Annotated in this window: 54 protein-coding genes and 1 tRNA gene (1 of these 55 running past the window's edge); 26 read left to right on the top strand and 29 right to left on the bottom strand. The window is 45.0% G+C overall.

All coding sequences use genetic code 11. The features are described from left to right. The 3 genes in view from J2736_RS00275 to ytvI are tightly spaced (at most 36 nt apart) and all read left to right on the top strand, a layout consistent with a single transcriptional unit that may run on beyond the window. Window positions 1-250, top strand: partial view of a winged helix-turn-helix transcriptional regulator gene (locus J2736_RS00275; RefSeq protein WP_310222395.1) — the 3' portion only. It extends 110 nt beyond the left edge of the window; 250 of the gene's 360 nt are visible here — the last part of the coding sequence; its start codon lies beyond the left edge, outside the window; it ends in the stop codon at window positions 248-250. A 36-nt stretch (window positions 251-286) separates the two neighbouring features. Then, window positions 287-1,033: a type I methionyl aminopeptidase gene (gene map / locus J2736_RS00270; RefSeq protein WP_310222393.1), complete on the top strand. Its 747-nt coding sequence runs from the start codon at window positions 287-289 to the stop codon at window positions 1,031-1,033. Window positions 1,034-1,051: 18 nt separating this feature from the next. Beyond that, window positions 1,052-2,164, top strand: a complete 1,113-nt coding sequence (gene ytvI / locus J2736_RS00265; RefSeq protein ID WP_310222391.1) for a sporulation integral membrane protein YtvI — start codon at window positions 1,052-1,054, stop codon at window positions 2,162-2,164. A gap of 62 nt (window positions 2,165-2,226) precedes the next feature. Here ytvI and J2736_RS00260 read toward each other — a convergent pair whose 3' ends face one another. Then, window positions 2,227-3,006, bottom strand: coding sequence for an AraC family transcriptional regulator (locus J2736_RS00260; protein WP_310222389.1), 780 nt, complete (start codon window positions 3,004-3,006; stop codon window positions 2,227-2,229). A gap of 122 nt (window positions 3,007-3,128) precedes the next feature. On the opposite strand from J2736_RS00260, the gene J2736_RS00255 reads away from it, so the two are divergent. Both J2736_RS00255 and J2736_RS00250 read left to right on the top strand, forming a co-directional pair. Next, window positions 3,129-5,375: an FAD-dependent oxidoreductase gene (locus tag J2736_RS00255; RefSeq protein ID WP_310222387.1), complete on the top strand. Its 2,247-nt coding sequence runs from the start codon at window positions 3,129-3,131 to the stop codon at window positions 5,373-5,375. A 272-nt stretch (window positions 5,376-5,647) separates the two neighbouring features. Then, a complete protein-coding gene (locus tag J2736_RS00250) occupies window positions 5,648-5,815 on the top strand; it encodes a hypothetical protein (RefSeq protein ID WP_310222385.1) in 168 nt (55 codons plus the stop codon). A 671-nt stretch (window positions 5,816-6,486) separates the two neighbouring features. Here the strand turns inward: J2736_RS00250 and J2736_RS00245 are convergent. From J2736_RS00245 to J2736_RS00225, 5 genes are all read right to left on the bottom strand, one after another. Next, window positions 6,487-6,699: a hypothetical protein gene (locus J2736_RS00245; protein ID WP_310222383.1), complete on the bottom strand. Its 213-nt coding sequence runs from the start codon at window positions 6,697-6,699 to the stop codon at window positions 6,487-6,489. A 100-nt stretch (window positions 6,700-6,799) separates the two neighbouring features. Next, window positions 6,800-7,672 (bottom strand): M14 family metallopeptidase, encoded by an 873-nt coding sequence (locus J2736_RS00240; protein WP_310222381.1) that lies wholly within the window; start codon window positions 7,670-7,672, stop codon window positions 6,800-6,802. Between the two features lie 127 nt (window positions 7,673-7,799). Then, window positions 7,800-8,609 carry a glutamate racemase gene (racE, locus tag J2736_RS00235; RefSeq protein ID WP_310222379.1) on the bottom strand — a complete coding sequence of 270 codons (810 nt, stop codon included), beginning with the start codon at window positions 8,607-8,609 and terminating at the stop codon, window positions 7,800-7,802. 113 nt (window positions 8,610-8,722) lie between these two features. Beyond that, window positions 8,723-9,733: a polysaccharide deacetylase family protein gene (locus J2736_RS00230; protein ID WP_310222377.1), complete on the bottom strand. Its 1,011-nt coding sequence runs from the start codon at window positions 9,731-9,733 to the stop codon at window positions 8,723-8,725. An 87-nt stretch (window positions 9,734-9,820) separates the two neighbouring features. After that, window positions 9,821-10,240, bottom strand: a complete 420-nt coding sequence (locus J2736_RS00225; RefSeq protein WP_310222375.1) for a disulfide oxidoreductase — start codon at window positions 10,238-10,240, stop codon at window positions 9,821-9,823. A gap of 209 nt (window positions 10,241-10,449) precedes the next feature. Here J2736_RS00225 and J2736_RS00220 point away from each other — a divergent pair, with 209 nt between their 5' ends. Together J2736_RS00220 and J2736_RS00215 are read left to right on the top strand one after the other, a co-directional pair. After that, window positions 10,450-11,112 (top strand): helix-turn-helix domain-containing protein, encoded by a 663-nt coding sequence (locus J2736_RS00220; protein WP_310222373.1) that lies wholly within the window; start codon window positions 10,450-10,452, stop codon window positions 11,110-11,112. A 117-nt stretch (window positions 11,113-11,229) separates the two neighbouring features. Next, window positions 11,230-12,357 carry a phosphodiester glycosidase family protein gene (locus J2736_RS00215; RefSeq protein WP_397340149.1) on the top strand — a complete coding sequence of 376 codons (1,128 nt, stop codon included), beginning with the start codon at window positions 11,230-11,232 and terminating at the stop codon, window positions 12,355-12,357. Window positions 12,358-12,411: 54 nt separating this feature from the next. Here J2736_RS00215 and J2736_RS00210 read toward each other — a convergent pair whose 3' ends face one another. Together J2736_RS00210 and J2736_RS00205 are read right to left on the bottom strand one after the other, a co-directional pair. Continuing rightward, the gene (locus J2736_RS00210; protein ID WP_310222371.1) at window positions 12,412-12,777 is read right to left on the bottom strand and encodes a YtxH domain-containing protein; all 366 of its coding nucleotides are present in this window, start codon (window positions 12,775-12,777) and stop codon (window positions 12,412-12,414) included. Window positions 12,778-12,791: 14 nt separating this feature from the next. After that, complete coding sequence (locus J2736_RS00205) at window positions 12,792-13,238, bottom strand: DUF948 domain-containing protein (RefSeq protein ID WP_310222369.1); 447 nt, start codon at window positions 13,236-13,238, stop codon at window positions 12,792-12,794. Window positions 13,239-13,418: 180 nt separating this feature from the next. Between J2736_RS00205 and J2736_RS00200 the strand changes: the two genes are divergently transcribed. Continuing rightward, window positions 13,419-14,054, top strand: a complete 636-nt coding sequence (locus J2736_RS00200; RefSeq protein ID WP_310222366.1) for a bifunctional 4-hydroxy-2-oxoglutarate aldolase/2-dehydro-3-deoxy-phosphogluconate aldolase — start codon at window positions 13,419-13,421, stop codon at window positions 14,052-14,054. A 54-nt stretch (window positions 14,055-14,108) separates the two neighbouring features. Here the strand turns inward: J2736_RS00200 and J2736_RS00195 are convergent, their stop codons facing one another. The 3 genes from J2736_RS00195 to J2736_RS00185 form a co-directional block, all read right to left on the bottom strand. Beyond that, entirely contained in the window at window positions 14,109-15,380 is a 1,272-nt protein-coding gene (locus tag J2736_RS00195) for a S1C family serine protease (RefSeq protein ID WP_310222364.1), read from the bottom strand. Window positions 15,381-15,830: 450 nt separating this feature from the next. Continuing rightward, the gene (locus tag J2736_RS00190) at window positions 15,831-16,499 is read right to left on the bottom strand and encodes a helix-turn-helix transcriptional regulator (protein WP_310222362.1); all 669 of its coding nucleotides are present in this window, start codon (window positions 16,497-16,499) and stop codon (window positions 15,831-15,833) included. Between the two features lie 47 nt (window positions 16,500-16,546). Continuing rightward, a complete protein-coding gene (locus J2736_RS00185; protein WP_310222360.1) occupies window positions 16,547-16,978 on the bottom strand; it encodes a DUF86 domain-containing protein in 432 nt (143 codons plus the stop codon). Window positions 16,979-17,250: 272 nt separating this feature from the next. Here J2736_RS00185 and J2736_RS00180 point away from each other — a divergent pair, with 272 nt between their 5' ends. Further along, the gene (locus J2736_RS00180) at window positions 17,251-18,312 is read left to right on the top strand and encodes an acyltransferase (protein WP_310222358.1); all 1,062 of its coding nucleotides are present in this window, start codon (window positions 17,251-17,253) and stop codon (window positions 18,310-18,312) included. A gap of 11 nt (window positions 18,313-18,323) precedes the next feature. On the opposite strand, the gene J2736_RS00175 is transcribed toward J2736_RS00180, so the two are convergent. From J2736_RS00175 to J2736_RS00125, 11 genes are all read right to left on the bottom strand, one after another. Further along, window positions 18,324-18,989 (bottom strand): tetratricopeptide repeat protein, encoded by a 666-nt coding sequence (locus J2736_RS00175; RefSeq protein WP_310222356.1) that lies wholly within the window; start codon window positions 18,987-18,989, stop codon window positions 18,324-18,326. Window positions 18,990-19,164: 175 nt separating this feature from the next. Then, window positions 19,165-21,228, bottom strand: coding sequence for a methyl-accepting chemotaxis protein (locus J2736_RS00170; RefSeq protein ID WP_310222354.1), 2,064 nt, complete (start codon window positions 21,226-21,228; stop codon window positions 19,165-19,167). A gap of 262 nt (window positions 21,229-21,490) precedes the next feature. After that, a complete protein-coding gene (locus J2736_RS00165) occupies window positions 21,491-22,543 on the bottom strand; it encodes a YncE family protein (RefSeq protein WP_310222352.1) in 1,053 nt (350 codons plus the stop codon). Between the two features lie 200 nt (window positions 22,544-22,743). Next, a complete protein-coding gene (locus tag J2736_RS00160) occupies window positions 22,744-24,147 on the bottom strand; it encodes an NAD-dependent malic enzyme (protein ID WP_310222350.1) in 1,404 nt (467 codons plus the stop codon). Between the two features lie 27 nt (window positions 24,148-24,174). After that, window positions 24,175-25,521, bottom strand: a complete 1,347-nt coding sequence (locus J2736_RS00155; protein ID WP_310222348.1) for a class-II fumarase/aspartase family protein — start codon at window positions 25,519-25,521, stop codon at window positions 24,175-24,177. Window positions 25,522-25,594: 73 nt separating this feature from the next. Further along, window positions 25,595-27,148, bottom strand: coding sequence for an extracellular solute-binding protein (locus J2736_RS00150; RefSeq protein WP_310222346.1), 1,554 nt, complete (start codon window positions 27,146-27,148; stop codon window positions 25,595-25,597). 42 nt (window positions 27,149-27,190) lie between these two features. After that, the gene (locus J2736_RS00145) at window positions 27,191-28,057 is read right to left on the bottom strand and encodes a carbohydrate ABC transporter permease (protein WP_397340148.1); all 867 of its coding nucleotides are present in this window, start codon (window positions 28,055-28,057) and stop codon (window positions 27,191-27,193) included. A 4-nt stretch (window positions 28,058-28,061) separates the two neighbouring features. After that, window positions 28,062-28,967 (bottom strand): ABC transporter permease, encoded by a 906-nt coding sequence (locus J2736_RS00140; protein ID WP_310222342.1) that lies wholly within the window; start codon window positions 28,965-28,967, stop codon window positions 28,062-28,064. A 98-nt stretch (window positions 28,968-29,065) separates the two neighbouring features. Beyond that, the gene (locus J2736_RS00135) at window positions 29,066-30,136 is read right to left on the bottom strand and encodes a response regulator transcription factor (protein ID WP_310222340.1); all 1,071 of its coding nucleotides are present in this window, start codon (window positions 30,134-30,136) and stop codon (window positions 29,066-29,068) included. Beyond that, window positions 30,129-31,961 (bottom strand): sensor histidine kinase, encoded by a 1,833-nt coding sequence (locus tag J2736_RS00130; protein WP_310222338.1) that lies wholly within the window; start codon window positions 31,959-31,961, stop codon window positions 30,129-30,131. The genes J2736_RS00135 and J2736_RS00130 overlap by 8 nt, the downstream gene beginning before the upstream one ends. 174 nt (window positions 31,962-32,135) lie before the next feature. Then, window positions 32,136-32,208: transfer RNA gene (locus J2736_RS00125), tRNA-Ala, on the bottom strand. A gap of 209 nt (window positions 32,209-32,417) precedes the next feature. Between J2736_RS00125 and J2736_RS00120 the strand changes: the two genes are divergently transcribed. Beyond that, window positions 32,418-32,705: a hypothetical protein gene (locus J2736_RS00120; protein ID WP_310222336.1), complete on the top strand. Its 288-nt coding sequence runs from the start codon at window positions 32,418-32,420 to the stop codon at window positions 32,703-32,705. A 15-nt stretch (window positions 32,706-32,720) separates the two neighbouring features. Next, the gene (locus J2736_RS00115; protein WP_310222334.1) at window positions 32,721-33,239 is read left to right on the top strand and encodes a VanZ family protein; all 519 of its coding nucleotides are present in this window, start codon (window positions 32,721-32,723) and stop codon (window positions 33,237-33,239) included. Here J2736_RS00115 and J2736_RS00110 read toward each other — a convergent pair. Then, complete coding sequence (locus J2736_RS00110) at window positions 33,217-33,366, bottom strand: hypothetical protein (RefSeq protein ID WP_310222333.1); 150 nt, start codon at window positions 33,364-33,366, stop codon at window positions 33,217-33,219. The genes J2736_RS00115 and J2736_RS00110 overlap by 23 nt on opposite strands. A 135-nt stretch (window positions 33,367-33,501) precedes the next feature. On the opposite strand from J2736_RS00110, the gene J2736_RS00105 reads away from it, so the two are divergent. Continuing rightward, the gene (locus tag J2736_RS00105) at window positions 33,502-35,298 is read left to right on the top strand and encodes an ABC transporter substrate-binding protein (protein WP_397340147.1); all 1,797 of its coding nucleotides are present in this window, start codon (window positions 33,502-33,504) and stop codon (window positions 35,296-35,298) included. A gap of 245 nt (window positions 35,299-35,543) precedes the next feature. On the opposite strand, the gene J2736_RS00100 is transcribed toward J2736_RS00105, so the two are convergent. Further along, window positions 35,544-35,807: a hypothetical protein gene (locus tag J2736_RS00100; protein ID WP_310222329.1), complete on the bottom strand. Its 264-nt coding sequence runs from the start codon at window positions 35,805-35,807 to the stop codon at window positions 35,544-35,546. Window positions 35,808-35,912: 105 nt separating this feature from the next. Here J2736_RS00100 and J2736_RS00095 point away from each other — a divergent pair, with 105 nt between their 5' ends. Then, window positions 35,913-37,064, top strand: coding sequence for a PQQ-dependent sugar dehydrogenase (locus J2736_RS00095; RefSeq protein ID WP_310222327.1), 1,152 nt, complete (start codon window positions 35,913-35,915; stop codon window positions 37,062-37,064). Window positions 37,065-37,097: 33 nt separating this feature from the next. Here the strand turns inward: J2736_RS00095 and J2736_RS00090 are convergent, their stop codons facing one another. Then, entirely contained in the window at window positions 37,098-37,262 is a 165-nt protein-coding gene (locus tag J2736_RS00090; protein ID WP_397340146.1) for a DUF5701 family protein, read from the bottom strand. 57 nt (window positions 37,263-37,319) lie between these two features. Next, a complete protein-coding gene (locus J2736_RS00085) occupies window positions 37,320-38,450 on the bottom strand; it encodes a serine hydrolase domain-containing protein (protein WP_310222325.1) in 1,131 nt (376 codons plus the stop codon). A 115-nt stretch (window positions 38,451-38,565) separates the two neighbouring features. Between J2736_RS00085 and J2736_RS00080 the strand changes: the two genes are divergently transcribed. Beyond that, window positions 38,566-39,108 carry a PadR family transcriptional regulator gene (locus J2736_RS00080; protein WP_310222324.1) on the top strand — a complete coding sequence of 181 codons (543 nt, stop codon included), beginning with the start codon at window positions 38,566-38,568 and terminating at the stop codon, window positions 39,106-39,108. A gap of 31 nt (window positions 39,109-39,139) precedes the next feature. Here the strand turns inward: J2736_RS00080 and J2736_RS00075 are convergent, their stop codons facing one another. Beyond that, window positions 39,140-39,721 (bottom strand): NAD(P)H-dependent oxidoreductase, encoded by a 582-nt coding sequence (locus J2736_RS00075; RefSeq protein ID WP_310222321.1) that lies wholly within the window; start codon window positions 39,719-39,721, stop codon window positions 39,140-39,142. A gap of 112 nt (window positions 39,722-39,833) precedes the next feature. Between J2736_RS00075 and J2736_RS00070 the strand changes: the two genes are divergently transcribed. The 8 genes from J2736_RS00070 to J2736_RS00035 all read left to right on the top strand — a co-directional run bounded on the left by J2736_RS00070 (window position 39,834) and on the right by J2736_RS00035 (window position 50,953). Continuing rightward, a complete protein-coding gene (locus J2736_RS00070) occupies window positions 39,834-40,841 on the top strand; it encodes an AraC family transcriptional regulator (RefSeq protein WP_310222319.1) in 1,008 nt (335 codons plus the stop codon). A gap of 238 nt (window positions 40,842-41,079) precedes the next feature. Then, complete coding sequence (locus tag J2736_RS00065) at window positions 41,080-41,493, top strand: VOC family protein (protein ID WP_310222317.1); 414 nt, start codon at window positions 41,080-41,082, stop codon at window positions 41,491-41,493. Between the two features lie 204 nt (window positions 41,494-41,697). Then, complete coding sequence (locus tag J2736_RS00060) at window positions 41,698-43,488, top strand: sensor histidine kinase (protein ID WP_310222315.1); 1,791 nt, start codon at window positions 41,698-41,700, stop codon at window positions 43,486-43,488. Next, on the top strand, window positions 43,463-45,064 hold the full coding sequence (locus J2736_RS00055) for a response regulator (RefSeq protein WP_310222313.1): 1,602 nt from the start codon (window positions 43,463-43,465) through the stop codon (window positions 45,062-45,064). Before J2736_RS00060 ends, J2736_RS00055 begins: the two co-directional genes overlap by 26 nt. Window positions 45,065-45,154: 90 nt before the next feature. After that, complete coding sequence (locus tag J2736_RS00050) at window positions 45,155-46,528, top strand: ABC transporter substrate-binding protein (RefSeq protein WP_310222311.1); 1,374 nt, start codon at window positions 45,155-45,157, stop codon at window positions 46,526-46,528. Window positions 46,529-46,685: 157 nt separating this feature from the next. Beyond that, window positions 46,686-47,588, top strand: coding sequence for a carbohydrate ABC transporter permease (locus J2736_RS00045; RefSeq protein ID WP_310222309.1), 903 nt, complete (start codon window positions 46,686-46,688; stop codon window positions 47,586-47,588). Between the two features lie 20 nt (window positions 47,589-47,608). Further along, window positions 47,609-48,493, top strand: a complete 885-nt coding sequence (locus J2736_RS00040; RefSeq protein ID WP_310222307.1) for a carbohydrate ABC transporter permease — start codon at window positions 47,609-47,611, stop codon at window positions 48,491-48,493. Window positions 48,494-48,517: 24 nt separating this feature from the next. Further along, window positions 48,518-50,953, top strand: coding sequence for a hypothetical protein (locus J2736_RS00035; protein ID WP_310222305.1), 2,436 nt, complete (start codon window positions 48,518-48,520; stop codon window positions 50,951-50,953). Between the two features lie 59 nt (window positions 50,954-51,012). On the opposite strand, the gene J2736_RS00030 is transcribed toward J2736_RS00035, so the two are convergent. Both J2736_RS00030 and J2736_RS00025 read right to left on the bottom strand, forming a co-directional pair. Next, window positions 51,013-52,203, bottom strand: coding sequence for an oxalate decarboxylase family bicupin (locus J2736_RS00030; protein ID WP_310222303.1), 1,191 nt, complete (start codon window positions 52,201-52,203; stop codon window positions 51,013-51,015). A 117-nt stretch (window positions 52,204-52,320) separates the two neighbouring features. Beyond that, window positions 52,321-54,573, bottom strand: a complete 2,253-nt coding sequence (locus J2736_RS00025) for an FAD-dependent oxidoreductase (RefSeq protein WP_310222302.1) — start codon at window positions 54,571-54,573, stop codon at window positions 52,321-52,323. A 185-nt stretch (window positions 54,574-54,758) separates the two neighbouring features. Here J2736_RS00025 and J2736_RS00020 point away from each other — a divergent pair, with 185 nt between their 5' ends. From J2736_RS00020 to J2736_RS00005, 4 genes are all read left to right on the top strand, one after another. Then, complete coding sequence (locus J2736_RS00020; protein WP_310222300.1) at window positions 54,759-55,589, top strand: helix-turn-helix transcriptional regulator; 831 nt, start codon at window positions 54,759-54,761, stop codon at window positions 55,587-55,589. An 89-nt stretch (window positions 55,590-55,678) separates the two neighbouring features. Then, on the top strand, window positions 55,679-56,431 hold the full coding sequence (locus tag J2736_RS00015; RefSeq protein WP_310222298.1) for a DUF5692 family protein: 753 nt from the start codon (window positions 55,679-55,681) through the stop codon (window positions 56,429-56,431). 28 nt (window positions 56,432-56,459) lie between these two features. Continuing rightward, window positions 56,460-57,128: an NAD-dependent epimerase/dehydratase family protein gene (locus J2736_RS00010; RefSeq protein ID WP_310222296.1), complete on the top strand. Its 669-nt coding sequence runs from the start codon at window positions 56,460-56,462 to the stop codon at window positions 57,126-57,128. A 4-nt stretch (window positions 57,129-57,132) separates the two neighbouring features. Continuing rightward, window positions 57,133-57,600, top strand: a complete 468-nt coding sequence (locus tag J2736_RS00005; protein WP_310222295.1) for a GNAT family N-acetyltransferase — start codon at window positions 57,133-57,135, stop codon at window positions 57,598-57,600. The last annotated feature ends 71 nt before the right edge of the window (window positions 57,601-57,671 follow it).

Below are 57,671 nucleotides of genomic sequence, written 5' to 3'. Positions count from 1 at the left end.
ATGGGCATTTCTTGTGCTTCGAGAATTGTTTTGCGGCACGAAGCGTTTCGGAGAGCTGCAGCGTCAAATTACGGGCATCAGTCCCAAATCCCTCACGGATATTTTGCGCCACCTTGAAGAACATGGGGTTTTGGAGCGTATGGCGTTCCCTACGGTTCCTGTTACAGTCGAGTACACGTTGACACCAAAAGGGCAGGATCTGCATCAAATTATTAAAGAGATGAAGCTTTGGTCAGCAAAATGGACATAATGAACAATTAGGGACTACGAAGAGGAGAGGTACTTGATGATCACAATTAAATCAAAAGAACAAATTGAAGCCATGGGAAAAGCAGGCCGCATCCTGGCCGATTGCCATAAAGAAATCGCGAAAATGATTCGACCAGGGATTACTTCTTGGGAAATCGATCAATTCGTTGAAGGCTTTCTAGCGAAACATGGTGCAACTCCTGAGCAAAAAGGCTATCATGGCTATCCGTATGCAACATGTGCATCCGTGAATGATGTTATTTGTCATGGCTTTCCGAAGAAAGAACCATTAAATGATGGCGACATCGTCACAATTGATATGGTAGTGCGCATTGATGGTTGGTTAGCAGACTCCGCTTGGTCCTACGCGGTTGGCAACATTTCGCCTGTTGCTGAAAAACTGCTGCAAGTTACGAAGGAATCTCTGTACAAAGGGATCGAAAAGGCTGTGGTCGGTAACCGCATCGGGGATGTTTCTCACGCTATTCAAGTCTATGCGGAGTCACAAGGTTTCTCCGTTGTTAGGGATTTCATCGGTCACGGTATTGGTTCCGAGATGCATGAGGAACCTCAAGTGCCTCATTATGGACCTGCTGGCAAAGGGCCGCGCATTAAAGAAGGCATGGTTTTCACCATCGAACCTATGTTAAATGTCGGTAAATTTCATTCCAAAGTAGACCAAGATGGTTGGACAGCTAGAACGTACGACGGCAGCTTATCTGCACAGTACGAGCATACGATTGCGATTACAAGCAATGGACCGATTATTCTAACTGAACAATAATGATCTGGAGGAACAGGGATGCTGTCTTTTTACAAGAAATATTGGCGAACGGTATTTGACATTGGGCTCATCGTATTAACCGTCTACTTATTCATGCTGCTATTCAGTTATTTGTACGCCATCGCCACGCCAATTTTTCTGGCTTTAATCATTTTCATGATGATCGAGCCGCTTGCTCGTTTCTTGAATCGTAAAGGGATGAGCAAATCTTTAGCTTCCGCGATATCAACGTTGGTGTTCGTCCTTATCATTCTGGGGGCATTAGCCGGGGCTGTCGTCATTTTCACTAGTCAGATCATGAGTCTTGTTGATAAAATCGATGACTACGCAGCGATTTTTAATGACCAGATCATCCATCGGATTGCTGAACTAAACGATCGCTTCCAAGCCATGCCTGATGATGTGACGGGCAAAGCTAAAGATTATGCAGGGCAATTTGCAGGAAAAGCTTCCACTTTCCTTGTTGCCTTTTTATCTGGACTGGTTGCTTCCCTGACTTCCTTCTCCACGTTCATGTTCAATTTCATCGTCGGCATCATTCTCGCATACTTCTTAAGCATCGAAATTGAATCTTGGAAACGGATTGCCAATGAACAAACACCAAATACGTTTAAATCCGCCTTCTTTTTTCTAAAAGAGAACGTAGTTAAAGGAATTGTTTCTTATGTAAAAGCACAAGCCAAGCTCATCACGTTGACTTTTATCGTTGTTTTCATTGCTTTGCTTGTGCTCAATGTGAATAACGCCTTCTCTATCGCGCTGCTTTCAGCCGTATTCGACGTCTTGCCCTTACTCGGTGTATCAACCTTGTTCATACCTTGGATCATCTATCTGTTCATCGTCGGGAATACCACATTAGCCATTTGGCTTAGTGCCTTGCTTCTTGTCGTTATTCTTGTTCGACAGATTATGGAGCCCAAAATCACAGGGGAATCCTTAGGCGTATCCGCATTTACAACCTTAGCCTTCATGATTGTATCGCTATCCCTCTTCGGTGTGGCAGGCGTTATTCTCTCGCCCGTACTCATCATTCTGATTAAGGCCTTACATACGCAAGGATATTTACAGCGCTGGATTCGCAAGCCAGAGAACGAATACACAGAAGGAAAACTGCCATATACCGGTAGTTAACGTTCATTATGAAAAAGAGGCCGTTTCAAGTCTAATTGACTTGAGACAGCCTCTTTTTTATGCTATACCCGATGCATGCTGCGATATAGTGATGGTGCTTTGCCGATTTTTTGTGTAAACACGCGGCTTAAGTAGAAGCCATTCTCATATCCACATTGGGTAGCAATCATGTCCATGGTGAATGTCGTATTTTCCAAAAGATGTTTCGCACGCGTAAGGCGCAAATCGTTAATGAATTCGGTCGGTGTTTGGCCAAATGCTTTTCGAAATCTACGTGTAAATTGAACAGGCGTCAGTCCCAATGAAGTGGCTAACTCCAACATGGACAGATTTCCAAACGCATGATCCGTCAGAAAGTTCCGCGCTTCGTCCATTTGTTCATCCATAACGGTGACTGGAGGACTCTCCTCGATAAGTTGGTCCATATGCACCATGCGCATGAGATCATTCACAAGGTAAAGCTTGTGAGCTGTACTCTCTTCATCCCAGCCTTGTAACGTTCGCAAGTAACGATAACTGGATGTCAGGCGCGGTAAATCTTGTACGGACAGCTTACCCTGCCAGGTCGCTTCCTGTTCCATATGAGGCTCACCTATAAATTGTAAAAAGTGAAAAGTCAGCGGCTCCAATGTTTTTCTCCGAAACACGGTACGAGGTGGACAAAGCACAAGATCTCCTAATCTAGCCTCCCCCTGCTCCGCACGAATTTCATAGAAAAAACTCCCCTCCTCCACCGCAAACAACGTCCAGCAAGGGTAGTCATCACGCTCAAACATAAACTCTTTTTTCTGATGCCAGTACACATGAGATAAGAGTTTCAAGGCTGGATCGCGATAGGCCATATTACACTCTCCAATCAAGTGAAATAAAGTATATGCCAATTGTAACTCACTGTATGTTAAAAGGATATCACCTATTTTACAATGAAAGCATGGATATTCTAAATACTAGTGAGGTGCTCATAATGAAGCATGAAATCGTTACATCTGATATCACAGTCGTTGGCGGTGGCTTGGCAGGCGTTTGTGCAGCAGTGGCTGCAGCACGATTAGGTCAAACTGTTTCTCTCGTTCAAAATCGTCCGGTGCTTGGCGGTAATGCCAGCAGCGAAGTACGTGTATGGGTGTGTGGTGCCACTTCACATGGTGTCCACCGCAATGCTCGCGAAACTGGCATCATGGGTGAACTTTTTGTAGAGAACCAATATCGCAATATCGATGGCAACCCTTACATCTGGGATTTAATTGTCCTTGAAAAGGTGAAAGCGGAGCCAAATATTACTTTATTCTTAAATACAGATGTGCACGAGGTCGATGCCTCAGGTGACGATAATTCTCGTACTATACAAGCTGTCACAGGTTGGATGATGGGTTCTGAACGCAGAATTCGTTTCGAGAGTCGTGTGTTTCTCGATTGTACAGGCGACGGTCTCGTTGGTTTCTTAGCTGGCGCTAAATTCCGTATTGGCCGCGAGGCTCAGCATGAATTTAACGAGGAATGGGCACCGCTTGTACCGGATGATATCACACTTGGAAGCACGCTTCTCTTTTACACCAAAGATGCTGGCCGTCCAGTCAAATATATAGCACCAAGCTTCGCAAAAGATATTACACAAACGTCGATTCCTATGAAGCGAGTCATTCGCAGCGGCGATAATGGGTGCGCTTACTGGTGGATTGAATGGGGCGGAGAGCATGATACTGTCCATGATAATGAGCGTATTCGCGATGAGCTCTCCTCGGTTATCTATGGGATATGGAATTACATCAAAAACTCTGGGAAATTTGACAGCGAAAATTTAACGCTAGAATGGATTGGATCAATTCCAGGTAAAAGGGAATACCGCCGGTTCGTCGGTGATTATGTTCTCAATCAAAATGATGTGATTGCGCAAGAGCAATTCGAGGACCGCGTTGCCTTCGGCGGCTGGTCGATTGATTTGCATCCGCCGCAAGGCATGTATTCGACGGAAAGCGGCTCGAAACATATGCATATGGATGGTTCCTATCATATCCCGTTCCGTTCCCTTTATTCGAGCAATGTGTCGAATATGCTCATGGCTGGACGCAATATCAGCGCGTCCCACGTCGCTTTCGGGACAACACGTGTCATGGCGACATGTGCTGTCATTGGTGAAGCAGCGGGTACGGGTGCAGCCCTATGCGCGGAGAAAGGCATCTCGCCGCGTGAGTTGCACAGCGAGCACTTGAACGAGCTGCAGCAGACTCTGTTGCGGCAAGATGCGTCGATTCTTGGCGTAGTGAATAACGACGAGGCTGATCTTGTTCGCAGCGCGACGCTCACGGCTTCCAGCACGCTGACAGAGCTGGCTTTGGAGCAATCGGCTGGTGTTTATCCATTGGAGACGCCTGCGGGGCTTCTAGTGCCTGTAGATCCGTTTATCAATGGCATCGAGCTATTAGTTGATGCCACTGCTGCAACAGAGCTTACTGTCGAACTGTGGGACACAGGCAAGCCGCAAAATTATGTCCCTCATACGCTCATAGCGTCCGTTGTGGTGCCAGTAGCTGAGGGAACTAAGCAGTGGGTTACGGCTGCATTAAACTGGGAGCCTGCACACGCTCAGAACGCGTTCATCGTACTCAAGAGCAACCCTGCTCTTGCCGTGCATCTATCCGATCGACCGCAATCTGGCGTTCTATCCTTCAAAAACAATGCCGTTACGACAAGTACGGCTGACTTCGGGGATATGAAACCTAATCAACCTGTCATCGATTGGAGTCCGAAAAACTTCAACCGGAAACCTTTCTGTTTCCGACTGCTCGCACCAACTTCCGCTTATGCCGCTGGCAAAGCAGCTGACGGCCACAAACGGCCTTACGGCAGTCCGCATCTGTGGTCTTCCGCTGGAATCAGCGGTGCCGAGGAATGGCTCGAAGCTAGCTGGACGGAGACGCATAGCATTGGGGAAGTGCATGTGACGTTCAATGATGACGTGAATGAGGATTTAATTAATTTGCATCATCATCGTACCGAATTCGAAATTCTTCCTGAATTAGTTAAAGATTACACGATCCAAGTTTGGGATGGGGAATCATGGACGACGGTTGTTGAACAAACGAACAATCACACTCGTCACCATGTTCATCAGTTAAAAGAAGCAGTCTCAACGAATCGTCTACGTGTTGTCGTCGCATCAACGAATGGTTGTGAGCGTGCAGAAATCGTGGAATTGCGTTGCTACCGTTAGAATAGCAGCTCGCGTGTTATGAAAGGGCCGGTATGACCACTATGTGTAGTGGTACATATCGGTTTTTTTTGTGTTGCATTAGGCAGCTAAAAATGTTGCTGTGTTTGGGCAAATCGAGGCTATCGTGCAAATGAATTTACTCGGACAAGCACCTCCTAAATATTTAAAAATAGGCACGAATTGCTCTTGCTTAACCTAACATGATGTGTTATATTAAAAGTGCGTAGAATCAATGTTTCCGCTTTTAAAAGCTGACATAGGAGTGATGAAAAATGTTACAAATTCCGCATGGTGAAGAAATTATTCGCGTTGAAATGACAGTTAAGGAAGCGCTTGCACTCACTGGTACCAAATTTGCCCTAAACCAAAAAGTAGAAACAGATGCAATCAAGAAGCTCAAACAATCTATCGCAGATAAATTACTCACACCTAACCATTAATCCATACACATAGTGGCCTCGCGAGACAGCTCGCGGGGCTTTTTATTTGGGACTGGATGACGCGCTTATTGTGCCGGGGCGCCATGCCTCTTTCATGATGTGTAACTCGATTTTTTCGAGTTACGGCTCTTCTTTTGACTCTTTCTCGGCCCGTAACTCGACTTTTGAGACTGTCGATTAATTATTTTGAGGGGTCCCAATTCCGTTAAATAGCTGAGATTCGTTCTACCAAGTCATTTCTAATCGATTAAATATTTTTTCGGTTTGAACTAACTCATTAAAATCGATTGTAGGGCAAACGCTTGGGAATTAATCGACAGTCTCATTTTTCGAGTTACGGGAGCACCATCGCGATTTTCTTGTGCCGTAACTCGAATTTTGAGACTGTCGATTAATTATTTTGAGGGGTCCCAATTCCGTTAAATAGCTGAGAATTGATCTGCCAAGTCATTTCTAATCGATTAAATATTTTTTCGGTTTGAACTAACTCATTAAAATCGATTGTAGGGCAAACGCTTGGGAATTAATCGACAGTCTCTTTTTTCGAGTTACGGGATTCCTTTTGACTATTTCTCGACGCGTAACTCGATTTTCTCGAGTTAAGGCGCTCTTTTACCACTTTGCTAGCTATCATACGAAAAAATCCGCCCCTCCAAAAGGGCGGATCCAGCCTAATTGATTTTCCTACGCGTTAAAATACACGGCACACCTCGGCCGACAGCGCCAGGCTGCGACATCATTTCCAAGTAACGCATGCCTCTTGCGCAAGGTGTTTTGCACACCGAACACGTAGCCGATTCAACCATCCTCATCGTGTACTGAGCACGAGATGATGGGTCTTTTTTCTTCTTAACAACCTTACCTTTACCTTTAGGTGGTGCCATGTTCACGCCTCCCTACAGCTTCCTCCTTCAGTATATGAAGTCTGGGCTGAACGGTTCGTGACATAAGCGCATAAGTTGACCTAACTTGTCTCTGTCCTCATTACTCCAACGCTGTCAAAAGTATAGGAACGACTTCCTCATATAGTAAAGCGAACGTTTCAACTGGCAATGGATTAACACCGAACCCAACTTCGACTGTGAAACCAGGTCGGCGGTATTGCTGGATGAACCAATCTTTATACCCTGCATCGCTGCCTGTCAGCTTAACCGCCTCATACTGGCTAGCCAGAGCCAAACGCTCCGCAAGAGCTTCCGACTCGGCAGGCTCGTAGTCACGGTAATTCCAATAAATCTCTCTACCCTGTGTATGTAAAGCAATCACAAGCTCAAAGTCATGGCACTCCGTAAAATGAGCTAATGCAGCCGCTTCAGGTTCAGATAATGGCGCTTCTCCCCCATAGTCACGTTCCCCCGGCCCTTCGTGTTCTCTTCTCAGCTTTTCTTCTTCCCAATGTGCAGGGAATTGATCGTTGAGATCTACACCACGTATATTCGACTTCCAATTCAAGAACGACAAGGACCCTTGGTTCCATGCCAGCAACGCTTCACGATGCGGATGCTCCTCAGGCAATCCATATAACACAAGATCCACACCGTCTGGATTGACCATCGGTACGACCCACAAAGAATACTCCGACAACATACGTCTCACATTGCGCCCCTGCCATGCCGTCCCTCTTGCATAAGCACAGGCAAGGTCTTCAACAAATTGCATCAGCAAAGGGGCTGTTATCCATTCATTGGCGTGCATAGCGGCGTTAAAATGAATTTCTTTCGAACCATGGCCGATACGCAGCGCAGGAATATCCTTGCCCATCACACTTTGGCCGATACACGCCACCTGTACAAAAGGATATATTTTGCCTAAACGATTCAGCTCCTCAATCAAAGTCTCATACCCGTAACCTAACACACGACCACCTCACAGACTTCTACTTCTTACGTATGGCTATGCTTATGCCTCAGTTACAGGAATCATGCGGTATCTCAGCTATATGGAGCGAAATAAAAATAGACCCCAGAGGGTCTATTAGCGTTGTTCAAATAATAGTAGGCACCTGCCACACAACTGGCATGAACGGAATATATTCCTTGAGCCAGCTCTCTGCAATCTGCCGAAAAACGGGTGGAGCACCACTGCAGAAAAACTGATGAATCGGCATTTCATAGGATTGTGATTGCATACCTCTCTGAGAAAGAATCGTGCTGATATCTCTGGCCGTCTCTTCCGCAGAAGAAATTAAGTTCACTTCAGGACCCATAACGCGAGAAATGGAATCCATTAGAAAAGGGTAGTGAGTACAGCCAAGAATTAAGCAATCGATCGGCTTTTCTTTTAAAGAGTTTAGGGATTGCTCCACAATTGTATGCGCACTTTCCGTACTAAAAAGACCTCTCTCAACAAATGGAGCGAGTAACGGACACGCCTCACTATAGACTTGAATATCAGGTGAAATCTGCTTTAATGCCGATTCATATGCTTGGCTGCGTATCGTCCCATCTGTGCCAATAACACCAATCATTCCGCTTCGTGTCATTTTGATCGCTGCTCTTGCTCCTGGGGAAATCACACCTACAACAGGAATCGAGACACGCGCACGTATGTCTTCTATCGCAACCGCGGTCGCCGTATTACAGGCAATCACAATCATTTTGGGATTAAATTGAAGTAAGTAGTCTACGATTTGACGAGTAAAATGTCGAACTTCAATAGGGGGTCGGGGACCGTAAGGGCTCCTGGCTGTATCTCCAAAATAAATGACTTTTTCATGCGGCAGCTGTCTCATAACTTCTTTTACAACAGTTAATCCTCCGACTCCGGAGTCCAGTACGGCTATCGCTTGCTGCACACATATCCGCTTCCTTTGCCGGTTAGTAAATTAATAGGAACCACATGGTTAGGATATGTGCGGCCAAGCTTAAAGGTACCAAGAGTACTACACAGATTTCGACCAAATCTTCTTTACTTTTTAGGCTGAAGCTCCGTCACCAGGCCGAATTCGTAGCCCCGCTTTTTTATTTCTTTACAAATACGATCAAGCGCCTGCATGTTCTCAATAGACCCCTGATGCATCAAAATCACATTCCCATCATGCAGGTTATTCATAATATCGTTGTACGGATCCTCCGCGCCATTCGCTCTAGGCTCCCAGTCTCTCATTGCCGTAGACCAGAAAACAGAGGTATAGCCCATATCCGAAACCAAGCTTAAATTATGTGGATTATAGTGGCCGTAAGGGAAACGGAAGTAGTTACCGACCTCTTTGCCGGTTATTTGCTTATAGACGACTTCAAAATCCTTAATTTCCTTACGAATCTGGTCATCTGTCAATTCATTAAAATCCGTATGTGTCATCGTGTGGTTAGCCACATAATGACCGTCTGCTACAATTCTTTTCAAATAGTCTGGATTCTTCTTAATGTTGTTTCCTGTAATGAAAAAATTAGCTTTGACATTGTTCTCTTTGAGCGATTTCAGCATGAGATCGACTTCAATTAATGGGCCGCCTGCGTCGATGGTCAGATAGACCTTTTTGCCTGTCCCCACCCACACTGCCTTCTGGTCACTGCTAAACGATTTGGTTTCATGTGGGAAATCAGGAACCTGACCCGTTTTTTTCTTCATATAATACCAAGAATAAGGCGTTCGATCCGTTGGCAAAGGTTTTGTTTTAGAAGGTTCTGTCGAAACTGCAACTTTTGGGGTAGCAGTTGGCGTCTGTATAGCGGGTGACGCACCCGGCGTCGCACTTGGCACTGTTGTTGTATGTGGTGTTGCCTTAGGCGTCGCAGTTGGTGTTGGTGCAGCAGCTTTTGTAGGAATAGGAGTTGGTGATATTGGAGAGGAGGTCGCAGAATTGGCTGTAGAAGCCGATTCATTGCCTACAGGAGCCGTTAGGCTTATATCTGCACAACCGACCAACGTAACGCTCAGTAAGATCAGCAGTGCAGCTTTATGGGTATGGTTTGTCATGAGTTACACCTCGCTAGGAATGGATTCTTCTACCATTCCTATTCGACAGTGATTGACAAATTACCTGCCTAACTTCAATTTCGGGGGTTATTTTGTAGCTCGATAGACCAAATATTGTAGAACAGTAATTAGGATGAAGGCTGTTCCTGCAAGCATCGGAATCGTAATAAAACCGAGCCAGTTTAAGTAATCGGTATCACATGCAATTGGACCGCAGCCTGTCCCCGTTTCTTTGAAAACACCCATTTGTAATAAAACGTGATAGATGGAGATACAGGCTCCCCAAATCGTTAATGGCAGCACATAGATGGTTAATTTGTAATCTCTGCGGACTGCTGCGATACCCAAAATAATAACTAATGGATACATAAGAATTCGCTGATACCAACATAGTTTGCATGGAGCAAAATGCATAATTTCAGAGAAGTACAAGCTTCCTAGCGTCGCTACTAAGGCAACTAGCCATGATATATGCATTCCGTTGTCTCTTATCCATTTTTTTGACATGACGAAATCGTCCCCTTTCTACTTCTCCTATTATAAAAAAATAGCAGAAAGAAGTCACGGGCTTGATTCTCTCGACCTACTAAATTCGCATATTGCTTACGAATCGTATAAGATATACGTTAATTGCCGTGGTAATTAGCACCATTAAGTACTATAAATGTTTCTATTTAGCGCCAATTCATTTACAATTAACATATGGAGGGATTCCTATGATGAAACAATTTGAAGGATTCGGTAAATTTTTGGAAAGCCTGCGCGGGAAAATGTCCTTGCGTGAAGCTGCCAACAAAAGTGGCCTGTCCCATGCCTATATTCGCGATTTAGAATTAGAGAGAAACCGTTCAACGAATGAGAAGATCAAACCGTCCCCTGTTACTCTAAAGAAACTGTCTGACGCATATAAGTTCTCATATACCGATCTTATGGAGAAAGCAGGATATCTTGAAAAAGAAGATCAAGAGACGCAAGCGACGCCATTGACTCTACCATTACTTGACATTCTTTTCATAGAGATTGGTCCAACTGAAATGACGTATCATACACGAATCGGCAGTCGCAGAATCCATATGCAGTCTCTACTCGATTTTAGTCTATTTCTAGATCAATTAGAGGATCATGGGTTCAAGAAAATGGACACCGATCTTTTCGTTAATTTGACTCACGTTAAGAAGTATGATGCCCAAGAGGGTAAACTTTATTTCGACCCGCTTGGCGTTAGTCTAAGTGTGACAATTGCGGCTTTACGTCAAAAGAAGTATCACGAGCTTATTCTTCGCAGTGTTGCCCGTCATGCTGGTAACGAGATTGAATTTAACTATGAAAAGAGCCTGCTAAAAGAGTCTCTTCTCCAACCGCTCCAACGACAAAATTAAACATTTACAAAAAAAGGAGAAAATTTTCAGGAAATCTGAAACTTATTCTCCTTTCTTTTCGTCTTATAGAGATGACAGTATGGCTTAATTCGTGTTAGAGAGGATAGATGCCTTACCATGGCTGTTCAACAAACAACCACCAGACAGGCCACCATGCAAGCCCGCGTAAAAAGCCAACGTTCAGCAGGGATACGCTTTATGTTGTATGTGATTATTAGTATTACAATTCTATCAACCTTAAGTTTAGGCTGGTTCTTCTTGACCTCCTCGGGTTCAAGTCTGCGCTTCATGATGGCAGACACCATCATCACGACACAGCATCGGGATTGGGCCAAATATTTAATCGGCAGTGCCGAGTTACAAAAACGTGTAGCTACGTATTCAAAAAGTTTTGACGAGATGGGTACAGAGAAGGATTTGGGACTTGTTGAGATTGCACCCCAGCCATCACATGTGCCTGCTGTTGCAGAAGTTCCTGTTAAGAAAGAACTTGTAACGATTGAGAACATTTCCGGTCCCAATTTCAAAGGGAAGCTTGTTACCATCTCAGACCCCACCAAGCTTCGTATAGCCGTGCCGGCGAAAGCAGGTAAGGGGGAGAAGGTATCCTCCATGGTCAAACGTACGGGGGCTATCCTGGGCGTTAATGGCGGCGGATTTATTGACCCGAACTGGGAAGGTAATGGCTTTCAACCAGAAGGCGTTGTAATCTCCGGGGGCAAAATTTTTTACAATGACAAAGGGATGAACGGTTCCGTACAGATTGTTGGGATCGATAAGCAAGGCCGAATGATTTCTGGCAAATACAAAGTATCTGAACTGCTCGAAATGGGCGTCCAGGAAGCTGTATCCTTCAGCCCTCGATTCATTGTGAACGGTGTTGGCCAAATCAAAGGTCAAGCAGACGGCTGGGGCATCGCACCTCGCACCTGCATGGCGCAAACGAAGGATGGCTCAATACTTTTTGCGATTATCGATGGCAGACAAACACACAGTATCGGTGCAACACTCTATGATGTACAGGAAATATTCTTAGCCCATGGCGCAATCACCGCGGCTAACCTGGATGGGGGCGCTTCTACCGTGCTTGTCCACAATAATGCTATTATAAATAAACCTTCTAGTGAATACGGAGAACGTTATCTTCCTACCGCATGGCTGCTCTTCGATGATCCCGAGACTGCTGATATTAAGAATGTCTGGGAAGGTCTGGATATTACTAAAATCGACCCTTCCAAATGGTAAAAAAATAAGCAGAGCGCTCAATTCAATGAGCACTCTGCTTATTTGTTTGCACGTTTAGCGGCCTACGATAACTAGATCTTCTGCAGCTTCCGATGCTGCGATATCATCAAGGAGCTCGTCACCTGTGGATGAATCCTTCCAAGAACGAACGGTCTCAACGACACTTGCAGCCGTATCTTTCGCTTTGCCAACGAGATCTGTCGTCGTAGTGCTTACTGTTTTGGCTGCTGCTTGTGTTTTTTGACTTACTGTACTAGCCAATTGAACCGTTTTGTCGCTAACTACCGTCGCGCCTTCTGCGATGTCACTGCGCAACTCGCGACCGGATTTCGGTGCGAATAGCAGCGCTGCTGCCGCCCCAACTAAACCGCCGACGACAGCACCGATAAGTAGATCTTTTCCTTTTTTTCCATTGGACATGTGTTATCCACTCCTTAATGATCTGATTTCGCATTCCGATGCGCCTGCCATCGCTGCCATAGTTCAAACCCTGTCGTTGCCCATTCCATGACGTCGTGGATACGCTTCTGATGCGTATGTACGACCTTTTCCGCACCAAGTAAGGAATCATTCATCATACGTGAGGCCTTGCGCAGTGTGGATGCTGCTTCCCCTACTGCCACCCCTGCCTTTTCTACCGCTTGCATACTTGGTTCTAGCGCAAGGATTTGCAAATGTACCTCTTCCGTAAGCTGCCCTATTTGCTTCATTAGATTCTCCGAATGTTCTGTTGTTTGGACAACTTGTTGTTTTACTTCAACAACAGCATCCCCTAACACGCGAAGCGTTCGTGTAGCCGTGATGAACATACGAACGGTAAACACAATGAGCACGATACAAGCAACAGCCAAGCTGACGATACTGATCTCAGTCCATGTCATGTAGGTCACCTCCTGTGAGCTGAAAGCTGTGAGGATTGATGTGGCTTCTAGACGAATGCCTATGAATTACTACAGTATAGGTAGGCAGGGCTTGTTTTGACACAAACTAATTGGAAAAATTTCTGGAACCTGTCATAATAAATGACAAATGCATGGTTATTCGAGTTGGGGGAATGGGATATGAACCGAGAACAAGGACTACAAGAAATTGAAAGTACACGTATTATTGCCATCGTCCGCGGCGTGCAAGAAGGGCACATCCTTGCTGTTGCTGAAGCCCTGCTCCAAGGTGGCGTCACCGTTATGGAAGTCACGTTAAACACACCTGGCGCGCTTTCTATGATTACTCAGCTGCAGAAGCAATGGGGAGACCAGATGTTCATCGGTGCTGGCACAGTGCTGGATCTGGAAGACGCCAAACAAGCTGTACTCGCAGGAGCAGCATTCCTCGTCACACCGAACCTCGATGAGGAGGTCATCCGTTGGTCACAGCAACAGGGAGTTCCGATCTTTCCAGGTGCCATGACGCCAACTGAGGTAGTTAAAGCATGGAAAGCCGGCGCTACAGCCGTTAAAATATTCCCTAGCGCAAGCTTAGGATTGCCTTATATCAAGGAATTGATGGGACCATTGGACAAAATTCCGATGATGGCAGTTGGCGGCGTAACAGAAGCAAATATTAAACAATTTCTGAGTATTGGCTGCTATGGTCTAGGCATTGGCGGCTCACTCATCAACTTGAAGGAAATTGAAGCCGGTAACTTCGGCTGGATTACGGACAAGGCTGCTCAATTACTGGCCGCGTCCCGCGCATAAAAAGAAAACGGAGCTCGCGAACAATCGCGAACTCCGTTTTCTCTTATTACACGTTTAGCCTTGATAATTAGGCACTGTATTTTTATCCCCGACGTTAACCGTTACTTCCTTCGTTTGACCATCACGTGAGATTTTTACTTTCAAGGAATCTCCTACTGCCGCGGCTTGGACAGCTTTCGTAAGTTCCTCCGTGTTGGCGATGGCCTTCCCATTCACATCAAGTATTACATCATACTGACGAATGCCGGCAGTGAAGGCTGGGGATCCTTGCTGAACTTCAGCGACTACTGCCCCGCTAGTGCTGGTAATTTTCAAATCTTCGAGCATGTCTGCCGAGATATTTTGTAGAGATACACCAATATAAGGTGCTGGATCTTTAGGAATTTCTTCGTTATTTTTGAGCTTATCTACGACAGCATTAATTGTGCTTGCAGGAATCGCAAAGCCCATCCCCTGCGCTTCCGCATTGACAGCCGTATTGATACCAATCACTTCACCGTTCAAATTTAACAGCGGACCGCCTGAGTTACCTGGATTAATTGCGGTATCCGTTTGAAGCAAGTGCTTGTAGTTCCGTGTCCCTTGCTCATCATCAATGCTGATTTCACGTTCCTTCGCACTTAATACCCCTGTCGTTACAGAGTAATCGAAATCATAAGGGTTACCAATGGCTACGACCCACTCGCCTACTTCTGCTGTATCCGAGTTGCCAAGCTTCAATGCAGGAAATGCTTGATCTCCTTGAATTTTGAGCACGGCCAAATCTAAATCATAGCTGCTGCCAAGCAGCGTCGCCGTAAATGGCTGATCATAGCCCTGAACATACACGTTAATCTCATCAGCCCCATCAATAACATGCTCATTCGTTAGAATATAACCATTCTCATCAAAAATAAAGCCGGACCCGATCCCATTTTGAATGGTATCGCCACTTTGTGTGCCTTGCTGCTGCGAATTCCTTCGATTGCCTGATGGGGTTGGTTGTTTGACCTTCGTTTCAATTTTGACAATGGCTGGACTCGCTGCCTTCGTAATGGCGGGAATACTGTTCGTGCCGTTACTGTTCAGTGATGCCGTTTGGACACCAGCTCCCGCACTGTTAGCGGTGGAAGTCGCTGAGACACTTGATTGCACGGATTGCGCATCATAACCAAAAAGGTTTAACTTATCTGAAGTGAACATCAGTCCACCAACGACAACTGCCCCTGCCATAAAAGCTGCAAAAATGGGCTTCATCCTGGAACTATTTAATTTGTTTACAACTTTGATATCTGTTACGTGCACGTTATTGTTCATTTCATCATTCATGTTCATATTTTCATTCATATGATTACCGCCTTTCGTTTTCCCTCAAATTGTCTTCTTGTTGATAAACCAAGTATAGAACGCCAACCTGAAGTAAGACTTAAATTGGGCTGATAGCTGTATGAATGCTAGCTGAAAGTCTGCTGAAGGAAATACGGCTGCTCCTAGGCCTCAGAAAGTCAGAATCTAAAAAAGATGCGAGTATGCATCCTTTTCCACTGGAGAAGTCGCGTTCCATAGGAAAGATGCAAATGTGCATCTTTTTGCACCGGAAATTCCTTTTTAATGGCATATCGAGAAAAAAGGATGTATTTTCGCAGGAATTCTTCGATAAACGGTCTATTCTCCCTAAAAAAGATGTATTTTTGCAATTCTCTGCTCATAGCGAGATGCTAAACATGCCAAATGGGAATTCTGGCGTATAAAAAAAGAAGTTAAGCAGCTCAATCTGCTTAACTTCCTTCTTCAACGCTATTTATTTTGACGTATGATATACACACATTTGCTAGCACCTTTGGCAAGACACTCCGTACGTTCAACATCGGCATCCAACAAATTACGGAACAGGGACAGTTCACACTGGCATGCCTGCTGAAATGTGTTGGCAACCATTGCAATCGGGCAGTTGTGTTCATTAAAAATATAAGCGTCCTCGCCTTGTGCAGACCAATCCACCATATAGCCATTCTCATTCTGAATGTGCGCTAATTCTGCAACACGCTCTTCTAAGCTTTTGGCTTGCATTCTTGATTGGTATCGTGCTTCGAGCTTTCCTTGTCTGCCTTCAAAGAGCCGCTCAATTTTCTCATGACCCTCGTCTTCTAATAACTCATCTAATAAATCCAACGTTAACTGTGAATATTTCTTGGGAAATAATTCATCGGCCTGAGGCGCTAAGGTATACACATTGCTTGGACGGCCCATCGCTTGCCTTACGAGCTTTGCCTCAAGCAAGTCGTCCTTCTCCATGGAATGGATATGTCGTCTTACTGCCATCTCTGTGATCCCGAGCTGCTTTGCAAGATCCTGAACACTTAACGCTCCTTGCGTTTTGAGCATAGAAAGAATCACTTTACGCGTAGATGTTTCTAGTGTTTGATTCACGCTCTCACCTGCCCTCGGAACTCGTTTAGGTCTCATTTTACAGCATCGCAGACAATAAGTAAATTACGAAACAACTATGTATGTTATGCCAATTCGCTCTTAATAAATGCACGAACGGATGATGCGAATTCCTCAAAAGCCGCTGGGAGTTTCTGGATTATGGGATGCAACGTTTGACGATTCCAATCTACAAAATCCTGCACAAGCGGTTTCCGAAGCTTAACGAGTTGCAACAATGTCTCCGTCAGAGACTCTGAATAAGCCCCTTCGCCATGTACAATCTCAACAATATCCTCATAACTGCTGGCATCTCTTAGAATAAAAGCATCAATGAGCAAACTCCCTACATCCGTCACCGTTTCAATGGCCAAATGAAGAACTCGTTCCTGAGCAAGCTGCCAAGTAAGATCTGATTTGCCTTGTATCCATTGCGCTTCTAATTGCTGACTGGCTTCAGCCAAAGTGTTCAGAAATTGAATACGCTCATCGATTTGTTCATGGTTAATAAAGTACATAATCTATCTCCGTCCTCTTTTCCGCCATTTTGTCCATGCCAACATAGCAAAAAAAGTGATAATAACCAAAAATATGAGCAATACCGCTTGCATCAAATATTCATAACTCACGTTCATTCACCCTCTTGATTGATCTCTTCGTACATGCTATCAACAGTTTATCTCGGGTAGATGTGAGCGTCAAGCTAATCGGAATCTCCTTCCTAGCACCATTGTCCTACTCTTAGGTTCATGTTACAGTGAAATGAGAGAGAAAGAGGAGAAATTGCAGCATGATATCTAAACCGAAGCTTTCAGAAATCGACATTGTCCGCGCGATCGCAATCATTGCCGTCGTCCTTATACATGGTACCTCCGGTGCCACACAACTACCGATAGGGACGGGCTCACAAGCTATTTTTTTCATCCTAAACAAAGCTAGTCTATTTACCGTTCCATTATTCATCTGGATCAGTGGTCTCGTCTTGTTTTATTCGTATTATGATCGCTGGGGATCAGGCATGGCACGTATTTTTTGGACTAAAAGACTTCAAAAGATCGTCATCCCCTATCTCCTTTGGTCCATCTTCTACTATCTGTATAACCAGTTCATGTTTCATGGCACGATACAGCTTGATGCGTTTCATTTATTTAAGCTGCTCTTATCCGGAAATGCCAGCTATCATCTCTACTATATGGTTATTATCGTTCAGTTCTATGTATTATTCCCTTTGCTTATGACAGCAGTGAAGCGATACACATGGCTGCGCCGCGCTCTAATTCCTTTAGGTATCGGCATTCAAGCGGCTTCCTATACCTTTCATCATCGGGCTTTTCCGTTGCCTGAATATAGCTCCTTGTTCCTTAGCTATACAGCTACCTTTTTCTTCGGGGCTTTCGCGGGTATCTACTATCCAACAATCATCACATGGGCGACTCGTTACAAAAGATGGATCTGGAGCGCCGTATTGCTTGCTGGCGGTGCTTTTGTAGGCATGCTCCTGTTGCAGCAATATGAGTTTGCTGCCTTTGCCAACACCTGGTTCGAGCTGGCGCTTCTCGCCTATTGCATGACCATCCCCCTTGTTTGCGTGCCATGGGCTCGCAAACAGCTTGCGCGCGGCTCACGCTTCAGCGCCTGCTTATCTGCCTTAGGTGCCGCCTCCTTCGGCATCTATCTCGTGCATCCCGCGATACTCACCCTGTGGGATCGCGTTGCTCCAGAGCCAGCGCTAGGGCGCATCTGGCTCTATGATCTACACACCTCAGCAGCCGTCTTTATCGGGCTGCTGGGCGCTTGGCTGCTCGCGCGCGCGTACGCGAGCACGATGACAAAAGGTTCCGCTCGCAGATGAGCGGAACCTTTTTATTTGAAGCGCGCTAGCCATGCCCAGCGCCGCTGCTGTCTGCGGCTGTAGCGTGGCAAGCCGCGGTAAATGTCCAGCGCTTCGCGATACGCGCGCTTGGCGTCTTCCTGGCGGCCTAGCTGCTGATACAGCTGGCCGAGCCGGTAGTATGCCTCGACTGACGAGGAGTGCAGGTCGCGGAAGTGTTCAATAAACTGTGCCGCCCGCTTGGGCTCAAGTGGAGCAAGCGCCTCGCCGAGGCGCAGGAAGGCTTCGCCATATTTGACGCGCGGATTGAGCTCGATCGCTTTCAGCATGAAAGTTTCACCCTCGGCAATACGGCCTAATTTTAGCATGCAAAGTCCAATTTCGTAATGAACATCAGCAGATTCCTGCATAATAGGTAGTGTTTGCTCTAGGTAGGGCAGCGCGTCTTGATATTTTTTGCGTTCAATCAGAATGCGCGCCAAGTCCAGCTTCGCTGAAGTATTGTGCGGGTTCGCATAGAGATCGGACCGCAGGCGTGAAGCTTTACGTCTCAACTGAAATGGCCGCCAAATATTCGGCATGATACCTACATATCTACGATCCAATACATACAGAATCACGAGTAAAATAAGCAATGCAAGAAATGGATTACCTACGATTCGCCAAAGTAAACCAAAGATTAATATTTTGATAAGCAATGTGTATTCCCCCTTCCAACTTCCTTATACTACCATATTATGCGGCGACTGTTCATCTGCAAGACCCTATTCACTGCTTATTTTCAGGGGAAGTGCTGCCGAATACACAGAACGAAAGAGTGGCCGTTTAGGAAAACTCCTTCAACCGCCACTCTCATCATTCTTTGTGCGTATGCTATTGCTTCACGTTAAACCGCTTAACTAGTTCATCCAGCGTCTCACACAATTGATTTAACATATCCGCTTCCTCGACGACTTTCCCGAATCCTTTCACCTGCTCTGTCATCGTTTCCGATACTTGCTCCGAAGACGCGGCACTCTCTTCGGAGACCGAAGACATCTCGTGCACTTCACTGGCTAGTTGACTTGAATCCCTAGACACTTCCATAATGAATGTCCCATTCGTTTTGAGGATATCTGTAATTTGATGGATCGTGCCGGACAGAAGCTCGAATGCTTGACTTAACTGATGAACAGCTTCGGATTGTTCCATCTCCCGCTGTTTCACTTGCTTCATCGCTTCCACCGTATGGCTGGCATCGGTTTGTACGTTCAAGATGATTTCATTAATATTTTCCGTTGATTGCCTCGACTGTTCGGCCAGCTTCCTAATTTCACTCGCTACAACGGCAAAACCTCTTCCAGCTTCACCCGCTCTTGACGACTCGATGGAGGCGTTCAATGCCAATAGATTGGTCTGACTGGCAATGTGGCTTAACTGCTCGACGATTGTGGAGATATTCTGTGTTTTGTCATTCAAATTAAAAATTTCACGTTCAATATTGTTAATCGCTTGACCATTATCTTGCGTAATGTCGTTTAATCCTTTCATTAAGGACATGCCATTCTCATTGTTAGCTTGCATGCCGTCCACAACTTGAAGAATAACGTTCGTATTGTCATAAAGCTGCTTGAATTTGTCAGACAAATTTGCAGAGATTTCCGAGCTTTTCTCAATCGACTGGGATTGCATCCTATTGCCTTCGGCAATTTCGTGAAGGGAGGCTGATACTTCTTCGGAAGAAGCCGTTACCTCTTCAGCGACAGATGCCAGAGAACGTGATGAAGTATGAATTTGGTTGGATACCGCTCGCATGTTTCTAGTGAGGTTCTCAAGTTCTTCCACCATACCGTTAAAATTCGAACCAATTTCACCTATCTCGTCTTTGTTATTGATCGATGTGCGAACCCTGAAGTCGCCTTCCTTCACTCGTCTCATGTCGAGAATAAGTGTCTTCAGCGGCTTCGAAATGCGGCTTCCCATGAAGAATGCAACTAGCGCGGCGACAAGCGCCACACAGATTAATACGATAATAATGCGTTTTGTCAGTGTGTTCACATCGCTATAAATATCGCTCTTCGAAGAATCGATCAGCAGCGTTTGTCCGTTGGACAGCTTCGCAAACGAAATAATCTTGTCTTCGTTATCTTCCTTCACCGTCATAGCGCCGAGCTCTTGCTTCTTGATTTCTTCAGCCAGACTGCCATGAACATTCGCCAGATTATCGGTTTGCTTCATTTGCGGATGAATGAGGAAATCGAGATTCGCGTTCAGTAACGCGCCATAGCTGTTCTCATACGGTTTGATGCTCCCAACAATATCAGTAAACATGGCGAAGTTAATGTCCATGCCTACAACACCTATAGACTCTCCATTTTTGAAAATGGGAACGACATAGCTAATCATTTTGACATTGATATTTTCATTCAAATAAGGATCTAGCCATACCGGTTTACCAGCGTTAACGGGGATATAATACCAACCCACATGAGCAAGATCTTTAGGATCGAACTGACTAAAATCCGTAGGCGTCAACTTCTCCATCTTTCCGTCTCCGTCTGAATCGGCATGGAATAATCCAGATGTAGGCGCTGTAAAAGCAGGATTGAACCTCATATAAAAGGCCATGGCACCTTTCGTATTTTGCGAGAACTGCTCGGCTAAAGGCCTAATTTTTTCTTGATAATCATTCACATACTTCGCATCTGTCTTAAACTTCTTAACATCGTCCAACATGGATATTGCAGATATAGCAAGTCCATTGACCGACTGTTCGATCGCCTCGATTGTAAGATTCAAGCTCTTCGCCTTTGTATCAACGTTCAACTTCGCGGTTTCGTCAGACGATTGCTTCAGCATTTGATTCGCCGTATTGATCCCGATTAATCCAACCACAAGAACAGCGGCTACGGAACATAAAATAATGGCAATCATGATCTTCGTTTTTACGGTATTCATCTAGCAAATTCCTTCCTGTTCATAGATGTACAATCTCTTAGACATAACAAAAAACCTCTTAGTAGCTAAGAGGTTGGTCGTCCATGGTAATTCCTTGTTACGGAAAAGGTTGTTCCATGCCTTTGCGTTAGCGCTTTTGACGATTTATGCATCCTATGACTGCTAATGTATGTGTTTTCATTATACTAGAATATGGATGTAGTACAAGCATTTTATGGAAATGATTAACATGCACTTTGCCAGCAATAGTCAGCTCATACCATTATCCTGAAAGCACGGTAACGGTATCTCCTTCTTCGTTCGTAAAATAAACGCGATTGTTACTTTCGTTGAAACAACCTGCCGATGCCCCTCGCCCGATTCGCAGGTTCGATTTTAATATTTTGTTATTCCTCCCGTTAATGACACTCGCTAAGCTTGTCGGCGTTTCTTCCCCCGAAGTTGCGATGTAAATGCGATTCAACTTGGGGTTAACAACAGGAATTCGCGGCGATTCGCCATTTTGGATCGTGGCGATAATGGTATTGGTTTTTCCCGAGATAACCGTTACCTTAACACTGTTCGTCGTATCGTCTGGCGCATATACACGATTTGTTATAGGATTGACAGCCAACATATCGATATCACCAACATTCGGTATGGTTGTTATTCTTTTATTGGTTCGCCCATTAATAACAGCAACGCTGCCTTTCTCTTCAAGTGCGATATACAATCGATTGGTACGCAAATTAATGACTAGTGAAAATGGCCCCTGTCCCACTTTAATCGTGCTCATTACGCGATCCGTGCTGCCCTTGATCACTGTTGCCGTGTCTTCACCCGGATTCAGCACATAAATACGATTCGTGAACGGATTGGCTACAATTGTATGGGGGGATGCGACGCTTGGTCTCTGCATTCCAACGCTTATTGTCGCAACGATTTTCTTCTTGTTCCCATTCAAAACCGTGACCGAATTTCGATCTAGATTCACCGCGTACACTTTATTCGTCTTGACATTCACTGCAAGAGAAGCGAAGCCTCCTCCTACATCGAACGTATGCGTTAGCTTATTTTTTTTGCCGTTGATGATGAACAGTTTACCTGACAAACCAGCCACATAAATCTGATTCGTTCGCGGATTGATAGCCACAGAGATAGCCCCTTCATTTCCTTCGATCGTCGCGATCACTCGATTCGTTCGAGCACTAATTACGGATACCGTATCACTCCCATTACTCGGCACATACAACAAATTCGTGCGTTTGTTTAATGCGATATCTGACGGCCTTCTCCCTACGGGGATTGTCGCAATGACTTTGATTTGACTAATCACAAACCCCTCCCTCGCTTTTCTTCCTAATAGACTATGGGAATCTTCACTTGGGAGTTTGTACATATTTGCACGATTTAAAAATTAGGCATACAGCACGCCTACCTTAAGTAAAGAAGCACCATAACCTCAAGGCTATGGTGCTTCTTTTTTAAAGTCGTCATTTTTACAATTCACGAACTAGATGGGGATTTCTATTTTCACTATCTGAATTCTGGTGGAATCCGCTGAGCTGATCCTGTAATGATGGCCGCTTCAATTACGGCTTTTCGAATAATTGGAACCACTTGGTCGTTAAATATACTCGGAATAATATATTGGCTATTAAGCTCCGACTCGGTTACAACGGAAGCAATCGCTCGCGCTGCCGCAAGTTTCATTGGCTCGTTAATTTCCTTTGCCCGGCAATCTAGCGCGCCTCTGAATATCCCTGGAAATACGAGAACATTATTAATTTGATTGGGATAATCACTCCGGCCTGTTGCAAACACTTCCACATGTGGCGTCGCCTCCTCCGGGTCCACTTCCGGATCAGGATTCGCCATTGCGAATACGATGCTTCTAGGCGCCATACTCTGAATATGCTCGCGATGCAGCAGACCGCCTCTCGAGACCCCGATAAATACATCTGCATCCTGAATTACGTCTGTTAACGAGCCTTTTACATCCTCCACTTGAGGCTGGTCCGCAAGCCACTGCCACATGGGATACGCATAGGTTGCTCCACGTACAATCGTCCCCTCACGGTCCACTGGCACAAGTCTTGTTACACCCGCTCCGAGAAGCATTTTACATATCGAAACGCCTGCTGCGCCAATCCCATTGACGACGACTCTTACATTTTCAATTCGTTTATTTACTACCTTTAACGCATTCAACAATCCAGCTAGCACCACAATGGCCGTACCGTGCTGATCGTCATGAAATACGGGAATATTCAACTCTTCGGCAAGCCTCTGCTCGATCTCGAAACAACGGGGTGAACTGATGTCTTCTAAATTGATCCCGCCAAAAATTGGACTGATCCGCTTTATCGTCTGAACAATTTCTTCCGTATCGGTCGTATCCAAACAGATCGGGAATGCATCGACATCAGCGAGCTGCTTGAATAACATAGCCTTTCCTTCCATAACCGGCGCAGCCGCAATAGGACCGATATCTCCCAATCCCAGAACAGCAGTCCCATCCGTGATGACGGCAACCGTATTGCGTTTGATTGTCAGCGAGTACGATTTTTTAGGATCCTCATGAATCGCTTTGCAAACCCTTGCAACCCCGGGTGTATATACGCGTGACAAATCATCACGATTTTTAATAGGCAGCGTTGGTTGAATTGTAATTTTACCGCCTAAATGAGCGAGAAACGTACGATCGGAAACATTGACCAGCTTAATTCCGTTTTGTCGTCCCAAAAATTCAACGATCTTCAACTCATCTGAATCTGCTGCCTCTACAGTTATATCCCGAATAGAAGCTGTTTTTCCAGAACGAATAATATCAACTGAGGTTACATCTCCACCCAAACTACTTATGGCTGCAGCAACATCTCCAAATTTTATTTCTTCGTGATTCAATTCGATCCGAATAATTACACTTGTATTGGCCATACGAATATTGACATTCCTCTCTCTTAATCAAACTGTTCGATGATGGCTAGCCGCAGCATAGCCTCGAGCACTCGTCTCCCGAGCAATTTTGCTACTAAGGCCTGTGTGAACGGCCGGATCGAGTAGCTTCTTAATTTCGTCTGCACCAAGGTGATGAGTTACATGCGGATCTGTAGATAGCACGTCATAGAACGTGATGGTAAATCCACTTGTCGCCACTTTATGCGCTGCTTCATGAACCACCTCATGGGCGATTTGACGCCCAAGTGTATCAGCAAGTGTCATCATGACTGCTTCTGCATTGATAAGACCGCCGGACAGCGCTAGATTTCGTTTCATATGTTCAGGGTATATCTCAAGTCCGCTCAGCAAATTATGCATAGCATCTAGGATCTCGCCAGTCAAAATCGTACTTTGCTCCAGCGCGGTTTGCATGATCGCAAATTTGGCGCCATCCACCTCATGTGAATGGATCATCGCTTCCAGTGCGACAGGCACATTTGCTCGAATACGAGCAGACTTGGTAACGACCTCCATGCATTTCTTCGCATTTCTTTTTTGTGGCATCGTGGAGCTTCCTACGTCGCCTTCAGGCAAGCTTTCGCTAACTTCACTAAACTCGGTTGCCATCAAACGCGCCACTTCTTCAGCGATGGAAGTCAAGGAAGCAGCGATCATGCCAAGAAACAGTAAGTATTCAGCGAAGTGGTCGACAATGTTTCTGCCGGGTACTGTCATGGGCGTCAGATTGAGTCTCCGGGACATTCCTTCCTGTACAGCAGGACCAATACTACCCATGCTGGCGAAATTACCGACTGCGCCTCCCATCATGGCTGTCAGCAGACGAGGTTTGATTTGTTCTAACCGTTCCAAATGTCGAACGATCACATCTGTCCAATTGGCCACCTTGAAGCCGAACGTGATCGGCACAGCTTGCTGCCAATGCGTACGCCCTGCCATGACTGTATCTGCAGTCCGTTCACCTAATTGAGCCAACACTTGCACTACATCACACAGTTGACCCTTCAAAATACCAATGGCGGCGCGATAACCGAGGACATCGCCGGTCTGCTCAATGTTTTGGGAGGTGGCCCCCCAATGAACAAAACCACCTTCAGGATCCCCAACGATTCGGGACATCTCGGACACGATTGGCATCATAAAATGACCTGTTTTGGCTTGATCCGCTTCAAGTCGTTGGATATCCATTAACTCCACGTTAGCTGCCTTAGCAATTTTATCAGCAGCCGATTGTGGAATAATGCCAAGCTCGCCTTGTGCCAATGCCAAAGCCGCCTCAACTTCTAGGTAACGTTGTAATCGCATGCGCATTGAGAATATCTCTTCTAAACGATTTTTTTGGTTGTTCGACATCTATTACTTCCTCCAAAGTTAGCTTAATGACATAACGGGGGGATTTTTGAAATCCCCCCGTTAATCTTGTGCTTTATTTTTTGGCTTGATTTTTCAAATACCACTCCGTAGCATCTTGAATGACCTTGTCTCCGCCACGTTTTTTCCAATCCTCAACAAACTTATCGAAGCTGTCGATCGGATCACGACCCGTAATGATTTTAGCGGCCGTTTCCATCCATAGTCCGGTAAATTGCAATTCTGGTTTGGTAACCAATGACGCTGGGACTGGTAAATCAAGAGCGCTGTTGACCCGACCTTCGCTTGAAGCGATTTTCACAGCAGTTGGTACGAATTCACCATTTTCACGAGTCTTCATGTATTCCTGGTTATGAATATGGCTTGGCCCGATCCATCTCAACCATTGAAGATGAAATTGTTCTCTCTCCTTATCCGCTTTCGTACTAATCGGTTTAGGAACTTTCTTGCCGTTCTCTACTGTAAAGTCTTCACCTTCAAGTCCGTAATTCAAGAACGTCTGTGCATCGTCGGATAAGAACCATTCCAAGAATTTCAATACATGCTCAGGATGTTTATTGGATTTAGGGATTACCCAAGTAGACAATGGATCTACGACCGAACCGATTAAGTTTCCACCCTTGCCGTCTGGTCCAGTTGGAGCTGGAATATTGATGAAATTAATAGGTTGCGGAAGCTTCTTGTATGCCGTAGCGGTTTGATCCGGATATTCTGCAGCGTGGATCCACATGCCAGCTCGTTGCGTATTTTCGAGCTTAGCCGTCCAATCTGCTGCCGTATTCACAAAGATCTCATTGTCGATCAACTTCTCTTGATACATTTGCTGATGAAGCTTCAATGCGTCTTTCATTTCTGGTCGAATAAAGTTAGGAACAAGCTGATTGTTTACAAACTTCCAGCCCTCGGGACTAACGTCATAAGCACCGAAAAACACATAACCGAAGTCGAAGTTTTTCCGTCCGATAAAAGGAATTTCATCTGCTTTGCCGTTGCCGTTTGGATCCTTATCTCTAAATGCACGCAGCACATTCAAGTACTCGTCCACGGTTTTTGGAGCCTGCAAGCCAAGCTTATCTAGCCAATCTTTTCGCATGTAGACAATTCGGTTATTGGGTACCGGCGCTTCGCGCGGAATCGCGTAAATTTTTCCTTCTTTGCTCACGAGCGAAGAATTCCATAAATCTTTATTAATTTTGGTTTTTAGTCCAGGCGCATACTTGTCGATCAACTCGTTTAATTCATAGAACGCACCGTTACTAATACCCGCCGAAATTTCAGGAGAAGTAATCCCGTTCACGGCCTGAATGGCATCTGGTAAATCGCCAGAAGCAAGCAATAAATTCATTTTTTTAGAGTAGTCGGCTTGATTGACCGTCTCAATACGAACATCGGTTTTCGACAGCTCGCGCAGTTTTTTCACATATTTGTCTTCATTAACATTCGATGATGACGTAACGTAGGGCATGTTACGATCGCCTACCACAAGCTTGATTGTTGGCGGAGTCACTGCCGCAGTTGAGGAGCTTGTCTCCCCTTTACTTGAACATGCGGCTAATACACTTCCGGATAAAGAAAGACAAACCAATGTTGTAACCATCTTCTTGTTCATCAAACTATATTCCTCCAAATGTTTTCGAATGGGATTCAATAATTAACCTTTTACCGAACCAATCATGGCTCCTTTAACAAAATGCTTCTGTATAAACGGATAAATCATCATCACGGGCAAAGTTGCAACGATGATCGCAGCCATCTTAATACCCTCTGCCGACGATAAAGAAGTAAGAATATCTCCGGCATTATCTTGCGTAATCAATTGTCTTAATTTCACCTGCAGTGGGAACAAGCCAGGGTCACGCAAGTACATCATTGCTGCGTAATAACCATTCCAGTTCGAGACCGCATAGAACAAACCGATTGTCGTCATTACCGGCATGGATAGCGGCAATACGATGCTCCAAAATGTACGGTATTCATTACTACCGTCAATCTTTGCCGCCTCAGTCAAAGCATCAGGTATATTTTGAAAAAACGAAATCATAATGAGAAGATTGAATCCGCTGATTAACGATGGAATCATGACTGCCCATAAAGAGTTCAACATACCAAGTGACTTGACAAGTAAATACGACGGAATGATCGGAGCCGTAAATATCATTGTGAATAAGACGATGAGGAGGATCGTCGATCTTCCTTTTAAATCGCGACGTGCTAACCCATAGGCCATTAATGAAGTAAATGTCAGATTAAGTGTAGTGCCAAGAACGGTGATATAGACCGTGATGCCGAACGATTTCCAAAAGCCAAAGTTCTTAAGAAGTGCCCAGTAGTTTTCCATCGTAAAGTTGACAGGAAGGATGGAGACTTTCCCTTCTAGAATCGAATTCCCCCCGCTAAGCGATCCCGCTGCAATATTTAGAAACGGTATCAGCACCACTATTGAAATGAGCGAAAGAAACAAATAATTACCCGCTTCAAACCATTTCAGAGATGGATTGACTTTTCTCACAATACCCATCCTCCTAATAAATTGAATCTCCAGTTGTCTTCTTGCTAATTGCGTTTGCGCCAAGTATGAGAACTAGCCCTACGATTGATTTGAATAATCCGACTGCAGTCGTATAGCTATATTGACCACCAAGCAGCCCCACATCATAAATATAAGTATCCAAAATATCCCCGGTTTCACGCACAAGAGGGTTAAGTAGAACATAGATTTGCTCAAAGCCAAGATCAAGAATATGTCCAATCTTGAGCAGCAGCAGCACCATGATGGTCGGCAGCAATGCCGGGATCGTAACGCTGAACACTTGCCTTAGCTTCCCTGCACCATCAACTTCGGCAGCTTCATATAATTCTGGATTAACACCTGTTAAAGCGGCCAAGTAAATGATTGTCCCCCAACCGACTTCCTTCCAAATCCCCGAAACGACCACGATACTGCGGAAGTATTCTGGCTCTTGCATAAAAAATACGCTTTCCAGTCCAAACGAATTCAAAATATGATTAAAAAGACCTGTATCTGGCGAAAGTAAGCTCATTAGCATACCGCCCAAAATAACCCACGACAAGAAATGCGGTACATATAAAACTGTCTGCATAATTTTTTTGACAAAAACTTTACGCACCTCATTCAATAAGAGTGCAAGAATGAGCGGAGCAGGAAATCCGAAAACGAGTTGATACAAACTGATGAGCAGCGTATTGCGCAGCACCCGGTAAAACTCAGGATAGCTAAACAGCACTTTAAAATGCTCGAATCCGACAAACTCGCTCCCCATGATTCCTTTGAATGGCGTGTAATTTTGGAATGCAATGATACTGCCAGCTAATGGGACATATTTGAAGATGATGAAAAACAATAAGCCGGGTAAGATCATAGAGTAAATTTGCCAATTTTTAAAAAAATAATTAGACTCCTTAACCACGATTTAGCCCTCCTTCCTCTGATGTGTCTTTATTGTAGATTCCACTAAGAGAAAGGTATATGTGTTTATCGAGGCTAAAGTTGTCAAAATTTCGCCGATTATTCGTCAAAATCCGACACATTCAAACGTGCGCGATATTCCTTTGGAGAGTATCCATAATACTTCTTGAACGTCTTTGTGAAATGAGCGTAATCGACATATCCACACTGGAACGCGGCTTCATACATTTTGCAATTCGAGTCTGCTAGCAATGCTTTAGCCTTTTCCATTCGGAGCTTCGTTACATAACTCGTGAAGTTCATGCCAACGGATTGTTTAATGCTTTCGCTTGTATAAGAGATCGACAAATTCAACTCATCAGCAACTGACTGCAGAGTCAAATTTTCATCATAAATATGTTGTTGAATAAAGGTTAACGCTTTCTTCATCGTATGAGCAATTCCATGACTTCTGACATCCGCCATCCGCAGCATCCATTCGCTGATCTGCTTGCGAACTCGCCCCCTCAAATTCTCCATGGAGTCTACTTCTAAAAGTGAACTTGGAGCGGTAATGACCTCCTTAAGATCAGGAGAGATGATCATCAGTTCATTGTAGGCGAGTGCCAATAAATCAGAATAAAAACTTTGGAAAATGGGCAAATGCTCACCATAAGCTTGATGCATAAAGCTGTAGACCTCGTCAAGCAGCGTAATGATGGAAAGACCGTCCATGTCTCTTAACAACTGAGAAAGACGCTCCCCCATCTGTCTGCAATACCACAATGACTCCTGGCGAAGCTCCTGTACAACTTTTTGTTGATTTTGTTTCAGCGCAATTTTCTCCAGCATTTGCTGAAGTTGCTCTGGTACTATGGGCTTCAGCAAATAGTCGGATACGCCATAACGGATCGCTTTCTGGGCGTACTCGAATTCTCCATATCCAGTCAAAATAATGACATCGGTTTCATTGCCTGCTTCACGCAGAGCCGATATTAGGTTCAATCCATCCATCACGGGCATTCGGATATCCGTAATCAGCAAATCAACAGTATGCTCTTGCAAATACGCCAGCGCATCTCGCCCATTTGAAAAAGCCTCTAAAACTTCAAATAAGTTAGTTCTTTCAACGATCAACTTCAAGCTTTTCTTTATCAACGTTTCATCATCCGCTATAATCGCTTTAAGCATCCCAAGTCCCTCCTGTGATGGTTGGCAAATGAACTTCAATCCAAGTGCCCTCTTTCGTAGATTTCAATATCGTCAAACCGAATGGCGCACCGAAGCTCATTCTCAAACGTTGGTGAACGTTCAAAAGTCCCACATTCCCCCATCGATTATCATCATTCCGATCATTCCCCGGCAAGTGAACTTCCGTATCATCTTCCGATTGGAACGCTTTGTTCAATCTTTCCATAACGGTGGGTTCCATGCCTCCCCCTTTATCCATAACAACAAAGCGGTAGCCTACTGGTGACCTCTCACCCTCAATAGCTATAAACTCTGGATAAAGCTGATGCTTCTCGTAAGCATGGTAAAACACATTCTCTACAACCGGCTGCAGGATGAGTCGTAGTCCTTGAACCTGGCTAAGATCGCTCTTGTCGTATTGCAGATGAATGGTTAGATGCTCAAAACGCTCCTTTTGAATCTCCAAGTAGGTTTGTATATGCTGTATCTCTTCATATAAGGATATCTTCCCGTCCCCGCTTGAAATACTGTATCGAAACAGCGAGGCTAGTGAAATCGCCATCCGACTGATCGGCATTACGTTCTCTAAAATTGCGTAAGAATTAATGACCTCCAATGTATTGTAGAGGAAATGAGGATTGATTTGCGCTTGCATAGACTTGAGCATCGTTTCCCGTTGCTTGATGATCAGCTCTTTCTCCCTTATCTCAGAAGCATGAATCTCGTCGATCAATGTATGAAGCTTCTCTACCATGTGATTAAAACTTTCATTGAGCTCGCTGAGCTCGTCTTGTCTACCTGGCCGGACGTAAGCTCGAACAAACATCTCCCCGCTTCCTGCTCGGTTCATTAGTCGTTTCATGTTCGAAAGCGAGTTCGTAAGGCTAAGAGCAAAGCCGCCTATAAAAAACAATGAAATTAGGGTAACCACGATCAAAACAACTAAAGTGAGATTACGCAGTGCAAATAAATCCCCGGTTAATTCTTGAAGGGGAACTTCAGATACAAGTGTCCACTCCGTCAAAGGAGAATATTCAAAAACGATCAACTTCTTTACACCCGAATCATTCACGATCAGCGATCCTTCTTCTCCCTTGCGAATATTGTCATTGTACCAATCAGGTACCGTCTTACCAATTTGATATTGATTGGGGTGAAGCAACACTTCTCCCTCGACGTTGGCAATCCATGTCATACCTGTTTTACTAAGACCTGCTTGGTTAATAAACGCTGACAAATCGTTCAAACGGAGATCGATCAGCAACAAGCCCTTCGTTCTGTACGTCCTGGCATCTGTAAAATTCCTGCTAATCGTTAAGATTGGCATGCCATTTTCCCTATGGATGCGATTAAACTTAATATTTCGTACTCCCGTTGGTTCAAGCTGCATCAAATCCCGAGTTCCGAACCCTTCTTGCGTATCCGCTAAATTGGAAACAATCAAACCGTTCTCAGAAATGATGGAAAGTCCGTAGACTTCTTTTTTCCCATAAATGACTTGATTTATGACCTGATTTTGAATTTGATTTGTGAGCGAGATCCGCGGATAAACATCATCCGAAGTAATATTCATAAACTCTTGAATAAGTGGATGGGTGATTAAAGGAAACGTCGTACGCTCCAACTCTCCAAAATAATAATTGATGTAGCTATTCGCCTGCTGGATCGATTTCCTTGCAGATGATATCGCATTTTCTTCCATTAACTGTGTTGAGCGTTGATACCAAATTGAACCAAATAACAAAAAGGGAAGAAGAAAGAAAACAAAAAATATCAAAATCAGTTTGGCTCGAATCGTTTTAATTTTGTACTTGAATACATTCATGCTGAATCCCTCCCAAAGCAATGAAACAGTCATCTGCTCTTACTAAAATGCACTCACATTTTACAGTCAATGCTAATAAAGCACAAAGCCCGCATGGCGAACCCTTAGGGGTTCTCTCCCCTAAGGGCTCATACGAAAAACAGCCATCCCGAAGGATGGCTGTTTGATCTCGTATGGAGCCTAGGGGGATCGAACCCCTGACCTCATCGCTGCCAGCGATGCGCTCTCCCAGCTGAGCTAAGGCCCCGTGATGTCGCTTACAAACGTCGACTTTTTGTATTATACATGAATATGCGGTGACAGGCAATAGCTGAAAAATAGGATTTATCTTGTAGCTAAGCATCTATCATGCTCTATGTCCATTCTGTTGCAAAAGGGAGCGAACATTGTTTTCATGCGTATTTTCATGCTAACCTAGTAATATAAACTAGTAGATCGTTTGGGAGTGACGAAGAAGTGTCAAACGCGGTGTTGTATTGGGTTTTCTTAGGTATCGCTTTTGTTTTGCCGTTCGGTATCGGGGTTCTTTTGATGAGGAAAACCAACCGACTCGGATTCTCGTTTTGGATCACGACGGCTCTGAATATTGTGCTGACTGTGCTTGCCGTTTTTTGGTGGAAATCCGTGACAACGGACAAGTTTCAAATGATGTTCGGTATGGCTTTTTATGGCGTCTCCGCGGTGAATGTCATGGTTCTTGAATTTTTCGCTTTGTTCAGCATTCGTAAAAAAATGAATTCGTAAGAGGAAGGGGCCGTTATGCCGAAGTTAACTGGATCAAAAACGGTATTCTACGTGTTCCTAGTAGCCGCTATCCTCTGGATGGCTTTCATCTATATGAAATCAGCCGAGCCGTATTCAGAGCAAAGCATGAAGCCCTATTTGGAATCAAAATTTTCCAGCGAAAAGTTGAAAGAGCATCTGCCCAAAGTGAAATTCACGTATGATAAGCAGGTAATTTCATCACAAGATCCTATTGATTTGATTGAATTTCTCATAAGAAAAGCAGGGCACGTTAGCGAATACGCTTTGCTTGCCCTGCTCTGGTCGATAGCTTTATTAGCGAAGCCTGTCAGAATGAACATAGCTTTGATCAGCTCCTTCCTCATTTCATTGCTCTACGCAATGACGGATGAATGGCATCAATCGTTCGTGAAAGACCGAACGGGGCACGGTATCGACGTCGTCGTCGATGGAGTCGGTATAGTGTGTGGGCTCATTCTGATTGTCGTGATTGTCGCCATACGAAATCGAATTAAATCCAGAAGAACAAGCTAGCCAGTAGCACGGAAACTTTTCTTTTTCGAACCGCTTTCCATTTCCAATGTTCGCGGGATTGGCTTTCCAAGTCGTGTTGCTGCCACTCCATCAATTTCTCTGATACATAGAGGTCTGTTGGTTGCATATGTGAATCACTTCCTTTCTTTTCCTGATACGCTTAGTTTACGCTGGAATAAGGGGAACAAAAAGAGTATAATTCACTTCAATGATTTCCCCTTTTTTAGAAAGGATGTTGAAGATGCAGCTGCTTACTCATTTTTTGGAGCTACGCGCGGGTTTTGAGCATGGGATTGAGCATGAGCCGCAGCCTATTACATTAGAGGAATTAGCCGAGCGATTGTATTGCTCGACACGGAATGTGAAGATTCTTTTAAAAAAGATGACCGAACAGAATTGGATTTCATGGAAACCCGGTCGAGGTAGAGGAAATATTTCTGAGCTTACCTTTTTGGTTTCTTCCGAGGACATGATCTCGAAACAAGCGATGGCGCTTGCGAATCGAGGCGATTATTTAGGTACGATTGAGCTGATTCATCAACTCGGCAAGGGAGAAGCGCTTCAGGACTCCTTTATCGAGTGGTTGTTCAGCTTTTTTGGCTATCGTGCCATTGAGCATGAGGAGCGATTTAAAGATACCTTGCGTGTGCCTGTTTACAAATGGCTGGTAACACTGGACCCTGCGCACTCTTTCTTTGCATTTGATTTTCATCTGGTAAGTCAAATTTTCGATACCCTTATACGCTATAACCCGCAGACAAAGGTGATCGAGCCGCACTTGGCCCATTACTGGGAAATCAGCGAGGATGGCTTGTATTATACGTTTTATTTACGCAAAGGTGTGCTGTTCCATCACGGCAGAGAGATGACAGCTCATGATGTGAGCTACACGCTATCGCGATTAAAGAAGCTAGGCGAGTCGGCGACGCAAGGCTGGATTACCGAGAGCATTGAGGCCATTACAGTCCTGAATCGAAGTGCAGTCGCTATTGAATTGAGTCAACCGAATGTGCTGTTTCTTCAACAGCTGGCGCATACCTCGATGGCCATAGTACCGGAGGAAATATGTCGGGATAATGAATCCATTTTTGGGCGAATGCCCATTGGGACTGGGCCGTTCAGGCTGGAAAGACACGATGATTACATTTGCAAACTGCGTGCGTTTGATAGTTATTTCGGTGTTAGGCCGCACATGGATCTTATCGAAATTTGGCTGCTGCCCTCAGATCTTCAAGAAGCAACACCTAGTTGGGATAAAGTCCAAGTATTCCGCGGACAATCTAATTCTAGTAAGCCAGTTGGTGTCATCGATAAAGAGTCAGAGTGGCATCAAATTGAACAAACGATCATGTTCTGCAGTTTATTAACGTTTAACCGCAATAAGAGTGGACCGCAGTCTCATCCCAATTTTCGTAAAGCGGTTGATCTGGTCATAGATCGTGAGCTTATGATTGAAGAGCTTGGGGGCTTTAGAGAGGCACCTGCTCACAGTTTTATCCCTACGATGGAGCCGCTAGTGAAGTCAAGGACGGATAAGGTTGAAGCGAAGCGTTTACTGGATGAAATGGGTTACAGCGGCGAGACCTTACATATGTATGTCTATCGGAATAATAATGATGATGCAATGTGGATTTGCCAGCAGTGCGCGCAGATTGGTATTCCCATTGAGATCACGATCCGGAGTGAGTCGGATATGACGCAAATGGCTACCATCGACGAAGCCGATCTTATTTTTTATCACATCTGCATGGAAAGCAATTATGATCTTCATATTATTCAAACATTGAAACAAAGCAACAGTTATGTCCGGGCACATTTGAACGCAGAGCGATTGGCGTGGGTGGATGTGCAAATGGAAGAGATTTTGAGTAATCCTAGTCTGGATGAGCGTATTGTATGTTTACATGAATTAATAGCCGAGCTTCAAGCGGAGAAATCGTTCTTATTCGTCCTTCATCGGTCTCAACAAACAACCTATCAAGACTCCATCAAAGGGGTAACGATTAATGACTTAGGTTGGATTGATTTCCGAGAGATTTGGTTTACGCCAAGTGTCTGAAAATAAAAAAAGATGCGAATATGCATCCTTTTCCACTAAAGAAGTCGCGATCTATTAGGAAAGATGCGAATATGCATCTTTTTCCACCACATTGCTCCTTTTTAAGGAACATCGGTAAAAAAGGATGTATTTTCGCAGCAATTCTTCGATATGCGGTCAATTCTCCTTAGAAAAGATGTATATTTGCAGTTCTCAGCTCCTACCAGCCTATCGAGATGCGAAATGGAATAAAAAAAAAAACGACCCTATGGTCGTCTCGGTGCAGGTGGCTCAAAGCGGTTTTCCATCGTCATCCAACGCCCATTAGCAACGAAAAAGCCAATGAAAGCGAATACGAGGAGTCGAATAGGAATCCAAACGGAATTAATGGATTGAAAGCTGATAAATTCAATGATTGTCGTGAGTAACGCCGCTCCGATTCCCCAAGGCACGATCCCAAACATGATTAAATATCGAGAGCGACCTAATTTTTTTCTTTTAAGCCATACTTCTTTCTGCGAATCTTTCATGACAAAGCTCCTCTTTTTCTTTCTAGTATAGCACTGCTGACGAAAAATCTCGAATGATAGCTGCCAGAATATCGATAAGTTGATCTTATTAGGAGGTTATTCTAGATGAAACGTTATGTCCTTGCTTCAATGAGCCTATTCCTATTGTTACTGCTTACCGCTTGCTTCGGGTCAAAGAATACGGAACCTTCGTCCACGACATCGAACGGCATTTCGTTAACGAATATGTTCGAACCGACGATCTTCGATCATCCCGTCGGAATTGAGCATCGCGTTGGCAAACCGGAGCTGTTGTATATCGTCGAGCAGCCTGGTCGCATCTTGAGTGTGAATATCAATAAGCCGAAGGAAAAGCCATCTCTCGTCCTAGATATTACTGCTCGCGTCAACGATAGCGGAAATGAACAAGGATTACTTGGATTAGCCTTCCATCCCAAACATCCGACTCAGGCTTACGTGAATTACACGACCGAAACGCACACGATTATCGCACGTTATGACGCTGATCTTGCTAACCCTGCTCTTCTAGATCCAAAAAGTGAGAAAGTGTTGCTTACCTTCAAACAGCCGTACCCTAATCACAATGGTGGACAATTGGCATTCGGTCCTGATGGCTATTTATACATCGCAACTGGTGATGGCGGCAGCAGCGGGGATCCTCAAAATAACAGCCAGAACCTGCAATCCTTACTTGGCAAAATACTTCGTATCGACGTAGATAAACAAGCAAATGGGCTCCTCTATGCGATTCCTGCTGACAACCCTTTTATCAACAAAGGAGCTAAAGAAATCTATGCGTATGGACTGCGGAATCCTTGGCGATTCAGTTTCGATTCCGTTACTGGGAAGCTCTGGGCAGCAGATGTTGGCCAGAATAGATTTGAAGAAATTAATATCGTGGAAAAAGGTAAAAATTACGGTTGGCGCATTCAGGAAGGATTCGAGTGCTACGAACCGAAAACTGGCTGTAACAAAACTGGTTTAGAGCAACCACTGTTTACCTATGGCCGTGATCAAGGTGTCTCCGTCACCGGAGGATATGTATATAGGGGCATAAAGGTGCCAGAACTTAAAGGCTGGTATGTCTATGCCGATTATGGCACAGGAAATATATGGGCAATGATGCTAGCCAGTGATGGCAAGGTTACAAATAAAACCCTGCTAGCATCTGGCCTGCACATCGCTTCCTTCGGTACGGATGCAGCTGGTGAATTGTACTTATGCACACAGGATGGAAAAATCATGAAAATCGTATAGCAGATGATATCATGGAGGGAGGCCGTATTACGGCTACCCTCCTATTCTTGATCCGCAAGAAGCAGAACCCAGCCAGGTATGCGGGTTACCTGCCCAACACCACCCAAGCTTCGGCCTCTTCTCGCTTATCCATAAAGCCGTGACTCTTCGATCACCGCAACGAGATCCGAGTAAGGAGAAGCCGTTATTTTTCTGCAATCTTACTGGATAATGGGTAATTAACCTAATCCCTCCTCTAGCGTAAGTGGAGTAGTACTAAGCCCATATTTGCATTCTTTTTAACGTAATCATGACTTCAATCAACGCCTTGTAACTTCGAACAATCGACTTCGTTGAACCAAAATTCATGACGATATGCGTTTCCGATTCTGGATGGCTAAACATATGGGTTCCGAGTATCCCACTGTGCCCTTGGAGTCTTGGAAGTCCTCTGAGCAAAAAGAAAAATTCCTCGAAATGAAGTTCCATCATACCTAACCCATAATGAATGCCACTCCGGAATTTGTGCTTAAAGGTCATCATGGCTTGTAGCGATGTTTGACTGATGCATGTTCCATGATGGAGTGCTTTTTGAAAAATGAGGAGATCCTGGGGAGTCGTCACGATGCCCCCACCCGCCCAATCGCAGCTTAAGCTTGGAAAACGGCTGATTTCAACTGTGTTCAACCAGATATCTTGAATTGGTTCTGCGCTCTCCTGTTGGGACTGGGGAAAGAACATCAAGTACGAATCATTCATTTGCAGGGGACTGAATATGTCGAGATGCAAGTTCTCACTAAAGGATCTGCCTGTGATACGCTCGATCATCCGTCCAAGCAGAATATATCCCGTATCGGAGTAATAGTAGCGCGATTCAGGGGGGCCATGATTGACTTGATTGTTCCTTGTAAAATCTAGTAAGGCATCCGGTGTCCACACTTCATCGGGATTGGCAATGATGCGTTGGATGAATGAAGGCTTGTGCAGGACAGGATCTTCAAAGTAATCAGCCACACCCGAGGTGTGCCCCAAGAGCTGATGGATGGTCACCTGACTCGCATAGTCAACTCCCCGATACACGAAGAGATGGGTCAACTCCGTTGGTGTTACGTACTTGCAAATAGGATCTTCTAGTGCAAGCTGTCCACGCTCAACGAGCTTCATGATGATGACAGCTGTAAACACCTTCCCAATACTGGCTGTATGAAAAGGTTGATTAAGGGAGACTGCTGCATCCTTATTGGCGGATATTCTCCCAGCAGCATAACGATAGGTAAACCCGCTGCTTTCCATCCATACTTGTAAGCTAGTTTGATGACGGCTGTTCTTAAGTAATCGTGAAAAGTACGCATCGAAATGCTGAGAAGCTCGTTCCTTGCTCCATGCTTTTCGAACAAACATCGCCATATGAATCCTCCCCTGACTCATTGTGTTCCCGAACGCCCAATGCTACTATTAGTAATATATCCTAGCGTAATATATGGACAAGTCTTACGTCAACACACCTAAGGGGAGTCGCCACATGGAATTTGTCATTCTCGGTTTGTTAATTCTGAAGAATCAAACGGTTTATGAGCTTAACAAAGCATTTCAACAAGGCGTTGCCTTGTTCTATAGCGCCAGCTATGGCAGTTTGCAAACAGCATTAAAGAAATTAGTGCAACAAGGTGATATTTATTTTGAGGAGCACGTGGATCGGGGACGGAATAAAAAAATTTATGTCATATCCGATAAAGGCAAAGAGGCTTTCTATGTGTGGATGGGCTCAGAAATATCTACAAGCAGGCTAGAATCCACAGCCCTAGCTAAAGTGTTCTTCTTGGGACTCGTGGAATCCGTTGCAGATAGACGAGCCATCCTTATTCAAATCATCACCCAAATTGAAAAAGTAGAGACAGAACTCCAGCACATGGACGAGGGGCTTCAGAACATTCAAGTTCCAGCCCCTTATGCAGAAATCCTTACTTATCAGATCAAAACGCTAGATTATGGGATTCGTTCGCACTCTTTTGCAAAAGAATGGTTTAAAACCCTTCTTGCCGAGCTTCCATCAGATACACTATAAATCAAGCGCACCGCTTGTTTGTTTGTAAAAACTAGGCTAATTTCATCCCAAGCTGTTTCACTTTCTCTAACCATTTGGCTCGTTTCTCTGGGGAGGATGGCTTCACTGGCCCAATCTCCGTAATTCGTACAGGCGTAATCCCACAAAATTGTAATACATTGTGTTTCATCACACGGTACCCTGCATGTTTGTTAACCCAACGGCTGTACCAAGCAGGGGTATCTGTCGTTACAATGAGATGGGCAGATTTTCCGGTCAGAAGCTTATCCCAGAACGCGGATTTGTCCCGATATTTGAAGGCGAATCCAGGTAAAAAGCTGCGATCAATAAAGCCCTTCATCATGGCAGGCATGGCCCCCCACCACGTGGGATAGATAAAGACAAGATGATCTGCCCAGCGAATCAATTCTTGCGCTTTTAACAAATCATCCTCGAGCTCTGTGCGCTGGCGATAGCCAAACTGTAGATTGGGATCAAAAGCCAATGCGTGAATATCGATGCGCTGAATAACTGAGTTGCTATTCGAGACTCCGGCGATATAAGCGTCGGTTAATGCTGCACAATAGCTTTCGGGATCAGGGTGCCCGTTAATAATGAGAATATTGGTTTTCAAGATGATTTCCTCCTTGTTTGCGACTATAATCAGCTTAGAATATCTGGGGCCATAAATGAATGATTAAGCACGCAAACCAATTGCGAATTTGCGCAAAGGAGGGATTTTCGACTTGAAAAGTCAAGGTGTTGCCATCTCCATGGTGTACCCCATCATGAAAACGCTCGTTCATAAAGGCTATAACACCGAGCAATTTTGCCAATTCGCTGCCTTTGACGCTAGTCTTCTGCGAGATGTTGAGGCGCGCATTTCAGGCGAAGAGTTGGAGCGCATAACGATCGCCGCGGCACAATTCACTCAAGACGAGCATTTTGGCTTGCATCAAGGGCAAATGATGGAGTTTAGCGATATGGGCATTCTTGGCTATGTCATGATGCATTCTGCTTCCGTCCTTGAGGCGCTAACTGCTTATCAAAGATATAATGTGCTGCTCTGCAGCGGGTTTAATTTGGACTGGAACATGCATGATGATCATGTGGAGATTGCTATGTTTTTACAGCATCCCGAAGAAGGAACGATGTCTCGACATTGTATCGAAGATATGGCAAGCTCCCTATATCGGTTAATAAGCAGACTAAGTAATCAACGTATTCCACTTTTACACGTGTCGTTTAGCCACGATGCTCCCTCGGATGTAACACCTTATGAGTCCATATTGGGCAGGATTCCTCAATTTGGAGCTAGTGAAAATAAGTTGCGATTCCCAAAGGACGTTCTTTCATATCCTGTTCTGTACTCCGATGCAAAATTATTAACGGTATTTGAAAACATAGCGCAAGAAACGAGGCAGAAACTAACCGAAACAAGCCGTTTCACAGATCAAGTTGTGCAGTGGATGCACGCCTGCCAGCCTTCTTACTTCCCCACCGTACAGCAAACCGCTGATTATTTTCAGATGAGCTCGCGAACCCTCCAGCACAAATTAAAAGAAGAGCGTACGACCTACAATGAAATTTCAACCCAACTACGCAAAGAATTAGCCATGGGCTATCTTCGTAAATGGGAATATTCCGTTGGTGAAATCGCTTATGTCCTGCATTTTTCTGAACCAAGCGCATTCCAAAACGCATTTAAAAAATGGACAGGGGTAACGCCAGGGCAATATCGGGCTAATCTATAAACCCCTTCGGAGAGTCTTTCAAGTGAAGTTTCGACGTTTATGTCTGCGATTTTGAAAAAATAACGAACGGGAGGGATTCGTATGGCGCCATGTCATGAATCCAATGTTCGGCATGCAGAAGATCGATATTGCCGCGCTGAAGCGAGCCTATGAGAGTTAAGTCCCCTTGCATTTGACTGGCAGATTTACTTTCCATTATCATAGAGAAGTACAAATAACTTATTGAGGTGATCCTATCGTGGCCGTGCAATCGGATAAAATTTTTGTGAATCTCCCCGTCAAAGATTTGGACAAGTCTGTCGCTTTTTTCACCTCTATCGGGTTCACTTTCAACCCCAAATTTACAGATGAAAATGCTACTTGTATGGTGATCAGCGAGCACATCTATGTCATGCTTTTGGTCGAGAAATATTTCCAAACTTTTACGAAGAAAGCCATATCCGACGCTACGAAAACGACAGAAGTACTCGTTGCTTTGAGCTTCTCTAGTCGAGAAGAAGTGAGCGAACTCATCGAGAAGGCTGTAGCCGCTGGTGGGACACTGTACAGTGATCCTAACGATCACGGTTTCATGTATCAACATAGCTTCCAAGATTTAGACGGACATCAATGGGAATTGTTCTGGATGGATCCGAACGCAGGGAATCAATAATGAATGTAGAGGTGGTGAGAGCGAATCTCACCGCCTTTTTTTCTGCCAGGCATTCACCTTCCGAATATCCTGCATATTCTTTGTTTTTTACGGCATATTCTTTGAAAATTGAAGCTTACCTCCACTTTCTCTAGCAGGATAAGAGGCATCGTTGTATGATAGAAGAGATTCCTATTCCTAGTAAATGAGAATAATGGTGATGCTATGAAAATACTGCGCAGTCCACTAAAGACATTACGCGGAAAGATCCTGATCTCCTTATTTTTTCTGATTATTATCCCGGTTGTTATCATCCTTTACCGATTCTATAAATCCTCTGAAAATATTGTCCAAATTCAGCTCAACCAATCGAATCAAGCAGCTGTTTCCCAGAAAGCCACTGCCATGAACGATATGGCCGTTCGTATGATTACGGCTTCAAGTCTCATTATTAATGATCCGGAGACGGAAAAATTTCTAAAAGAGCCTGCGGATTGGTCTACGAATTACACGTCCTTCATTAAGCTCACAAGCCTGGTCAAAAAACTATCCAACGTCAAAGATCTCCTGCTCGACAGCACAACGCAAATCGGAATATACGACAATAGAGGCTACACCCAAACGACTTGGTCGGCAGTAACGCCATCGAGTGTGCAAGAGTTTTACAAGGAAAGTTGGTACAAACCGACCTTGGAGCGTAATGGGTTTCCATATTGGACGGTTCCTTACTCGCTTCCCTCTTCGATTAATCAAGATCTCATTGTAATGACAAGACAAATTAATGGCGAATACACAAGTAATTATGGTGTTTTTTTTATCAGTGTGCCGATTTCCTTATTTTTCTATCCGAATGCTGAAATTCGTAATCAACAAGATTCAGGTATCTTCTCTGTCCTTGTCGATCAAAACCAAAAACGCTTACTCGGCGATCATGCAGCAGCAGATTTATTAACGAATGGGGCTCTTCAGAACGTACGCACCAACGCAAACGGCATTCAAGAAGTGAAGATCAATGACCAGGTCTATTTCATAAATGATGCTTACGTCCCTCAACTTGGTTGGAAACTTATTCAATTCATGAATCAGAAGGATTTCGTTACACAGCTCAGCCGGGCCAAGGACAAATCGATTTCCTGGGTCATTGCTTGGTTTCTCCTGTTTGCTATAGCTTTCATCGTACTCATGCTTCGTGTAACAAGTCCTTTCAAACAGCTAGCCAAGTCGATGACAAAGGTAGGTAAAGGGGAATTTAATACGCTAGTCACTGTAAAAGGTGAAGACGAGATTGCGATGCTAGGCAATAACTTCAATCGCATGGTCATGCATCTGCAAGATCTCATTTCCGATTTATACGATGAACAGCGACGCAAGCAGAAAGCGCAGTTTCAAGCGCTGCAAGCACAAATTAATCCACACTTTCTACTCAACACTCTCAATTCCATCAAATGGATGGCACTGCTCTCAGGGGCAGATCATATTAGTGAAATGATTACCAAGCTTGGAAAACTGCTCAATTTCACTATGCGTAACGAACAAGAGTTCGTCACGTTACAAGAAGAACTCGACTATTTGCAGGTTTACCTCTCCCTCCAGGAAATACGCTATCACGATCAGATCTTATTTACCTATCGCATCCCTGACGCGCTGCTCGACTGTGAAGTTTTGAAATTCACGCTGCAACCAGCCGTTGAAAACAGTATTATTCATGGTAATCGGTTCCCGCTTCTCATCGATCTTCAAGCTGAAGAAGTTGGTGGCAATCTTCATATTGTGATGCAAGATAATGGTGTTGGGATGAGTACGGCGCTGATTGAGCAGGTCGAATCTTCCCTGAATCAGCCTCACGCGAAGTTTAGCGGCATTGGTATACGTAATGTTAACGAACGCATCAAGCTCCATTTTGGCGTGCAATACGGCATGCAAATTTCGAGTGTGGAGGGTGAAGGCGTCCGGCTGCAACTGGTGCTGCCTTTGAAAAGGAGGAATACGGATGCTGAGAATTCTGATCGTAGATGATGAAATCCTTGTGCGCATTGGTTTGAAAACGATTATTCCGCGAGATAACGAGGAATTTATCGTCATCGGCGAAGCTGCTAATGGCGTGGAAGCACTCAAATTATTAGAAGCGCAGCCATGCGACGTAGTCCTCACGGATATCCGCATGCCTGAGATGGACGGACTAGAATTACTGAAACAAATCCGTGAGCGTTGGCCAGCGATAAAATGTCTCATTTTATCCAATCATCACGACTTCAACTATGTACAGCAAGCACTTAGGCTAGGTGCGATTGAATATGTCACGAAATTAGAAATCAACCCCTCCGAGCTGATGGAGAAACTGCGTGCTATTCAAGATCAACTTCTCATTGAAAAGCAAGGGCAGAATGCGAAAACCCAGCTTGAACAGAAGGTGAATCAATATAGCAACGAGGTGAAAGAGAAACGGTTGCGTGAGCTCCTCCTCTCTCATGTGTCACGCGGGGAAATTGAACAGGTCTGGCGAGAATTCCAGCTTGAGTTATTCGCACCCCGCTTGTCCGCTGCCGTCATTCAAATTGAAGCCTACGAGGAATTAACGCAGCAAAACAGGTTCCAAAGCGATCGCCTTCTCACCTACACCGTGAAAAACGTCCTCAATGAAATTCTTAAAAAGTATGGGAACGGGGAATTAGTTGAAATTGCCTCGGGTAAGTTCTGCGTGATATCGGGTCAAATTAATCCAAATATGCTTGTCGAAATGCAGAGCGCGGTACAATCTTTTCTGAAAATTACATTGGCTTTTGGCGTATCCCCTTCCTACGAGGACACATTCGCTCTCCATCAAGCCTATGGCAAAGCAGATTATGCTTTGAGCTACCGATTCTATTATGGGGGCTCGTGCATCGTATACTATGATCACTTACAAGTCACGAATCCTGTCCTATCCGAACCATGGCAGGAAGAAGAATGGATGAAACGTATTGAGGAAGGTGACGAGGTCAGTCTAAGAGAAAAGATAGCAGCCTGGACGGAGGAGCTTTGTCACAATAAAAATATCCCACCTGCCATACTGCGTGAGCAATGGCTTCGTCTGCTTCATATTTTCGCGCGCTGTTTGAAAACCGATGGAGGCGACATCTACTCCATCACGCTGCACGAACAACAGTATCCGTACCATGTTATTCGAAATGCCGAAACTTTGCAGCATTTGTCTAACTGGTTCATCGGATGGCTGCCTATCTTCTTCGCTTACAAGCGTGAGCACGGGAAAGAGAAGCTTCGTCCTGAGATTCAAATAGTCATCCGCCATATTATGGAGAAGTATAATTTACCGCTCAAAGTCGCTGATTTAGCGAGTACGGTTGGCTATACCGAGAATTACTTAAGTATCTTGTTCAAGAAAGAAACGGGTAAAACGATCACAGACTATGTGACAAATGTTCGGATGAAAAATGCCCGCGAGCTGCTCAAGAATCCTGATTACAAAATATTCGAAATTTCGGAACTCATCGGTTATGCCGACCCCAATCATTTCAGCCGTAGTTTCAAGCAAATGGAAGGCATGTACCCTACCGAATTTCGAAAGCTCCTCTTCGGGCATCGAACATCGTAGAATAATGCTTACTTCGTAAAGAATACTCCGTGTCTTTTTGGGAAAAATTGCATTACGATTTAACTACCAAAAGAAAAGGGGATGAACAAATTGAAAAAAGTACTAGGCATGGGAGCTTCACTCGCTCTTGCTGTAAGCGTTCTCGTAACCGGTTGCTCCAAGGCACCTGAACCATCACCTTCCGCGGCTGCATCCGTTGCACCTGCTGCCACGGCAGCAGCGGCTACACCTACACCTGAAGCACAGAAGCCAGTTACCCTTAAATTCTGGGGAGGCGTTCCACCAGAAAGCGGCCCTCAAGATGCTGTTGACGCATGGAATAAAGCGAATCCTACCATTAAGGTCGAATATACAAGATATGTGAATGATGATCCCGGTAACCTGAAACTCGAAACCGCCCTTCTCTCTAATACAGATGCACCTGATATTTACATGAACTACGGTGATGCCTATATGACCAAACGCCAAGCTGCTGGCATGGCAGAGCCTTTGGATGATCTGATCGCCAAAGCCGGCTTCGATGTTGAGGGTATAATCGGAGCGGCGAACATTAAGAAATTCGCTGACGGTAAATATTATTATCTTCCTGCGAATAAGAACTTGGGAGCTGTACTTTTCAATATGAAAGCGTTAGATGCAGCTGGCGAGAAACTCCCAACTGCCTGGACATGGGACGATTTCAGTGCTATGGCCACCAAACTTAACAAAGGGGAAATGAAGGGGACGATGTTAGATCCAGCTCTTGGCTGGTTTGGTGATACCGTTCTACAAACGGCCAAACCACAAGACTGGGTGATCGCTGCAGATGGCACATCCAACTTCAACAGCCCAGCCATGAAAAAAGGCTTGGAAATGCAGAAGAGCTTGGAAGACAAGGGCGTCATGATGAAATATTCCGAAGCTGTAGCTGGTAAAATCACCGTACAAAATGAACTCTTAACTGGTAAAGCTGCTATGATGGCTTCTCAAATTTATATCATCCGCTATATTAAGGACATCAAGAGCTTCCCGCATGATTTCAAAGTTGCTTTCGCTCCTTATCCGCAATTCACGGCTGGCAGCAATATTAACCCAGGTGGCGGTATGGGCGACTATATGTCCATCAATAAAAACAGTAAAAACAAAGAAGCTGCCTTTAAATTCATCTCCTGGTATTTACAAGAAGGTAATATGGCTATGGTGCCAGGTGGACGTATCCCAACTAGCAAAAAGGCAGATCCAGCTAAAATCGCCTCTATCCTCATTGGTGATGCGAAGGATCTAATTGACGAAGCATCCTTGAAAGCACTGCTAGCTGGCAACTACACATTCCCAACGTCCTACAATGTACCTGTTCCTACTGAACTAAGAGCCATCTTTAAAGATGAGATGGAGAAATATTTGCTTGGCGCTCAACCGCTTGACAAGGCTTTGGAAACGATGAAAACGCGTGGGGATACAACGATTAAGGGTGCCAAAAAATAAAGATCATTTCATATGCGTTTCATCAAAATCTCCGACTGCTTCTTGTCGGAGGTTTTTTTCAATCAAACTACAGAAAAGATCACGTTCACGCTATGTGATTTCACGCTTGTGCTTGGTAAAGTTACGTTAACACATGATTTCGAAAGGGTGTCTTACTATGAAGAAAATCTGGCATAACGCCAAATTCAGGGAAAACCTTGCAGGCTATCTCTTTATTTTGCCTAACTTCTCTGGCTATCTGATCTTCGTCTTACTGCCCATTCTATTCAGTCTCTATCTCGTCTTTGTCGATTGGGAATATCTCAAAGGGTTCGCAGGCATCGAATGGGTTGGCTTAGATAATTTCAAAGCGCTGGGCAGTGATCCGAAATTCGTAAAAGCGCTGAAAAACAACTTGATCTTCACTCTGGTCAGCGTTCCCGCTTCCATCCTCATAGGACTCCTATTTGCTGTCGTTCTGAACAAGTATGTGTTCTTCAAGCAAACACTACGAACATTGATCTTCCTGCCCTATGTTAGCTCGCTCGTTGCGGTATCCGTCATTTGGAGCATTATGTACCGTGCTTCCAATGGTCCCATCAACCAAGTGCTGAAATCCGTTGGTATCGATCATCCCCCAGGCTGGTTGTCGAGCCCGAATTCTGCCCTTTTCGCAATTATCATCATGCAGGTGTGGGTAACGATTGGGTACGCAATGGTCATTTATTTAGCCGGATTGCAAGGCATTTCCAAGGATTTGTACGAGGCTTCCGATATTGATGGGGCTTCGAAAGTTCGTCAGTTTTTCCAAATCACCATTCCGATGCTCACACCAACCACCTTTCTTATTGCCATTACACTCATTATCGGCTCCTTCCAGATCTTTGGACCCGTCAACATAATGACACAGGGCGGCCCTATTGATTCGACGATGGTGTTATCCTATCACATCTACTTACTCGCATTCCGATTCTACAAAATGGGCTATGCCGCTACCGTTTCTTGGGTGCTATTCGCCATCATTTTCGTTGTTACCATTATTCAATGGCAAACCCAGAAACGTTGGCAGCAGCACTTCTAATTGGAAAGGAGATTCTCCCTATGGAAACAACTATTGTATCTACGCCATCTACACGACAAGTGGCCATTGCGAACATGAGAAAGGGCAGCTTCTGGCTTAAGATTTTCGTTACTCTGATCCTAGGCGCGATCTCCATCGTGATGATTTTACCTTTCCTATGGATGGTATCGACTTCCTTCAAAATTAATGGCGACGTCTTCAAATATCCCATTGATTGGATTCCGAATACATGGCATTTTGAGAATTATAAGAAAGTCTGGGCAGGCGCAGATCCCTTCTATTTATTCTATTGGAATTCGATCAAAATCACTGGCATTACAGTTGTAGGTAATTTATTAACGAGTTCCATGGCTGGCTACGCATTTGCCAAAATACGCTTTAAAGGCCGCAACTTCCTGTTTCTACTTTATTTATCTACAATGATGATTCCAGGTCAGGTTTTACTTGTCCCTCGCTTCATCTTGTTCGATCAGTTGCAATTGATTAATACACATGCAGCCATCATTTTACCAGGTTTATTTTGGGTCTTCGGCACGTTCTTGATGCGACAGTTTTTCACTACTCTCCCAGGTGAACTGTTAGAGTCTGCGCGCGTTGATGGCGCCAGTTACTGGCGGACATTTTGGCAAATTTGTTTACCATTAACCAAACCTGCACTAGTTACACTCTTAATTCTCTCCTTTACTTGGCACTGGAATGAATATGAGAACCCGCTTATCATGCTGCGCGAAAAAGCTTTATACACCATTCCACTTGGCTTAACGAGTTATGTTGAAGAGTTTGGTACGAATTATGTGCTCACCATGGCTGCTTCTGTTTCTGGGCTTGTTCCTCTGCTCATCGTCGTAGCTGTTTGTCAAAAATGGTTCGTAGAGGGAATTACAAGCTCGGGACTCAAAGGCTAGCCTCACAAAAAAGGAGGCCTCACCATGCTTTCCTTCAAAAAATGGTTTATGCTTCTCTTCGCTGCTTTGCTTGTACTAGGCGCTCTCCCTGCACATCGTGCGGAAGCGTCTAGTACAGCCGTTGTCCCTATTTCTTGGAACACATTTACAGCAGGCAACCCAACAGACGTCAACTCGTTACGGGTATTGGACATTCTACTGAATACGAATAAATATGCTCTAACTACATGGTGGACGAACAAAGGATTTGCCGCACAAACGGGCAGCTATCTCACCTTCGGAGGTGTTGCCGAGCCGAACATCAGGCCGCCAGCTAGTGAAGCACTTGCGCTTGCAATCTCATTGAAAACTGGCGCCTACGATTCAGCTGAAACTGGTGTTACACAGGCGAATGCGACGACCATCGCAACCAAACTTACCGCTTCGCTCGCTTATCAACACAGAATAAACACCACTTCAGGCTGGGGTAATGGCTGGCAGACGGCTTTCTGGGCTTACCTCGCGGGAACAGCTGGTTACCTGCTCTGGGACGATCTCTCTGTGACCGATCGCGAGAATGTTCGTAAAATGGTCGAGTATGAAGCGAATCGTTTCAACAGCTACACGGTTCCATATTATCGTAATGATGCCGGCACGATCATCTCCGCTGGCGATACCAAAGCCGAAGAAAATGCCTGGAACTCCTCCTTGCTTCAACTTGCAACCGCCATGATGCCTGATCACCCCAATTGGACCCTATGGATGAACAAAAACATCGAGCTTATGATCTCCGCTTACTCCCGCCCATCCGATACGACAAGCACACGCGTCCTTCATGGCCAAACCGTAGCTGACTGGCTGCACGGCTCCAATGCGAACGAAGACGGCACCGTTGTGAACCACAGTATCATTCATCCCGATTATATGAATTCCATCACACAACTATTGAATGCTCCGCTTTTATACACACTGGCAGGCAAAGCTACACCGGAAGCAGCGCTGTTTAATGCTGATATTGTGTATGACTCGCTGGTAGACCTTAATTTCTCCAATCCACCCTATGCAGCACCAGGTGGTACCATTTATATCGATGGCAGTGCGAATGCCTATTATCCACAGGGGAATGATTGGGGAACGAAGCGTCGCATGCATTTTGCTTATATGGACGCTGCGGCATCTGCCTTCGGCTTCGACACGTTGGCCAGCCAGAAGGGTAACTACTGGGAGCCCTATCATGCCCAAATGGTGCTGGATATGCAGAATCGTACGGGTCATACAGATGGCCACACGTATGAAGCCTCTTCTGAGGATACCTACGCGGGTAGAGAAGAATGGGTGGCGCAATTTGCTGGGCGCGATTATTTGACCAAATGGATCATCAAGCAAAATAAATACATCCTAACTAATGAAACGTATTCCGCACCGCCTCCTGATCCTACTCCAGCCAATCCTTTCAGCTATACCTTTGAGGATGGCACTTCAACGGGTTGGTCGTCCGTCAATGGCACATGGGGTGTGGTCACAGAAGCCAACAGTAAAGTGTATAAACAAACCTCAACTTCAGGCGAAGCGCTCACCTTAGCTGGTGATACTTCGGCATGGAGCAATTACAGCTATGAAGCCACCGTCAAATTGTACGACGCGATCGCCAACAATGCCTCTGGTCTTGTCGGTCGTTATGTGGATAATAACACCTATTATTTGTTCAGGTTAACCACATCCGGCAAAGCACAGTTGTACAAGAAAATTGGAGGAACCTTTACCCTCCTACAGGAAGTATCGATGACCGTGAGTACGAATACCGCCTATACGCTTAAGTTCGTTATGAACGGCTCTGCCCTATCTGGCTATGTGAACGGCGTCTTGAAAGTATCTACAACCGACAGCTCGATCTCAGCAGGCAAAATCGGTTTCCGTACCTACAATCAAACAGCAAGTTTGGATCAAGTTTCGGTCGTGCTGAGCTTGCCATTTACGGATTTGTACGAAGATGGCGACGCCTATTCTTGGGTACCTACGACTGGTGTTTGGAGCGTTGTGACCGATAGCAGCAAAGTCTTAAAGCAAACCTCGACTTCCGGTGAGGCCGTCACTGTAACTGGCAACGCGAGCTGGAACAATTATTCCCTTCAAGCGAAGGTCAAAATGTACGATGCCCTCTCCTTCAATGCCAGCGGCATCATTGGCCGTTATGTCGATGACAATAACTATTATTTGTTCCGATTGATTACTGCGGGATCTGCACAGCTATACAAGAAAGCTGGCGGGACCTTTACCCTACTCCAAGAGGTTCCATTAACGGTTAACACCAACACGACTTATACGTTGAAGCTTGTCATGAGTGGTAGTACTTTAACTGGTTATGTCAATGGGACACAGCTCGTCTCCGTAACAGATAATACGTTTGCTAGTGGGAAGATTGGCTTCCGAACTTATAAGCAAACGGCAAGCTTGGATGAGGTTGAGGTTGTAGTGAACTAACATTGTATGTGAAAAGGCTATCTCAAGTAGAAATTCTACTCGGATAGCCTTCTTCTTTGTTATTTCGGGTAATAGGAAAATCCCGGATATTTGACTACTGGCCACTTTTCCTTACGCAGCGCATTTAATACCTCTGGACCGACGTTCAAATTCGTACTAACCAGATCGCGTGGCGTAAGCGCCATCCATTGATTTAACGACACATCTTCAAACCGATCACTTTTGAACATTTCCAAAAACCATAGGGATTGCGTACCAGTATTTTGTACATAATGGCCCAAAGCAAATGGTACATAACCAACATCACCAGCGCGATAATCGAACGTACGCGCATTGCCATTCCCAGCAAAAACGGTCATACGGCCCTGTCCAGTCAGGTAGTACTGCCATTCATCGTTATTCGGATGCCAATGCAGCTCTCTCATTCCACCAGGTTCAATCTCAACAAGTGCCGCTGCAATATTTTTGGATATCGGAAAATTCGTAGAATCTACGATTCTAACACTGCCGCCAGGAGTTTTAATCGGGGGTTGCGCGAGCAGCTGATGCTTAAAACTTAGGGGAATGGTCCCATAAGGGGACTGTACCTTTTGACTATCGATCGGACCCGGAACCTTATCTTGATAGATATAGACTTGCTCTTTGGGAATGTTGTTAAAAGCACTAATTGGAACGCCAAAATTGGCGGACAGCACGTCTTTCGGTGTTCGTGAAAACCAGTCAGAGATGGAAATGGTGTTCAAATCAGAAAAATTACCATCATCGAAAACAAGCAAGAATTCGCAATGTTCTAGCCCCTGTATCGAGTGCGGGAGACCCGGTGGGAAGTACCAAAGATCCCCTGGACCCACATCGGCAATAAAATTTCGACCCTCTTGATCAATCGATGTGATCCGAGCTGAACCTAAAATCATGTAGGACCATTCTGCTTGTTGGTGCCAATGTAATTCACGAACACCACCCGGCGATAGGCTCATATTGACACCAGCCAGTGTCGTCGCAATGGGTAGTTCACGAACAGTAACTTCCCGGGACCAGCCTCCGAAATTCAATTTCATTGACGTATCTGAAAAAGAAAACTTCAAGTTCGGAAGCAAACCAGCATCCGTTATTGGTGGAACTAACATATTAGGATTCTGAATATCCCGCATAACATTGCGTGGCCCAGAATCAATCCCGCCAGCGCCATCCGGTCGGATAGGCTGTGGAATATTTCCAGTCATCCCCAGATTCCGTTTCGGAGTCTCCATGGATCGTCTCCTCTCATTTAGAAGAATTTCATTTATTACTTATCCTAAATGATATATGAGACAATACTTGAGTTCATTACTATGTCATTTCACCGAATTACGAGTTAAACCTTCTGCTTAGGCATATACCCTAACCTCTATCACTTCTGCACATGGACTTCCATTTGTCGCCTCTATGACAAGCCGCACCCGATCGGTAGTAAGGGCTGTCTCCAACTGCAACCTCCTTGTACGTTTCCGGTTGTTCGTTACGCGCTGCAGTACCTCCCATTGGCTATCGACCCAAACTTCCAAGCGGTAGTCCTTCACCAACTCAGGTCTGACTTCCTCACTCGTCCTGAATGCGTGAAGATTAATTAAATCCTCATGCACGTTATCATTAAACGTTACTTGTAGATACCGCAGAATTTGAGGTTCGTCCCAGCTCAACGCCAGCCACTCCTCTTTTGTTGGCGTCATGGGCTCTGACATCCATTGATGGGGGGCACCGTATGGACGCAAATAACCATTCGTCACCTTTTCCGCTGAGAATGCACGCGTTTCGGAAGTGAGACGGAAGCAGATTGGCTTCCGATCCACGCCATTCTTCATGCTCCACTGAACGACAGGCTGATCTGGTTGATGATTCTCTAACTTCGGATCAACAATCGGTTTCGTGCCGCGTACAAAAGCAATTGCTCCTGTGTGCTGTTGATCGGAATGGTACACCACAACATGTTCATTCGCCTTCACGATGACGAAAGCGTTCTGGGGCTTCTCAGGCTGCCAACTCAGAGGGAAGCTGATCCACTGCCCTTCCCCAGCTTGTACGGCAGTCTCTGTCTGCACGATCATCCGCTTCGGCACATAGTTCTCCGCTCTGCCTGTGTCCCACAGCTCCACTTGAATGGTCGTTGCTTCGCTCACATCTACTAGCAGCTCAAAGCCATTCAGCTGCGGTTCTACGGGGAATAAAACTGCCACATCGTCGACCAGTCTTCGAGGCTCTACAGCACGATATACACTTAACTGCGTTCGTGTAGTCGACGCCTCGACGCGAGCAAGCCGTGCAAGATCCTGCTCATCCTCATTGCGTATCCCAATCAGGGAAGCATCCTGCCTGAGCAGCACCTGCTGCAGCTCCTTACCATGCTTTTGAACCAACTCACGCGGGGTTACTTGGTTCTGGACGCACAGTGCCGCACCAGTTCCAGCTGCCTCCCCAATGACAGCGCAGGTTGCCATGACGCGTGTCGTTCCGAAGGCCACATGAGATGCGCTTATATTTCGCCCAGCCATCAACATGTTGGACACGTTCACGGAGTACAAGCTGCGAAACGGAATATGATAGATGCCGTCCGCATGCAAATGCTTGGAGCCACTCTCGGTCGAGTACATGCCCTGCGGCGGGTGCAAATCAATCGACCATCCTCCGAAAGCAATGGTGTCCTCAAACCTCGTCTGAGCTAGAATATCATTCTGATTCAACATATAGTCACCGATGAACCTTCTGTATTCTCTTTTGCCAGGTAAAGCCCCTACCCACTCCAGCGTCATATTCGCCGAGTCAAATTGACCTGAATTTTTGATATAATCCCAAATCCCATAAATAACTGACCACAATTCATCCCGAATACGCTCATTCTCATGAACCGTATCCAGCTCGCCGCCCCACTCAATCCACCAATAATGACAGCCTGAATCACCGCTTCGAATGACACGTTTGATCGGAATCGAGGTGGTGGTGATGTCCTTCGCGAAGCTCGGCGGATGGTATTTAACTGGGTGTCCCACGTCTTTGGTATAAAATAAAATCGTACTTCCGAGTGTAATGTCATCTGCGATCTCAGGTGCCCACTCCTCCTGAAACTCGTCGCGGGCTTCCCGCCCAATACGAAATTTTGCCCCCGCCAAGAATCCGATAAGGCCATCCCCCGTACAATCAAGAAAGACTTCACTCTCAAAATGAATGCGCCGCTCCGAGCCCATCATCCAGCCCGTAACTGAACGAATGATTCGGTTGCTCACATCCCCATCCGCTTCTACCTCATGCACATCTGTATTTAGAAATAGCTGTATGTTCGCCTCCGCACGCACGGCTTCTAGCACAATTAGATCCCAGAGATAGGGATTCCCATCTGGGTTCTGATACTGATTTTCAACAAACAGTTCACCCATAATGCCCGTTTCTCGTGCATAACGATTGATGCCATGCGCGGTTGCTCCGCAAACCCATACACGAACCTCACTAGATGAATTCCCCCCGAGCACGGGCCGATTTTGAATCAGTGCCACGGTCTGACCCAATCTCGCAGCGGCTATTGCTGCACACACCCCTGATAGCCCGCCGCCGATGACGGTAATATCTCTTTTTACCTTTTCTTCCCTCATTGGATAACCTCCAAATCATCTGTGATTACCCCTATTTTAAAGGATTGATAACGCTTTAAACCATGCACGCTATTATCATTAACTTATACAAAATTTCAACTCAGTACTTCCTTCAGAAAAACAAATCCACTATGATAAAAGGAGCAATCTCAATGTCATTTGTATACGAGAGGATGGACAGGGCGATGCAACCACAAGAGGCAGCACGAATACAACCGAGACTTCTCAGTCACATGTACTGGAGGGAGAAAAGGACCTTTCAGCTTCACGAGGATTCTAATGAATTTTGGGTACTCTTTGCGGTTGAAACGGGCAGCTTCACTTACCAGATCCAAGAACACGCAGGAACAGCTAGTTTCGGGGATCTTGTTTTGTGCCCACCAGGGGTTATTTTTCGCAGACAAGTCGTTCAGCCCTTATCGTTTCACGTTATGCTACTGCAATGGGTAGATGATGCAGGATGTCCGCTGTCCACCGAGGATACAGTCCCATCTGGGAAAATCTCGATTCATGACCTTCATCGACTCTCATCCAACTATGCCTACTTAAAAAAATGGTTCCAACATGAAGGCACGATTGCCTCTTCACTGCGTCAACATATCCTCACCGACCTCTGGATGCAGGTTGTGGAGGAAGCCTATTCAGCAAGTCCCGAAGCTGCTTCACCTTGGACTTCTGCTAGCGCGAACAGCAAAGATGAGCTTATTCAAGCCGCTGCGCAGCGCCTTCACGAACAAGCAACATCCATCTGTATCATGAAGGACATTGCGAATGAACTCGGATTAACACAGGTGCAATTTACCCGCAGATTCAAAAAATCAACCGGCATGCTGCCGATCGATTATTTAACTTCTCTTCGTATTCAACTTGTCCAAAATTTTTTGCTGGACGGCGATATGACTCTAGCGCAAATTGCTGGACAATGCGGCTTTGAGAACGAATTTTATTTAAGCCGCGTATTCAAGAAGCGCATGCATGTAACGCCATCAACCTACCGTAAGCTGCACCGTCTATGAAGAGTGCTTTTAATAAAATAGAGCCTATACGGAGCGCCTTAAAATTAGTATGATACTAGCATCACACTAAGGAAAAATGAGGAATTTACATGGCACAAAAGCTACTAAAGATACCACAATGGATCGGATTTCTCCTCATTCTGGCGATAATCTCCCTAGGTACCACGCTAACCGCGTTTTCACCGGTCTTTGCCAACGGCATCATCAATGTGATCATCCCCATTGGTATCTTGATTTTCTTGCGGGCTGAGTTTTTCGAGAAGTTAAAGCTCGCAACACTTCTTATCGGACGAATCCTTGTCCTGCTAACGTTTCTAGACTATTTTCCTAGCGATTGGCTTGTTCCCCTCATTGTTTGGTTGTTGCGCATTAACATCCTTGAAGCCACACTGACCGATTTCAAAAACAAGAGCTACACTAACGTTATCTCCGGCCTTATTTTAATTGCTACATCCTTCGTGATCACGGGTTCATGGCTTAGCAGCTACTATATCACTATCAATGATGCCATGATTTTCTGGGCCATCGCTTATACGTTATGGAACTGGAATTTCGTAATTTACACCTTCAAGCAGGCCATTGGTTTCTATCATATCGCTGTGCTAACAACCCCTCTGCTGCTTGTTTGCCTCACCATGAACCCAGGGCTCTGGCTCATCATGCGGGCGAATTCATTGACGCTTGCGGGTATTTTTCAAATATCTGGTAAAGCTTATATCGAGTCCTACCTTGCAAGTCCTGCCCTACATAACTTCATTATTTTAGTTAAAAAGCCCCCCATTCAGCTAGGCCTGATGGTGATTAACGCTGTTTTATGCGTCTTAGCTGTTCTGCTCACCTAATCCAAATGCGAAAGGTGGTACCCTATCCATGAATGTCCTTATTTTTGGAGCTACTGGGATGGTGGGACAAAGCGTCCTACGGGAATGCTTGTTGGATCCTCAGGTTAACCATGTATTATCAATCGGTCGAAGCGCTACGGGACAATCTCAAGCGAAGTTCCGTGAGCATGTCTTGAAAGATATCACCGATTTAGCCCCATTAACCGATGAACTGTCTCGTATCGATGCTTGCTTCTTCTGTCTGGGTGTCTCGTCTGTGGGCATGAGCGAGGAGAAATACCATGCGATCACGTATGAGTTAACCATGAATATTGCCAATACGTTAGCTAACATCCAGCCCAAGATGACTTTCGTCTATGTCACAGGTGCTAGTACCGACAGTACCGAGCAAGGCAGCTCCATGTGGGCACGTGTCAAAGGAAAAACAGAAAATGCGCTCCTTAAGCTGCCTTTTAAGTCAGCCTTTATGTTCCGACCTGGTGCTATTCTGCCGAAGAACGGCGTCAAATCCAAAACAAAACTCTATCAAACCTTTATTGTCATCTTGAGCCCGATATTCCCCCTTTTACAAAAATGGTTCCCGAATACAGTCATTGATTCCGAGCAGATTGGACGAGCCATGATCTCTGTCGCGAGAAATGGATACCCAAAATCGATTATGGAAATTACGGATATTCGTAATGCGTCTGGGAGATGAAGCGTTGGATATTTCAATCGTAGTGCTGAAGGAACTTGATGAGGGAGTACATTACTTAGCAGATATGAGTGCATCAGAAGGACATCGCCATATCCAAACGCTTGTACGCGAATATCAATCAGGTCAAAATCAATTTCGCGCATCAGGTGAAATCCTTTTATCAGCTATGGTTGATGGGAAGATGGTAGGTGTGTGCGGCCTAAATAGGATGACATTGGAAAATAATGAGGATATCGGGCGCGTTCGGAGACTCTATGTCTTGGAGACTTACCGTAGATATCGCGTAGGAAAAACGTTGATGACAGCTATTATTCATGAAGCTCAGCGACATTATCAGGCATTAGTGTTATATACAAATAACCCCGTTGCCGATGCGTTTTATCGAAATCTTGGCTTCATCAGTTGCACCACTATGGGGAAATCCACACATTATTTGGATTTACGGGAAAATCGAGTAGGAGGGGACGGCTAGTCCCCGACCTCTCACACCACCGTACGTACCGTTCGGTATACGGCGGTTCATGAAATATTCCGTAATGAGTT

The sequence above is a fragment of the Paenibacillus qinlingensis genome, assembly GCF_031455095.1.
Taxonomy (GTDB): domain Bacteria; phylum Bacillota; class Bacilli; order Paenibacillales; family NBRC-103111; genus Paenibacillus_E; species Paenibacillus_E qinlingensis_A.
The sequence above is the reverse complement of the archived record's forward strand: the minus strand, read 5'-3'. Positions and strand labels throughout refer to the sequence as shown.

Coding starts and splice junctions, on each gene's coding strand:
- map (WP_310222393.1), top strand. CDS start 287: ATGATCACAATTAAATCAAAAGAACAAATTGAAGCCATGGGAAAAGCA.
- ytvI (WP_310222391.1), top strand. CDS start 1,052: ATGCTGTCTTTTTACAAGAAATATTGGCGAACGGTATTTGACATTGGG.
- J2736_RS00260 (WP_310222389.1), bottom strand. CDS start 3,006: ATGGCCTATCGCGATCCAGCCTTGAAACTCTTATCTCATGTGTACTGG.
- J2736_RS00255 (WP_310222387.1), top strand. CDS start 3,129: ATGAAGCATGAAATCGTTACATCTGATATCACAGTCGTTGGCGGTGGC.
- J2736_RS00250 (WP_310222385.1), top strand. CDS start 5,648: ATGTTACAAATTCCGCATGGTGAAGAAATTATTCGCGTTGAAATGACA.
- J2736_RS00245 (WP_310222383.1), bottom strand. CDS start 6,699: ATGGCACCACCTAAAGGTAAAGGTAAGGTTGTTAAGAAGAAAAAAGAC.
- J2736_RS00230 (WP_310222377.1), bottom strand. CDS start 9,733: ATGACAAACCATACCCATAAAGCTGCACTGCTGATCTTACTGAGCGTT.
- J2736_RS00225 (WP_310222375.1), bottom strand. CDS start 10,240: ATGTCAAAAAAATGGATAAGAGACAACGGAATGCATATATCATGGCTA.
- J2736_RS00220 (WP_310222373.1), top strand. CDS start 10,450: ATGATGAAACAATTTGAAGGATTCGGTAAATTTTTGGAAAGCCTGCGC.
- J2736_RS00215 (WP_397340149.1), top strand. CDS start 11,230: ATGGCTGTTCAACAAACAACCACCAGACAGGCCACCATGCAAGCCCGC.
- J2736_RS00210 (WP_310222371.1), bottom strand. CDS start 12,777: ATGTCCAATGGAAAAAAAGGAAAAGATCTACTTATCGGTGCTGTCGTC.
- J2736_RS00205 (WP_310222369.1), bottom strand. CDS start 13,238: ATGACATGGACTGAGATCAGTATCGTCAGCTTGGCTGTTGCTTGTATC.
- J2736_RS00200 (WP_310222366.1), top strand. CDS start 13,419: ATGAACCGAGAACAAGGACTACAAGAAATTGAAAGTACACGTATTATT.
- J2736_RS00195 (WP_310222364.1), bottom strand. CDS start 15,380: ATGAATGAAAATATGAACATGAATGATGAAATGAACAATAACGTGCAC.
- J2736_RS00190 (WP_310222362.1), bottom strand. CDS start 16,499: ATGAGACCTAAACGAGTTCCGAGGGCAGGTGAGAGCGTGAATCAAACA.
- J2736_RS00185 (WP_310222360.1), bottom strand. CDS start 16,978: ATGTACTTTATTAACCATGAACAAATCGATGAGCGTATTCAATTTCTG.
- J2736_RS00180 (WP_310222358.1), top strand. CDS start 17,251: ATGATATCTAAACCGAAGCTTTCAGAAATCGACATTGTCCGCGCGATC.
- J2736_RS00170 (WP_310222354.1), bottom strand. CDS start 21,228: ATGAATACCGTAAAAACGAAGATCATGATTGCCATTATTTTATGTTCC.
- J2736_RS00160 (WP_310222350.1), bottom strand. CDS start 24,147: ATGGCCAATACAAGTGTAATTATTCGGATCGAATTGAATCACGAAGAA.
- J2736_RS00155 (WP_310222348.1), bottom strand. CDS start 25,521: ATGTCGAACAACCAAAAAAATCGTTTAGAAGAGATATTCTCAATGCGC.
- J2736_RS00150 (WP_310222346.1), bottom strand. CDS start 27,148: ATGAACAAGAAGATGGTTACAACATTGGTTTGTCTTTCTTTATCCGGA.
- J2736_RS00145 (WP_397340148.1), bottom strand. CDS start 28,057: ATGGGTATTGTGAGAAAAGTCAATCCATCTCTGAAATGGTTTGAAGCG.
- J2736_RS00135 (WP_310222340.1), bottom strand. CDS start 30,136: ATGCTTAAAGCGATTATAGCGGATGATGAAACGTTGATAAAGAAAAGC.
- J2736_RS00130 (WP_310222338.1), bottom strand. CDS start 31,961: ATGAATGTATTCAAGTACAAAATTAAAACGATTCGAGCCAAACTGATT.
- J2736_RS00115 (WP_310222334.1), top strand. CDS start 32,721: ATGCCGAAGTTAACTGGATCAAAAACGGTATTCTACGTGTTCCTAGTA.
- J2736_RS00110 (WP_310222333.1), bottom strand. CDS start 33,366: ATGCAACCAACAGACCTCTATGTATCAGAGAAATTGATGGAGTGGCAG.
- J2736_RS00100 (WP_310222329.1), bottom strand. CDS start 35,807: ATGAAAGATTCGCAGAAAGAAGTATGGCTTAAAAGAAAAAAATTAGGT.
- J2736_RS00095 (WP_310222327.1), top strand. CDS start 35,913: ATGAAACGTTATGTCCTTGCTTCAATGAGCCTATTCCTATTGTTACTG.
- J2736_RS00085 (WP_310222325.1), bottom strand. CDS start 38,450: ATGGCGATGTTTGTTCGAAAAGCATGGAGCAAGGAACGAGCTTCTCAG.
- J2736_RS00080 (WP_310222324.1), top strand. CDS start 38,566: ATGGAATTTGTCATTCTCGGTTTGTTAATTCTGAAGAATCAAACGGTT.
- J2736_RS00060 (WP_310222315.1), top strand. CDS start 41,698: ATGAAAATACTGCGCAGTCCACTAAAGACATTACGCGGAAAGATCCTG.
- J2736_RS00055 (WP_310222313.1), top strand. CDS start 43,463: ATGCTGAGAATTCTGATCGTAGATGATGAAATCCTTGTGCGCATTGGT.
- J2736_RS00045 (WP_310222309.1), top strand. CDS start 46,686: ATGAAGAAAATCTGGCATAACGCCAAATTCAGGGAAAACCTTGCAGGC.
- J2736_RS00040 (WP_310222307.1), top strand. CDS start 47,609: ATGGAAACAACTATTGTATCTACGCCATCTACACGACAAGTGGCCATT.
- J2736_RS00035 (WP_310222305.1), top strand. CDS start 48,518: ATGCTTTCCTTCAAAAAATGGTTTATGCTTCTCTTCGCTGCTTTGCTT.
- J2736_RS00030 (WP_310222303.1), bottom strand. CDS start 52,203: ATGGAGACTCCGAAACGGAATCTGGGGATGACTGGAAATATTCCACAG.
- J2736_RS00025 (WP_310222302.1), bottom strand. CDS start 54,573: ATGAGGGAAGAAAAGGTAAAAAGAGATATTACCGTCATCGGCGGCGGG.
- J2736_RS00020 (WP_310222300.1), top strand. CDS start 54,759: ATGCAACCACAAGAGGCAGCACGAATACAACCGAGACTTCTCAGTCAC.
- J2736_RS00015 (WP_310222298.1), top strand. CDS start 55,679: ATGGCACAAAAGCTACTAAAGATACCACAATGGATCGGATTTCTCCTC.
- J2736_RS00010 (WP_310222296.1), top strand. CDS start 56,460: ATGAATGTCCTTATTTTTGGAGCTACTGGGATGGTGGGACAAAGCGTC.